Consider the following 56,756-nt stretch of genomic DNA (forward strand, 5'->3'; position numbering starts at 1 on the left):
AGACGCGCTTCAAAGGAAGGGAGCGGACGGAGCTGGCGGCCTACCTGGTGGGCGCCGCGTACAACCTGGTGCGGATGTCGCGGCTGACTGCCGCATAGGCGCCCTTCGCCCTCTGCCTCCCCCGGATGACAAGGTTGAGAACGGAGGGCACGAGAAGCCCGGACTCATGCCTTCAAACCGGGCTTCTTCAACAGCCTGCTAGAGCGGCAGGACCAGCTCGAAGCGCGCGCCGCCCTCGGGACGCGCGCCCGCGCGCACCCTGCCTCCGTGCGCCAGCACCACGCGCCGCACGATGGCCAGGCCCAGGCCCCGGCCGTTGGCGCGGGTGAGGAAGAAGGGCTCGAAGACGCGCTGCGGATCCAACCCGGCGATGCCCGGGCCCTCGTCCTCCACGCTCAGCGCCACCCCGTCCGGCACGCGGCGCACCTCCACGCGCACCGTGCCTCCGGGCGGCGAGGCCTGGATGGCGTTGCGCATCAGGTGCGTGACGGCCAACTGCAACAGCGTCTCGTCACCGGACAGCTCCGGCACGTCCGGCGCCTCGTCGAACGCCACGCGCGGCCTGGGCAGCTCCTCCCGGCCGTGGAGCAACTGCGCGAGCGCGCGGTGCACCAGCTCGCCCAGCGAGACGGGGCGCGGGCGGGGCTCCAGCGGGCGCACCGTGTCCAGCAGGTCGCGCACGATGTCCTCCAGCCGGATGGCCTCCTCCTCCAGCATCTCCACGGCGGAGGCGCCCGCGGGCCCCAGGCGGGGTTCGCGCTTGAGCACCGCCACCGTGTTGAGGATGGCGCCCAGGGGGTTGCGCACCTCGTGGGCCACGACGCCCGCCGCCTCGCCCAGCACCGTCAGCCGCTCGCTGGCGATGAGCTCGTTCTGCAGGCGGTGCACCTCCGCGAGCCGCGCCTCCGCCGCGCGGTGGTGGCGCACGTTCTCCAGCGCGCCGCCGATGAGCTGCGCGAACAGCTCCAGCGCCCCCGCGTTCGCGGGCGTCAGCGTGGTGGACTGCACCGCCAGCACGCCGAAGGGCTCGTCCCCCACGAAGATGGGCGCGTCCAGCGCGCGGGAGCCCGGCGGGTAGATGCGCTGGATGTTGTCCGCCACCTCCGGCGAGTGCAGCCGCCGCGCCATGCTGAACGCGTCCGGGTGGAACGTCGCCCGGCGGCTCGTGAGCACCTCCTCCAGGTGCGGCATCCCGGAGCGGTGGAAGCGCACCGCGTGCACGTCCTGCCCGTACAGCCGCGCTGCCGCCGCCAGGCTCTCCGGCTCCTGGCGCATGGGCCCGTGGCGCAGGAAGTCTCCCTCCAGCAGCAGCACGGAGGCGTAGAAGCCCTGCCGGTGCAGGGACTCCACCGCCAGCTCCAGCACCGTGCCCTCGTCGCGGCAGCGCAAGAGCTCCGCCGCGGTGGCCACCAGCATGGTGGACAGCGTGCGCACCGCGTCCCCGCCCTCCGCGTCCAGCAGCAGCACGAGCTGCTCCTGCGGCACGCGGCCGGGCGCGCTGACGGGGGAGAGCAGGTGCTGGCGCCCGTCCGCGCCGCGCACGCGCACCCAGGCGGGCCGCACCGGCGTGGGCTGCTCGCCGCGCATCAGCGCTTCGCACAGGGGATCCAGCCAGGCGCGCTCCTCCGGCCCGAAGCGCGCGGCGAGCTCCAGTAGGGACGGCAGCTCGTCCTCTCGCAGGCCCAGCAGCGTGCGCAGCGCGGTGTTGGTGAACACCAGCCGGTCGCCGCGAATCACGAACAGCGGCACCGGCAGCGCGGGCAGCAGGCCATCCAGTGTGCCGGGCGGGCTGGAGGCGCTCATCGCCGCTCCTGCGTTCCAGGGGGACGGGGGCCCGGAGGCAATCGCCGCGCGGGTGGGCCGTAGGAAGGGATGAAGGCGTTGAGCACTGGAGGAGACACCATGAACTTCGCGAACGAGTTGGACCGCCGGGACCTGGAGTTGAAGTCCGTCATGGCCGTGTGGGTCGCCTTCGTGGCGATGGGCGCGGTCTTCCTGGGCCAGTTGTTCTAGTCCCGGGCGTTGGCCACCGCCCGGGAACCTGTCAGGGCTTCTTGGTGCGGCGGACGTACTGCTGGATGAAGTCCCGCTCCTCCGCGCGCAGCGCGCTCAGGCGCAACCCGTAGCCCTTGGGGTTCTTGCCGTCGTCCAGGGAGTTCTCCCAGATGACGGAGCTGCGCAGGGTCATGACCCGCTCCGGATCCTCGAAGCGCAAGGTCAGCTCCACCTGTGTCCCCAGCCGCAGTGGCCGGTCCGTGCCGATGAACAGGCCGCCCGACGACAGGTTGATGATGCGGTGGTCGGTGAAGATGCCCGTGTTCTTCATCGTCACCTTCACGTCCGCGTGCAGCCGGTCGTCCGACCGGCGCTCCAGGCCCACGAACTCGGCGCTCGAATACGAGGGCGCGGGGGCGGCGATGGGGCGCCGGACGGGCGCGGGAGGCGGCGGCGTGGGAGCGGGCGCAGGCGCGGGCGGCGTCACCGGGCGCGCCGCCGTGGGCGTCATCACCGGAGGCGGCCGGGGCGGCGCGGAAGGAACCCCCGGACGCGTCATGCTGCCCGGCACGGGCGTGGGCGGAATGGAGGCCGCCACCGGCCGCGTCATCGTTCCCGGCACGGGCGTGGGCGGAATGGAGGCGGCCACCGGCCGCGTCATCGTGCCCGGCACGGGCGTGGGCGGAATGGAGGCAGCCACCGGGCGCGTGAGGGAGCCTGGAACCGGGGTCGGTGGAATCGCGGCGGCCTGGGGACGCGCGGGCACCGCGGTTCCGCTCAGTGGCAGCGGCGCGGCGGGCAGCGCGCCCGCCATGTCCAGCCGGGGCGGCGGGGGCGCGGGCGGATGCAGGGCGCCCTGGAGGAAGAGCGTCTCCGCCTCGCGGATCCGCCGCGAGAGGAAGTCGAAGATTTCAACGGAGACCTTGCGCAGCTCCGGATGCAGATCCGGCGACAGGTGCTCCGGTGAGAAGCGCTTCGCCATGCGGAAGAAGGCGAGCCGGAACTCGTCGAGCGACGCCTGCGGCTTGAGCCCGAACACCTCGTGCGGCGGCAGGTGCAGCAGCCCGCGCAGTTGGTTGCGCAGGCGCTCGGCCTGCTGATTCTCCAGGGTGGCCGTGGGCGCCGCGGTGAACAGGTCGCGCACCTCCGGGAGGTCCTGGAGCGCGACCCAGTTCGCTCCGTCGCGCGACGCGCGCACCGCTGTCTTCAGGCGACCGGAGGCGATGAGGTCGCGGAAGGCTTGCAGTTGCAGGGGGCCCAGCACGCGGCCGAGCGAGTCTCCCACCCAGTAACCGACAACGGATGACGACACAGGGACCTCGGCGGAATCAGGACGCGAGCGCCTGGCGTACGGCCGCGGCGATCTCCAGGGGATGGAAGGGCTTGCCCACGAAGCCCATCGCCCCCGCGGCAATGGCCTGCTCCACCACCGGCTCCGCGTCCATGCTGCTGATGACCAGGACGCGTGTCTCCGGTGAAACACTCTTGATGGCGCCCAGCACCTCCAGCCCGCTCTTCTTCGGCATGAAGAGGTCCAGGAACATCACCGCCGGCTGCTCCTTCTGCGCCAGCGCCAGCCCCTCCTCCCCGTCCGCCGCCTCCAGCAGCCGCAGGTCGATGCCCGTGTCCGCGATGACGTCCTTGAGGATGCGACGCACGAAGCTGTCGTCATCCACCAACAGCAGGGTAGGTAGTCCAGGCATGGGCGGCAGGATACATAAGACGCGCGACGTTTGGGCGCGCGCATCCCGCGTGCCTGCTCGGCTTTTGGGTTAAGGGGTGGGCATGTCCACCGACCCCGCGCTGTCCCATTTCGAGTCCCACAAGGCCGCGTACCTGGAGGACCTCAAGGCCCTCGTCCGCATTCCCAGTGTGTCCTTCCCCGGCTTCGACGCCGGCCTCGTGCGCCAGAGCGCGGAGGCCACCGCGGCCCTGTTGAAGGACCGTGGATTTGAAAACGTCCAGTTGCTCGAAATCGAGGGCGCGCACCCGTATGTCTATGGCGAGGTGCTCAAGGCGCCGGGCCGTCCCACGCTCCTCCTCTACGCGCACCACGACGTGCAGCCCGCGGGCGACGAGGCGGCCTGGAAGAGCCCGCCCTTCGAGCCCCAGGTGCGCGACGGCCGCCTGTACGGCCGCGGCGCGGCGGACGACAAGGCGGGCATCGTCGTGCACACCTCCGCCGTGGACGCGTGGCTCAAGAGCACCGGCCAACTCCCACTCAACGTGAAGGTCATCATCGAGGGTGAGGAGGAGGCGGGCAGTGACCACCTGGGTGCATTTCTCCAGAAGCACGCGAAGCTGGTGGCGGCGGACGCCATCGTGTTGACGGACACGACGAACTTCGACACGGGCCTGCCGTCCATCACCACGGCGCTGCGCGGGCTGGTGACGGTGGACGTGGAGGTGCGGGGGCTGCACCAGGCGGTGCACTCGGGGATGTGGGGCGGGCCCATTCCGGATCCGGCGATGGCGCTGTGCCGGATGCTGGCGTCGCTGACGCACGCGGATGGCTCCATCGCGATTGAAGGCGTGATGGAGCAGGTGAAGCCGCTGACGGACGCGGAGCGCCAGAGCATCCAGGCGCTGCCCGGTGACGACGCGACCTTCCGCGAGCAGGCGGGCATCCGCGAAGGGGTGCAGCTCCTGGGCGGCGGGCGGCACCCGTGGGAGACGAACTGGCGCCAGCCGAGCCTGGCCATCAACGCCATCCAGGCCAGCAGCCGCAAGGACGCGCGCAACATCATCGTGGAGTCCGCGTGGGCGCGCGTGGGCATCCGCGTGGTGCCGGACATGGATCCGGAGGACGTGCAGCGCCGGCTGGTGGCGCACCTGAAGAAGGTGTGCCCGTGGGGCCTGGAGCTGGAGATCCGCGAGGACCCGGCGTCCGGCTGGTGGTACACGGACTCGTCGCACCCGGCGTTCCAGGCGGCGTTCCGCGCGCTGGAGAAGGGCTACGCGAAGAAGCCGGTCACCATCGGGTGCGGCGGATCCATCCCGTTCGTGGAGCCGTTCGCCAAGGAGCTGGGCGGCGTGCCCGCGCTGCTCATCGGCGTGGAGGACCCGTACACGTACGCCCACTCGGAGAACGAGAGCCTGCACCTGGGCGACTGGGAGAAGGCCATCCGCTCCGCCATCCACCTCTACGAGGAGCTGGCGAAGTCGCTGACGCCTCGCGGCTGAGCGCGGCCCGCTAGAGGCCGCGGAAGCGGTCCGTGGCCTCGATGAGGGCGGAGGTGTTGCCGGGCTCGTTGGCGGAGTGGCCCGCGTCCGGCACCATCACGAACTGGGCCTCCGGCCACGCGCGGTGCAAGGCCCACGCGCTCTCCGGCGGGCACACGACGTCGTAGCGGCCCTGCACGATGACGGTGGGGATGTGGCGGATGCGGTGCACGTCGTCCAACAACTGCGTGTCCGTGCGCAGGAAGCCCCGGTTGACGAAGTAGTGGCACTCGATGCGCGCGAAGGCGATGGCGAAGTCGTCGCCCGCGTTGCGCGCGATGAGCTCCGCGTTGGGGTACAGGCAGCTCGTGCGGCCCTCCCACACGCTCCATGCCTTCGCGGCCTCCTGCTGCGAGTGCCTGTCGTCACCCATCAGCCGTCTCGCGTAGGCCTGGAGCAGGTCGCCGCGCTCGTCCTCGGGGATGGGCGCGAGGAAGTGCTCCCACGCGTCCGGGAACAGCGCGCTCGCGCCGCGCTGGTAGAACCAGTCGATCTCCTGCTTGCGCAAGAGGAAGATGCCGCGCAGCACCAGCTCCGTGACGCGCTCCGGATGCGCCTCCGCGTACGCGAGCGACAGGGTGCTGCCCCACGAGCCGCCGAAGAGCATCCAGCGCTCCAGGCCCAGGTGCTCGCGCAGCCGCTCCATGTCCGCCACCAGGTCCCAGGTGGTGTTCTCCACCAGGCTGGCGTGCGGCGTGCTGCGCCCACAGCCGCGCTGATCGAAGAGGATGATGCGGTAGACGGCCGGGTCGAAGAAGCGGCGCTGCTTCGGGTCCGTGCCGCCGCCGGGGCCGCCGTGCACGAACACCACGGGCTTGCCCTTCGGGTTGCCGCTCTCCTCGAAGTACAGCGCGTGGCCCCCGGTGACCTTCAACTGGCCGGTGCGGTAGGGCTCGATGGAGGGATAGAGCGTTCGCAGCGGCGTGGGAGCGGGCACGGGATTCCTTCCTTGGGAACGGGGGGCCACGCAACCTAACAACAGACGGCGCCCCTGGGGCGAGCCCTTCGGAAATACCGCGTCCGCCCCAGAACGACTCCCCCCCACGCCCGCTCAGGGCTTGGGCGCGGGAGGCACGCCGCGGCCGGCCTGGGCCACCATGCGCACCTCGGCGTTCTCCCCGAGCGCGTAGCCGTCACCCTTGGTCTCCAGGTCCGTCGCCTCGATGACGTCGCCGCGCTGCAGGTGGAAGAACCTCTCGTTCTTCTCCGCGCGGTGGCGCTCCTGCATCGCCAGCCCCACGCGCCCCTCCGGCCCGCAGCCGATGTAGCGCTGGCGGCCCTTGCCCTCCAGCGACTCGCTGACGATGCGGAACAGCCGGCCCGGCGGCGGCTCCGGCCAGGCCTCGCCCTTGGGCGCCACCACCAGGTAGCTCATCTTGAGCGACTCCTTGTGGAAGCCCGCCGCGCGCGCCAGCTCCTCCACCACGCGAGGCATGGGCCACGGGCGCTCGGCGTGGCACCAGTCCGTCTCCTTCACCAGCGCGGGGCACGCGCCGCGGTACAGGCACGGCGCGCGGATGGCGTAGCCGCGCTCCACCATCAGGTCGCGCACCTTGAGCAGGTTGCGGCTGGTCTCGCGCAGCGCGGGCTCCATCACCAGCAGGCTGCCGCCCTTCTTCACCTTCGCGAGCACCGACTCCAGGAGCGCCGCGCGCGGCTTCAGCGCTTCGTCCGTCGCGCCGTACAGCTCGTTCACCACGTGCCCCATCGTGATGAGGTCGAACTGCCCCTCCGGCAGCGTGGCGTTCTTCTTCAGCGGATCCCACTCGCGCGTGGCCAGGGCCTCGCCGGCCTCCGTGGCCAGCTTGCGCGCCAGCTCCAGCGCGGGCTTGCTGCGGTCCGCGGCCGTCACCTCGCTGGCCCCCGCGTCCATGGCCGCGAAGGCCACCGGGCCCGGGCCGCTGCCCAGGTCCAGCACCTGCCGGGGGCGGTTGGGCAGCTCGCCCAGCACCTGGCGCGCCTGGGCGTAGGACACCGGCCAGTAGAAGAGGAGGTAGGCGCCCAACAGGCGCGGGTCGTCCATGTACCGGGCGCCGGCCAACTGGCGCTCGCGGGTGAGGCCGTGCGAGAGCTGCTTCACGCCCGCGCCCACCTCCTTGACCTCCTGCGGCGTGAGGCGCGTCTCCGGCCCGTCACCCCGGCCCCGGGACGCGCGCCACACGGAGATGAGCCGGGGCAGCCATCGCTCCAGGTCCTTGCTGTATGCGTTGCTCATCGTTGCCTTCACATCAGGGGTCGCCACCCGGAGGCGACCGCGTTAAACCCATCCCGCCATGATTTCCGTCCGCGGACTGCGCAAGCACTATCAGGTCCACAAGCGCCCGCCTGGCCTGAAGGCGGCCCTTCGCTCGCTCGTCCACCGCAGCTACACGACCGTCAAGGCCGTGGACGGCATCTCCTTCGACATCCGGCCCGGGGAGCGCGTGGGCTTCCTGGGCCCCAACGGCGCGGGCAAGACGACGACGCTGAAGGTGCTCGCCGGCCTGCTCCACCCGTCCGAGGGTGAAGTCACCGTGGATGGCCACGTGCCGCGCTTCCGCGAGGAGGCGTTCCTCAAGAAGATCATGCTGGTGATGGGGCAGAAGCAGCAGCTCCTGTGGGACCTACCGCCCTCGGAGACGTTCGAACTCAACCGCGCCATCTACGACGTGCCCCGCCCCCAGTACAAGCAGACGCTGGAGGAGCTGGTGTCGCTGCTGGAGCTGGGGGACCTCATCGGCAAGCCCACGCGGCAGCTCAGCCTGGGGGAGCGGATGAAGTGCGAGCTGGCCGCGGCCCTCATCCACCGCCCCCGGGTGCTCTTCCTGGACGAGCCCACCATCGGCCTGGACGTGTCCATGCAGGTGACGATGCGCGCGTTCATCAAGGCCTACAACGAGCAGACGGGCGCCACGCTCATCCTGACCAGCCACTACATGGACGACGTGGCGGCGCTCTGCCCGCGGGTCATCGTCATCGACAAGGGGCAGTTGTCCTACGACGGCAGCCTGGACGCGCTGGTGCAGCGCGTGCGCCCGGAGAAGCGCGTGGTGCTGCGGCTGGGCCAGCCGGTGGACGCGGGCCTGCTGACGGCGCTGGGCAAGGTGGTGTCGCACGAGCCGGGCTCGGCGGTGTTGCAGGTCCAGCAGGACGCGGTGAACGCCACGGTGGGCCGCGCGCTGTCCACGCTGCCGGTGACGGACCTGACGGTGGAGAACGCGCCGCTGGAAGAGGTGATGAGCGAGCTGTTCCAGGAGGGCAAGGCGCGCCGGGCGGAGGCCGCCCGGGAGGCGGCGTCCGCGTGAGCCTGCGCACGGCCCTCAAGGCGCTGCCCACGATGCTGCGCATCGGCTTCTCCGAGGCGGTGGCCTACCGCGCGGAGATGATCATCTGGGTGCTGGCCACCACCATGCCGCTCATCATGCTGGCCCTGTGGTCGGCGGTGGCGCGCGGCGGGCCGGTGGGCCGCTTCGGGCAGGCGGAGTTCACGGGCTACTTCCTCGCGGCCTTCTGCGTGCGGCAGATGACCAGCTCCTGGGTGGCGTGGCTGGTCAGCTACGAGGTGAAGCAGGGCACGCTGGCGATGCGGCTGTTGCGGCCCATCTCCCCGCTGCTGGCGTACGCGACGGAGGTGCTGGCGGGCATCCCGCTGCGCGTCGCCATCGTCGTGCCCGTGCTGGGCATCAGCCTGTGGGCGGCGGGCGCCGGGCGGGCGATCCCCACGTCGCTGGGGGGCTGGGGGCTGTTCGCGCTGGGCATCGTGGGCGCGTGGCTCATCACGTTCTACCTGAACGTCCTGCTGGGCACGCTGAGCCTGTTCCTGGAGAGCAGCCAGAAGCTGATGGAAGTCTACATGGTGCTGTTCTTCGTCTGCTCCGGGTACATGTTCCCGGTGGAGTTCTTCCCGCCCGGCGTGCGCACCGTCATGGAGTGGCTGCCATTCCGCTACCAGATGGGGCTGCCGGTGGAGCTGATGACGGGGGCGCACGCGGCGAAGGAGGCCTGGGCGCTGCTGGCCGCGCAGTGGGCGTGGGTGCTGGGCCTGGGCGTGGTGTCCATGACGGTCTGGCGGCGGGGCCTGGCGCGCTTCGCGGCGTTCGGAGGGTAGGGCGGTGGTGAACGCGAGGCGCTACCTGCGGCTGTTGGGCGTGCAGTTGAAGGCCTCCGGCCTGCTGGCGTTGCAGTACCGCGCGGACTTCCTGGCGGAGGGGCTCACGTCGCTGGCGTGGACGTTCACCGCGCTGGCGCCGCTGTTCGTCGTCTTCGGCGCGCGGCCCAGCATCGAAGGCTGGACGTTCCAGGAGTCGCTGCTGGTGGTGGGCTGGTTCACGCTCTTGCAGGGCGTGCTGGAGGGCGCCATCAGCCCCAGCCTCACGGGCATGGTGGAGCACATCCGCAAGGGCACGCTGGACTTCGTGCTGCTCAAGCCCGCGGACGCGCAGTTCCTGGTGTCCACGCAGCGCTTCCTGCCGTGGCGGGCGGTGAACGTGCTGTCCGGCGTGGGGCTGTTCGTCTACGCGTTCGTGTCGCTGGGGCGCTGGCCGTCCTTGCCGGGCGTGTTCGCGTCGCTGGTGTTGCTGGGGACGAGCATGCTCATCCTCTACTCGATGTGGATCCTCGTGGTGAGCGCGGCCTTCTTCGTGGTGAAGGTGGACAACCTCACGTACCTGTTCACGTCCATCTTCGACGCGGCCCGGTGGCCGTCCTCGGTGTTCCGGGGCTCGCTGGCGTGGGTGTTCACCTTCATCATCCCGCTGGCGCTGATGACCACCTTCCCCGCGCTCGCGCTGCTGGGCCGGCTGCCGTGGACCTGGCTGGTGGGCGCGGTGGTGGGCGCGGTGGCGTTCGCCGCGGTGGCGCGGTGGGTGTGGCGGATGTCCATCCGACACTACACGTCCGCGAGCAGTTGAGCCGCGTCGCGGAGGCATGTCTGACCCGGCTTGTCTGGTTGATAGGAATTCCGCTGTTGTCTTTCCTTCGTCTGGGTTAAGGGCCGCCCCCCCGCGCGGCGAAAGCCGCGTCCCCCCATGAAGTGAAGGACCTCCCCTTCCATGCTCCATATCCGTCTTCACGGCCTGCTGGCCGCGCTCGCGCTTGCGTCCACGTCGGCCTGCGCCCCCGAAGCTCCGTCGTTCCATGACGCCCCCTCCACCTCCACCTCGCGCCTGGACACGTCCTCGTGGGGCAGCGCCGGCACCATGGCCTCCGCGCGCGTGGATGCCACGGCCACCCTGCTGCGCAATGGCTATGTGCTCGTCGCGGGCGGGGGCACGTCCGCCGTGGAGCTCCATGATCCGCGCACCGGCCGCTGGTTCTCGTTGAGCGCCATGGCCACCAGCCGCCAGCGCCACACCGCCACGCTGCTGGCCTCCGGCAAGGTGCTGGTGGTGGGCGGAGGCACCTCCGTGCTGGCGTCGGCCGGCGCGGAGCTGTTCGACCCGGACACCAACAGTTGGTCCGCGGCGACGGGGCTGGACCTGCCCCGCTCCCAGCACACCGCGACGCTGCTCCCGGATGGCCGGGTGCTGGTGACGGGCGGAGACAGCGGCTTCGGCAACGCGCTGTCCAGCGCGATGCTCTACTCCCCCGCGACCCATTCCTGGTCCGTCACCGGCCGGATGGTCGCGGCCCGGCTGGGCCACGCGGCGACGCTGCTGCCGGACGGCAAGGTGCTGGTGACGGGCGGCCGGGACAGCGCCAACGGGGACGTGCTGGCGACGGCGGAGCGCTACGACCCCGCGACGGGCGAGTGGACGGCGGTGGGCCGCATGGTCACGCAGCGCACCGGGCACACGGCGACGCTGCTGCTCTCCGGGCAGGTGCTGGTGGCGGGCGGCTTCGCGGGCAGCCTGGCCACGAACACGTCCGAGTTGTTCGACCCGGGCACCGGCACCTGGACGTCCCAGGGCTCGCTGCCGTTCCAGTCCGTCTTCCACACCGCGACGCTGCTCGCCTCCGGGCAGGTGCTGGTGGCGGGCGGCTCCACGGGCGGACAGCCCTACCTGGACCGCGCCGCGCTCTACACGCCGGCCACCGGCGTCTGGACGGAGACGGCGACGATGGCCTCGCGCCGCATCAGCCACGCCGCCGCGCTGCTCCCGTCAGGAGAGGTCCTCGTGCTGGGCGGCGTGCCCCAGGCAGGGGCGCTCAGCGCGTCCGCGGAGCGCTACCGCCCGTCCGCCCTGCCGTGGAGCGCGGCGGCGGGCCTGGGCACCGCGCGCTCGCAGCTCAGCGCCACGCGGCTGAGCACGGGCGACGTGCTGGTGGCGGGCGGGGCGTCCTTCTCCGGCGCCGCGCTGGTGAGCGCCATGCTGTACGACGAGGCGACGAACAGTTGGCGGGACACCGGCTCGCTGGGGACCGCGCGCTTCCTGCACTCGGCCACGCCCTTGAATGACGGCCGCGTGCTGGTGAGCGGCGGGCAGCGGGACGCCTCCACCTGGCTGTCCGCCACGGAGGTCTACGCGCCCGCCACGGGGACCTGGACGCCGGTGGAGGACCTGGGGACGGGGCGGGCCCGTCACACCGCGACGCTGCTCCCGGGCTCCGGCCAGGTGCTGGTGACGGGCGGCGCGTCGGGCGCGAGCATCTCCTCCACGCTCGCGAGCGCGGAGCTGTTCAACCCGGCCACGGGCACCTGGAGCGCCACGGGCGCCATGGGACACGCGCGCACGTACCACGCGGCCGTGCCGCTGCCTTCGGGCGAGGTGCTGGTGATGGGCGGCAGCTCCACGGGGGCGGACGCCATCACCGCGAGCGCGGAGCTGTTCAACCCGGCCACGGGCACGTGGCGGCCCACGGCGTCCATGGCGGTGGCGCGCTACGGCCACATCGCGGTGCCGCTGGGCCATGGCGCCCAGGTGCTGGTGGCGGGCGGCTGGGGCGTGGATGGGCCGCTGCGCTCGGCGGAGGTGTACGACGTGGCGCAAGGCACCTGGAGGACCGTGGCGCCGATGAACACGCCGCGCTACCTGCCGCACGCCACGGCGCTGTCCACGGGCCGCGTGCTGGTGGTGACGGGGGAGGGGGGCTCGGGGTTGGGCGTGCTCGACTCGGCGGAGGTGTATGACGCCGCGATGAACGCCTGGACGCCCGCGGGCACCCTGTCCACGCGCAACACGCACCACGGACTGGCCCTGCTGCCCTCCGGCCGCGTGCTGGTCGCGGGCGGCAGCGGGAGCAGCGGCGCGCGCGTCGCCGTGGACGTGTACTCACCGGCGCCCTGAGCCGGGCGCTGGCTTCACGCGCCCGCGTGCGGCGCTTCGTGCGCCGCGTCCCGGCGGGCGTAGTACGCGAGACATTCGTTCTCGCGCCCGCGCACCACGCGTCTGCCATTGAGCGGCCCGACGTGGGAGGTCACCACGGTGTACTGGCCTTCCACGTCGTCCTGGTCGTAGTAGAGGACCACCCAGTCATCCGTGGCGTGCTGCTGGTGCGCCAGCGCCGTGTTGGAGAACAGCGCGCGGAAGTTCCAGCCGTCCACGTGCTCGCGCATCACCGGCAGCCAGGCCGCTCCGGAGGGGTTGAAGCGCTTGGGCGCGATGCGGCGCAGCTCCCCGGCCGCCGCCCGCCGCCGGTAGTCCGCGTCCACGCGCAGCAGCAGCGCCACCGGCGGGCGCGGCGCGTCCTCTCCGCCATGCGAGCGCGCCCGCTCACGCTCGCGCCGGTTGCGTCCCAGCCGCGCCGCCAGCACCTCGCGCACCTGCTCCGCGCGCCGGGGCCCGAAGCCCTCCACCCGCTCCAGGCGCCCGTCGTGCGCGGCCAGCTCCAGCGCCTCCAGCGTGGAGATGTCCAACGCGTCATGGATGCGCTTCGCCAGCTCCGGTCCGATGCCGGGCACGCTGGCGAGCAGGACCTCGGGGGACGCTTCTCCCTCCAGCCGCTCGAGCAGCCCCACGTGTCCCGTGCGCACCAGCTCCGCGACCGTCCCCGCGATGCTCTTGCCCACGCCGGGCAGCGCCCGCAGGCCGGCCTCTCCCTCCGCCGCCAGCACCTGCGCCACCGAGTCCGGCCAGTTCGCGATGGTCGCCGCCGCCTTGCGGTAGGCCCCCACCCGGAAGGGCATCGCGTCCTGCGTCTCCAGCAGGTCCGCCACCCGCTCCAGCGCGTCCGCGATGTCGATGTTGCTCTTCCATTCGACGCCCATGGTCCCTGAAAGGTAGGGGCTCCCCGGGAGGGCGACCACCCCGTGGGCCGACACCCGCGCACATGGCGGCCCCCCGCGAAGAAAATTCCCCGCCCCGCAACCGCGCCGGGTCCGCCGGGTTTGAAGGAACAGCAGGCAGTCATGCGAACCTTTTCGACCTGGAGGATGACGATGCGCTGGAACAAGACGTTGGCGGTGGGTGCGGCCCTGGTGCTCTCGACGGCGTGCGGCGGGGTGGATGATCAGGAGGCGGTGGAGTCCCTGCCGGACTTCGCGGGCACCTCGCTGGAGATCAACACGGACGCGCTCGCGCAGGACGGCGCCGCGCTGGTGGCCCAGGACCTGATGCAGGTGGAGGCGTCGCTGGACGGTCAGGGCGCCGCGATGCTGGAGGGCGCCCGCATGGAGGTGAAGGCGCTCAACGACACGCTCCGGCAGGCGCTGGTGCCCATCGCGGAGCTGGCGAAGCAGGCCGCCGACGCGCAGCCCGGTGACGTGCTGGTGTACGGCCCCACCGACCGCGCCAACGCCACCTTCAAGCTCGCCATCCGCAAGGGCGCGGCGCAGCGCTACCAGTGGAAGCTGGAGGCCCGTCCGCTGAACAGCGCGGACGACGTCGCCTTCAAGGTCATCGCAGCGGGCGCGCTCAAGCGCGGGGATGCGGCGCACCGGGGCCGGGGCACGCTGGCCATCTCCCTGGACAACCTCAAGGCGGTGGCCCCGTCCTACGCGGGCCAGGGCAAGCTGATGATGTCGTTCGCCCACTTCGGCAAGGGCAGCAAGTCCCTGGCGTACCGGCTGGCCAACTTCACCCCCAACCCCGCCACGCACGACGCCGTCACCGGCGCCTTCGTGGGCCACAAGATTGAAGCCACCGGCGTCACCCGCGTGCGCGTGCTCGGCCCGTACAACCTGCCCGGCACCGCCACCTCCGCGAACGAGAAGGTGCTCTCCTCCGTGCGCCACATCCCCGGCACCGGCGGCCGCGTGGACGTGCGCGCCTGGGGCGGCGACATCGCGGCGAACACCTCCTACGTGGGCACCGCCTGCTGGGACGCGCAGGAGAAGGAGGTCTACCGCGTCCTCCTGCAGTGCTCGGAGTCCGGCTGCACGGAGGTTCCCGGCAGCCGCGTGGGCACCTTCCAGGCCTGCCCCGCGGTGGAGCTGCGCGGCGACGTGACGCCCCCGGAGGGCACCGGCGACGACGTGACGCCCGAGCCCGGCAACCCCGGCGCGCCGGACGACGTCCCCACCGACGTCACCCCCGAGTTCTAGGCCGTCAGGCCAGCGCGGACGCCACCACCGCGTCCGCTTCGATCTCCACCAGCATCCGCGGGTCGATGAGCGCCTTCACCTCCACCATGGAGGTGGCCGGGCGGATGGCCGCGAACACCTCGCCGTGGGCGCGGCCAATCTCTTCCCAGCGCGAGATGTCGGTGACGTACATGCGCGTGCGCACCACGTCCTCCAGCCGGGCGCCCACCGCCTCCAGCGCCGCACGGATGTTGGACAGCGCCTGGGCCGCCTGCCGGTACGCGTCCCCTTCACCCACGAGCTGGCCGTCCGCGTCCGTGGCGGTGGTGCCGGACACGGACACGAAGGGGCCCGTGCGCACCGCCCTCGAGTAGCCCACCCGGGGCTCCCAGGGGGTGCCGGTGGCATGGAGGATTCGCGGCATGGCGTGGCTCCAATGTGGGCTGGAGGGAGGGCCACCCCGGAGGGCCGGAGCCCGGCCGGACCTCCAGGCGCTGCTTGCGAAGCTGCAAGGAACGACCGCCCGTGATAGTTGGCCTCGGATCATGGCCAACGAGCTCGAGAGGGAGGTCGCCCGGCGACGGACCTTCGCCATCATCTCCCACCCCGACGCGGGAAAGACAACCCTGACGGAGAAGCTGCTGCTGTACGGCGGCGCCATCCACCTGGCCGGAAGCGTCAAGGCCAAGCGGGCGCGGCGCCACGCGACCAGCGACTGGATGGAGCTGGAGAAGGAGCGCGGCATCTCCGTCACCTCGTCCGTGCTCCAGTTCAGCTACCGCGACCACGCGGTGAACCTGCTGGACACCCCGGGCCACCAGGACTTCTCCGAGGACACCTACCGCACGCTCTCCGCCGCCGACGCGGCGGTGATGCTCATCGACGCGGCGAAGGGCGTGGAGCCCCAGACGAAGAAGCTCTTCAAGGTGTGCCGCATGCGCGGCATCCCCATCTTCACCTTCGTCAACAAGCTGGACCGCTTCGGCCGTGAGCCGCTCGATTTGATGAACGAGCTGGAGCAGGTGCTGGGCATCCGCTCGTACCCCATGAACTGGCCCATTGGCATGGGGCCGGAGTTCCGCGGCGTCTACGACCGGCAGGCGCGCGTGGTGCACGTGTTCTCCGCGGAGGGCTCGCACGGCGAGTCGGAGGTGGCGGAGCGCTCCGTGTCCATCGACTCGGAGGAGATCAAGACCGTCCTCACGGAGAACGAGCTGGCGAAGCTCCGCGAGGACATCGAGCTGCTGGACATCGGCGGGGATGAGTTCACGCGCGAGAAGTCGGACGCGGGGCAGTTGTCCCCCATGTTCTTCGGCAGCGCGATGACCAACTTCGGCGTGCGGCCCTTCCTGGACGCGTTCCTGGACCTGGCGCCCGCGCCCACGTCGCGCCCCACCACGCAGGGCCCGCGCGAGCCCACCAACCCGAAGTTCGCGGGCTTCGTCTTCAAGATTCAAGCGAACATGGACCCGGCGCACCGCGACCGCATCGCGTTCATGCGCGTGGTGTCCGGCCGCTACGTGAAGGGCATGAACGCCTTCCACTCGCGCCTGGGCAAGGAGGTGCGGCTCGCCAAGCCCAGCCAGTTCATGGCCGCCGAGCGCACGTCCATTGAAGACGCGTGGCCGGGGGACGTCATCGGCCTGTTCGACCCGGGGCAGTACCGCATCGGCGACTCGCTGGCGGAGGGCTCGCAGGACGTGCTCTTCGAGGGCGTGCCGCGCTTCAGCCCGGAGTTCTTCGCGGTGGTGCGCTCCAAGGATCCGCTGCGCCGCAAGCAGATGGAGAAGGGCCTGGAGCAGCTCTCCGAGGAGGGCACGGTGCAGATCTTCCAGCAGCTCGCCATGGGCATGAAGGACCCCATCGTCGGCGTGGTGGGCGCGCTCCAGTTCGAGGTGCTCCAGTACCGCCTGGAGCACGAGTACGGCGCGAAGATCGCCCTGGACCGGCTGCCCTTCAGCCACGCCCGGTGGGTGGTGGGGCAGAACTTCGACCCGAAGTCGTTCGACTGGGAGGGCAACCGCCAGACGGTGCAGGACCGCGACGGGCTGCCCCTGGTGCTCTTCCGCGACGACTGGGCGCTCCAGCACGCCGAGGAGAAGCACCCGGAGCTGAAGTTCCTCTCCGAGGCCCCGCTCCTGCGCCAGGCCGCGTCGGCCGCGACCGGCAGCTAGGACAACGCGCCTACTTGTGCGGCACCACGGTGCCGCCCCGGAAGGCCGAGTCGCGCAGCACCAGGCCCTCCTTGAAGAGGCGCGCGGCGCGGTTGCCCACGAAGAAGTCCTTCGGGTCGCCCCGGCGGAAGGTCTTCTTCACGAACTCCTCCACCTCCAGGTAGAGGCGGCGGAACTTGTCCGGGGCCGCGTCGCGGCGGCCCGTCTGGGACGTCACCTCCAGCTCCACCCACATCTTCCCGCTGAGCAGCTCGCCCTCCTCGTTGCGGCGCGAGCGCTCGATGAAGATGACGGGCGAGCGCACCTCGTCGATGCGCCAGAAGCCCTTGTCCGGGCCGCGCTTCACCTTGTCCACCATGGCGGGGCCAATCTCGCTGGCGACCAGGTACAGGTCCTCCTCCGGCAGGCGCGGGATGTTCTCCGCCGTGGCCCGGAAGGCCTGCCAGTCCGGGGGGACTCGGCGGGGGTACACCTCGAGGACGTGGCGCTCCAGGAAGCGGAAGAAGGCGACCTCGTCGTCGGGTGCCATGAAGAATTGGAGGATGTTGGCCATCGCGGGGGTCCTCATACCCTGGAAGCGCGCTAGAAACACAAGCCATGGACTCCTGGCTGCGCGCGCGGATGCATGAGCTGAACGACCTGAACAGCGTCATCAACCTGGCTTCCTGGGACCGGGAGGTCTACCTGCCCTCCAAGGGGGGCGCCGCCCGCGCCCAGCAGATGGCCACCGTCCAGGCCCTCCACCACGAGCGGCTGGTGGATCCACGCCTGGGCGAGGCCCTGGCCCGCGCGGGGGAGGGGGGCCCGGACTTCGCGTCCCTCACGCCCGACGAGCGCGCCATGGTGCGCGTCCTCACCCGCGAGCGGGACCGCGCGGTGCGGCTGCCCGCCCGGCTGGTGACCGCGCTGGCGGAGGCGCAGGGCGAGGGGCTCCAGGCCTGGCGCGAGGCGCGCACCACGAAGCGCTTCGAGCGCTTCCAGCCCGCGCTGGCGGCGCTGCTGGCCCTGCGCCGCGAGCAGGCGGACGCGCAGGGCCACGACGGCGAGCGCTACGACGCGCTGCTGGAGGGCTTCGAGCCCGGCATGCGCGTCAAGCGCCTGACGCCGGTGCTCACCGCGCTGCGAGACGCGCTCATCCCCATGGTGGCCGCGCTGGGCGAGCAGAAGCGGCCCTTCCCCGTGTTCCTCTCCGGCCGCACCTACGACACCGGCCAGCAGTGGCGGTTCACGATGCGGCTGCTCAAGGCGGTGGGCTTCGACCTGGAGTCGGGCCGCCAGGACGTGAGCATCCACCCCTTCACCAACAGCGTGCACGCGCAGGACGTGCGCCTCACCACGCGCCTGGACGCGACGTGGCCGCCGGCCGCCCTCTTCGGCACGCTCCACGAGGCGGGCCACGGCCTGTACGAGCAGGGCTTCTCCCCGGAGCACCACCGCACGCCGCTGGCGTCCGTGCCCTCCATGGGCCTGCACGAGTCCCAGTCCCGCCTGTGGGAGAACCTGGTGGGCCGCGGCCGCGCCTTCTGGGTGCCGCACTTCCCCGCGCTGAAGGAGGCCTTCCCGGAGGCGCTGGCGGACGTGGACCTGGACGGCTTCCACGCGGGCATCAACCACGTGGTGCCGTCGCTCATCCGCGTGGAGGCGGATGAGGTGACGTACAACCTGCACATCGCCCTGCGCTACGAGCTGGAGCTGGCGATGCTGCGCGACGAGCTGCCCGTGTCGGAGCTGCCGTCCGCGTGGAACGAGCGCATGCGGCGCTACCTGGGGATTACCCCCCCGGACGACACGCAGGGCGTGCTCCAGGACATCCACTGGGCCTGGGGAGAGCTGGGCTACTTCCCCACGTACTCGCTGGGCAACCTGTACGCGGCCTCGCTGTACGCCGCCGCGAGCCGGGCGCTGCCGTCGCTGGAGGCGGACCTGGCGAAGGGCGACACGGCGTCACTGCTGGGGTGGCTGCGCGCGAACCTGCATTCGCACGGCTTCCGGCTGCCCGCGGAGGAGCGCGTGCGCGCCATCACCGGCGAGGGGCTCACGGACCGGGACTTCCTGGCGTACCTGCGCGCGAAGTACGGCGCGCTGTACGGCATCCAGCTCTAGCGACTCAGGCCGCGAACACCAGCGGGCGGCACGCGCGCGCCAGGTGCAGCGCGTCCCGCGCGAGCGCGTGCGCGTCCGGGTCCTGCGCCTCCAGCCACGCGGCGCGGGCCACCTGGCTGCCCAACTCGAAGCACAGGCTGGCGGTGCGGCGCGACAGGCGGCTCTCCTTCTGGAGCGCGCGCACGTTGAGCTCGCACAGCTCCGCGCACTGGCGCAGCAGGCGCACCGCGTCGTCATCCGCCGGGATGCCCTGCGCCGTCAGGCGCGCCATGCCCGCCTCGCAGGCCGACTGGCACTTCTGGCTCGCGGCGATGCACCGGGAGACCTCTGTCCGCGCCCCGCCTGTCCTGGCTCCCAACATGGCCACGCCCTCCCTTTGTGCGGCGTCAAAGGTACGCACGCACGCGTTTCTCGCAACCGGCACCCAAGCCGCAGATGGCGCTTCAACACCTGCGTTCCAGGGCCATGGACAGCGAGCCGGCAAGGGATGCACAAGCCGCGCGCACGATTCAGCCGAAGCGTAGCCCAGTTGCCTCTTCGTCGCGGGGGAACGTCAGCTTCCGGGCACCGGGAAGGGCTTGAGCAACGCCACCAGCTTGTCGCCGTACAGCTTGATCCGCTTTTCCCCGAGGTACGGCACCTGGGAGAGCTCCGACACGTCCGCGGGCGGCTTGGACGCGAGCGCGTCCATGAGCGGGTTGGTGAGCACCACGCTGGGCGTCACCTTGCGCAGGGCGGCCTGCTCCACGCGGAACGCCTTGAGCGCGTCCTCGCGCTTGCGCCGGTGGGGGTCGCGCGGACCCTTGGGCTCACGGTCCAGGTCCAGCTCGCCCCGGGCGGCCTTCTGCTGATGGTCGCGGATGAGGGCGAGGATGGCGTCGCCGTGCGCGCGCACCACCGCGCCCCGCACGCCGGCCGCGCGGGCCAGGTCCTTGTGCGTGTCCGGCTGCTTCAGGGCCAGGTCGGTGATGGCCATGTTGGACAGCATGCGGCCCATGGGCACGTTGTCCTTCTCCGCCCACTCCAGCCGCAGCTTGTGCAGCGCCTGCGCGATGGCGTACGCGAGCCCGTACTGGGCCGTGCTCAGGCCGGTGCGCGACAGCTTGGGCTTGTACTCGGCGCCCACCTCCGGCCGGGCCTCGGCCTCCGCGCACATGCGCTCGCAGTCCAGCAGCACCTCCTCCAGGATGTCCGCCTCGCGGCACGCGTCGCGCACCTGGCGGCCCAGCTCACAGAGGTAGCGCACGTCGTTGGCGATGTAGTCCCGCATGCCCGGGGGCAGGGGGCGCAGGGAGAAGTCGGACTGCTGGTGCTCCTTCGGCAGCTCCACGCCCAGCCGCTCGCGCGCCAGGTCCGCCAGGCCCACCTTGGGCCACCCCAGGAGGGTCACCGCGCGGTGCGTGTCGAAGAGGCCTCGCACGCGCACGCCCGCCTCCGCCAGGAACTGCAGGTCGCCCTGGGCGGCGTGGAAGTACTTGGTGCGCGCGGGGTCCTCCATCATGGGGGAGAGCAGGCGCGGATCCACGCCCGGCTGGAGCGTGTCGAAGAGGAAGATGTCCGTGTCGGTGCCCAACTGGAGGAAGCACAGGCGGGCGCGGAAGGCGTGCATCGCGTCCGCCTCGAGGTCCACCGCCACTTCCGGCGCGGCCTCCAGCACCCGCGTGGCGGCTTCCTCGCCCGCGCGGTCCACCACGTCCACGGCACCCTGAGGGAAGGTCGGCATCGCGGGGAGCAGGCTAGCGGACCGGCCCGCCCCTTTGACGTGTTTTTTCCCGAACCGCCGCTAGGATGGCCCCGCCGATGAACGACGCCCAACGTCTTGAAAAAAGCCTGCTTGGCCACATGGGCCGGGCCATCGCGGACTTCCGCCTCATCGAGGCCGGGGACCGCATCATGGTGGGCGTGTCGGGAGGCAAGGACTCCTACACGATGCTCCACCTGCTGCGCGAGCTGCAGCGGCGAGCCCCCGTGAAGTTCGACTTGCTGGCCGTGAACCTGGACCAGGGCCACCCGGGATTCCCCGGTCACATCCTGGAGGGCTACTTCCAGAAGGAAGGCTACGCCTACAAGATGCTGAAGGAGGACACCTACAGCATCGTCCTGGAGAAGACTCCGCCCGGGAAGACGCAGTGCTCGGTGTGCTCACGCCTGCGCCGGGGCATCCTCTACAACGCCGCCGTGCACCTGGGCTGCAACAAGATCGCCCTGGGCCACCACCGCGACGACCTCATCCACACGATGCTCCTGAACATGTTCTTCGCCGGGAGCCTCAAGGCGATGCCGCCGCTGCTCAAGAGCGACGACGGCCGCAACGTGGTCATCCGGCCGCTGTGCTACGCACCGGAGAAGGAGATCATCCAGTTCGCGCAAGCGAAGCAGTTCCCCATCATCCCCTGCGACCTGTGCGGGTCGCAGGAGAACCTGCAGCGCAAGCGGATGCAGAAGCTGGTGGAGGATTTGGGCAAGGAGATCCCCAACGTCCGCCAGAGCCTGCTCAACGCGATGTCGAACGTGCGGCCCACGCACCTCTTGGACAAGACGCTGAACCCGGACCCGCTGAACGCGACGGAAGACGGGCCCGTGGCCACCCCCCCCACCAACGAGACGCAAGGGAGCGCCAGTCCATGGCTCGAGAGCAGGCAGTAAAGGCGCGCAAGGAGCGCAACGCGGCGCTGGTGGAGGCCATGCTGCTGGCCGCGATGGCGGACGGCAGCGTGTCCCAGCGCGAGATGCAGACGCTGCTGGCGCGCGTGCTGGAGCGCCCGGAGTTCGAGGGCACGCAGTCCGGTGAGCTGAACCTGCTGGTGGAGACCAGCGCGGTGCGCCTGTCGGAGGCGCGCAACCTGGAGGAGGTGCTCGCCTCGCTGCGCCGCAGGCTCCCGGACCACAAGAACCGGATGCTGGCGTTCGGCCTGGCGGCGGCGGTGGCGCTGGCGGACCAGCGGGCCACCCGGTCGGAACTGGGGCTGCTCAAGACGTTCCAGGCGGCGCTGGGCATCTCCGAGGACGAGGTCGCGCAGATCATCGACGTGATTGAGCAGGGGGGCAGCCTGTCGGAGGCGCTGGGCGAGCCCCTGGAGCGGCTGTTCGCGGAGGTGATGGTCCTGGTGCTGGCGGCGGACGGCCAGTTGAAGGAGGCGGAGGCGCGGGCGATGGTGGAGAGCTTCGCGGCGGATCCGCTCTTCCAGAACGTGAGCCCGGAGCGGGCGCAGGGCTTCGTGAGCGAGTCCGTGGCGGCGCTGGCCACGGACGGGCTGCCCCAGCGGCTCCATGTCCTGGCGCACGGGCTGGCCACGCACTCGCAGCGGGTGAAGGCGTACCAGTTGGCCACGAAGATCGCCCATGCGTCCGGCCGGACGAGCACCGCGGAGCAGCGCATCCTGGATCTGCTCCAGGCGACGTTCGGTCTGGCTGACGATGAAGTGGCGCGGTTGGACCAGCAGGGGTAAACCGGGAGTCGTATGACCCCGCACGTCCCCTCCGGTTCGCGGCACTCCTTCCGTTTCGGTCTGCCGCCGTCCTTGGGCAGCGAGACGGCGCGCGAGCGTGCGGAACGTCTCGCGTCGTTCCTGCAGCGCGCGCTGGGCAAGCTGGTGGAGGTGAACGTCGCCACCAGCTACGAGACCCTGGCCAAGGACCTCTTGTCCGGGCGGGCGGACGCCGCCTGGGCGCCGCCCTTCGTGTGCGCGCGCATGGAGGCCATGGGCGTGCGGGTGCTGGCGCGCGGGGTGCGCCGGGGCATGTCCAGCTACCGCTCCGCGCTGGTGGGGCGGGCGGGCTCCGGGCTGACGCTGGAGAAGCTGAAGGGCGCCACGGCGGCGTGGGTGGACCGCGATTCGGTGGCGGGCTACCTGTTGCCCAGCGCGTTCCTGAAGACGCAGGGGCTGGAGCCGTCGCGAGCGTTCGTGTCGCAGCAGTTCACGGGCTCGTACCAGGGCGCGCTGGAGGCGGTGCTGGAGGGCAGGGCGGACGTGACGAGCGTCTTCTGTCCGCCGGCCTCCACGGGGCTGACGTTCACCACGGGCGTGGAGGACGTGCTGGGGCCGGGGATGGGCGCGAAGTTCGAGCTCCTGGCCTACACGGACGAGGCCCCCAACGACGGCGTGCCGGTGGCGATGGGGCTGCCCGCGCCGCTGGTGACGGCGCTGGAGGCGGCGCTCCTGGGGTTGCCGTCCACGCCGGACGGGCAGGCGCTGCTGCGCGACATCTTCAACGCGGACCGCTTCGAGGTGGCCCCGCGCATGGGCTACCGCGCGCTGTACCGCGTGGCCCTGGCGAGCCTGTAGCCGCGAGGCCCGAAAGCCGAGCCAGGCGACCTGTGGCGACGGAGGCTGGGGCCTCATGTCGGAAACAGGCCCGGTGCCGCGTGGCCTGGGCGACCTGCCGCGACGAAGGCGGGAACCTACTTGTCGGAGTCGGGCCCGGTGCCGCGAGCGGGGCGGCGGGCGGAGGACACGGAGCCTTCGGTGCGGCCCGTCTTCGCGGGCGCCTTGCCTCCGACGGAGTCCTCCGGCGCACGCACCGCCTTCGCGGCGGAGCGGCTCCCCGTCGCGTCGCCGGTGGCCTTCACGGCCTTCGCGGCGGAGCGGCTTCCGGTGGAGCCCTCGGCCGGACGGGACGCCTTCGAGCCCTCCGCGCGCACGGCGCCGAACTGGGCCGTGGAGGAGCGGCCGGGCTCCGCGCGCACGGCGCCGAATTGAGCGGTGGAGGACCGGCCGGTCTCCGCGCGCATCGCGTCGTGCTTCGCGGTGGACGCGCCCGGGTCTTCAGCGCGCACGGCGTCATGCTTCGCGGTGGAGGCGCGAGCCGCGTCCTCGCCGCGCACGGCATCGAACTTCCCGGTGGAGGCACGCGCGTCGCCGCGCATGGCTTCGTGCTTCGCGGTGGGGCGGCCCGCGTCCTCGTCGTGCAACGGCCGCGTGTCCGCGAGGCTCACGCCCGTGTTCTCCCGCGTCCTCACGGGCCGGGCCTCCGGGCGGCTCAGGCCGGAGTTCTCCTTCGTGCGCGAGGTCCGCTCCGCGGCGGTCCCCATGCCGGAGTCCTCCGGTGACGCGGAGGCCTTCGTCGACGACTGGCTCACCGACGGCTCCGGCGCGCGCGGCGGCGTCTTCGCCGGGGCCTGTGCCTTGCCCGCGGACGGCGTCGTCCCGGCGGCCGGCGGCTTCGCGGACGCGGCGCCGCCCGGCCGGGCCATCAGGCGCGGGTCGAAGTAGATCATCGTCGGCTCGGCCGCGAAGCGCTCCTCCTCCAGCTCGTCCGCGTACACGTCCCGCATGAACGCCGCCAGGTGCGCGCTGGTGCCGGACAGCTTCTCCTGCTGGAGGAACTCCTCCAGCGCCAACTGCAGCTCGCCCGCGGTGGAGAACCGGTCGTCCCGCTTGCGCGCCAGCGCCTTGAAGACGATGGGGTCCAACGACTTCGGAATCCCGGGCACCGCCTCCGACGGCGGGACGATCTTGTGCCCCACGACGGCCTTGAGCGTGGCCATCTCCGTCTCGCGCTTGAACAGGCGCCCGCCCGTCAGGAGCTCGTAGAACACCGTCCCCAGCCCGAACACGTCCGAGCGCGCGTCCAGCGGCTCACCCCGCGCCTGCTCCGGGGACATGTACGCGTGCTTGCCCTTGATGGTGCCCACCACCGTCTGCGACAGCTTGCCCTGCGCCTTCGCCACGCCGAAGTCGATGAGCTTCACGCCGCCGTTGAAGCCCACCAGCACGTTCTGCGGCGACACGTCCCGGTGGATGAGCGACAGCTTCCGCCCGGAAGGACTGCGCGCGTTGTGCGCCGCGTCCAGGCCCGCCGCCGCCTCCGCGATGATCCGGCACCGCAGGCCCAGCGGAAACCCGCCCGGGTGCGCCGACGCACGCGGCACCAGCGAACCCAGCGGCTCGCCGTGCACGTACTCCATCGCGATGTAGTACTGCCCGTCCACGTCCCCCATCTCGTAGATCTGCGCGATGTTGGGGTGGTTGAGCAGCGCCGCGATGCGCGCCTCGTCCAGGAACATCTGGAGGAACTCGTCGTCCTCCGACAGGTGGGGCAACAGCCGCTTCACCACCAGCAGCTTCTGGAACCCCACCGGCCCCTTCTGCCGGGCAAGGTAGACGGCCCCCATGCCGCCGGTGGCCAGCTTGCGCAGCAATTCATAGCGGCCGAACGTTTCCACTCCGGCCGTGACGATAGCCGCGTCAGCGCGGATCTCAAAAGCCCGGGCTTCCGCAAAAACGCGAACCGGGCCGGCCCCCCTTCAGGGACCGGCCCGGCCGCGCTGCGTCACGGACGCGTCCGCCTACGGCGTGGCGGAGCAGATGCTGCGGTAGCGGATCTCCACGGCCTGGCCCGGGGTGGGCACGGAGCCCGCCGCGAAGATGACCGCGTTGCGAGCCGGGTCGTAGGTCCACTGGTCCGCACCCAGCGTGCGGCCGTTCACGCGCACGCTCATCTCCGCGGTGCCGTCCGGCGTCGCGGTGAGGGGGAAGTCCGCCTGGGGCTCACCGGCCTGCTGGATGATGGGGTCCAGGAACCCCCGGTAGTCCCCCTCGCAGATGGAGCCCACGGAGCCGCCCGTGCCCCGGGCCACCGCGGCGAAGCGGTCCGCGTTGGCGCCCGCCGTGGAGCAGGACGTCCCGTTGGGGACGAGCGCGTGCAGGTTGCTGCGCTGGGACATGCCCGTGCCCTTCAGCGTCTGGAGGAACTGGATGTAGCTCTCCGGCTCGAAGCCGGAGTGGTCGTCCTCGTCCGCCAGCACCACCACGGCCATGCGGGCGGCGGCGCGGGTGAAGCCCAGGTTGCCGTCGTTGGGCTGCGGGGTGCGGACGTCGTCGGCCTGGTCGGACAGCGGGGCGGACAGGCCCTGGCGCATCGTCTCCAGGCCCTGCACCAGGTTGTGGCACAGGCCCACGTCGATGTTGGCCTGGATGGTGGTCGCCGCGTTGGCGCTGTTGCCGGACACCACGCGGGCGCGGCTGCCGTCCACCGGGAAGAGCCGGCCGGCCTCACCGCCGTTGGCGCCGCCGCCGCACAGCCCCGGGCGCTGCACCAGGCCCGTGCTGGTGACGCCCACGCGCACGTCCACGTTCAGCTCCTTGGCCCGCGCGAGCCACCCGGGGATCGCGCTGCGCAGGCGCTGCTGGTAGGGCTCCATGGTGGTGGTGTTGGAGACCACGAAGAGCACGTCCAGTTGGCTGTCGGTGCCCTGCGTGAAGCGGTCCACCTGGATGCCCTCGTGGTTGGTCTCCGCCAGCAGCGGGACGAGGAAGCGGTTCGCCTCCGCGTCCACCTGGAAGTACAGCGGGCTGTAGTGCTGGCCCAGCACGCTGCGGGCGTAGTCCACCTCCATCTCGAAGCCCTCGCCGGGCTGGAGCGTGATGGGGGACGTCACCGGCGTGCGCAGGGAGAACTGCTTGGACGTGCCGTTGCCGATGGTGGCGTCCCCCACGGTGAGCGGCTCGCTGCAGCGGTTGGAGAGGAACGTCGTGCGCGGCCGGGCCGGGCAGTCGTAGCGGATGGGCCCGAAGTCCACGAAGGACGGCGTGGCCACCAGGCACGACGGGTTGGACACCGCGTGGATGGGCAGCGTCACGGTGGGGTAGGCCGGGTTGTTGACGGTGAGCATCAGCTCGCCGTTGAACTCACCGCCCGTGGTGGGCGCGCGGAAGGCAATCATGGAGCTGAAGGCCGTGTCGTAGAGCACCACGCCGCCCGTGATGGGGCCGCCCGGCATGGAGAACACGCCGCCGCCGTCATTGGACAGGTGCACGTTCTTGATGGCGCACTCGGCCCGGCCCGGGTTGCGGAAGTAGAAGCCCAGCACCGCGCCGCGGCCCGGCACCACGTTGGCGAACTCCAGCTTCGGCTGCGGCAGCAGCTCGTACACGCAGGGGCCGGACGCGCGGGCGCGGCCCGTCAGGGTGATGGCGCGCTCGGGCGTGAAGAGGTCGTTGGACTGCACGTAGAGCGTGGCGGTGAAGGTGCCCTCGTTCCGGGGCTCGAAGTAGACCTTCAGCTCCAGCGCGTCGTCGCCCGGTTGGATCTGCAGGCCGTTGGCCTCCAGCGTGGGCCAGGTGCCGCCCTTCCAGGGGGAGCCCTGCGTGCCGCGCGTGGGCGTGGCCACGTTGAACTGCACCGCGTCCCCGTCCGCGCGCACGCCGGTGAAGGTGAGCGGGCCGTTGCTGCCCGCGTTGGTGATGCGGATGACCTGCTCCACCTTGCCGCCTACCGGCAGCTCGCCGAAGTCCAGCGCCACCGGGGCCACGGCCAGCGTGGGCCGGCCGCCGCGCGCGTCCAGCATCACGCGCGACTCACGCGCCTTGTCGGACGCGTACGCCACGGTGAGGTTGCCCACGTTGGGGCCGGAGAAGCGCGCGGCGAACTCCATGCGCATCTCCACCACCTCGCCCGGCCGCACCGTGCTGCCCTCCGGCTTGGACAGCGCGGAGAAGGCCCGGTCGCTGGTGGCCAGCGCGGAGATGGTCACCGGGCGCCAGGTGATGTTGCGCGCGCGGGTGAAGGACTCGGTGCGCTCGTGCACCGGGATCTCGTCGAAGGGCACGGGCGCCGGGTCGAACACGAAGGCGCTCGCCACGGAGTTGCCCTTCAGGTCCACCACGGACGGGGTGCACGTCTCGCAGGAGACGACCTCCAGCCGCGCGCCCATCTGCCCCAGCGCGCGGGGCAGGTACTTCGTCTTCACCACCTGGGTGGTGTTGGGCGGCACGGTGATGGTGTCCGCGGTGAACGGATCCGCGTTCTCGCCCGCGACCTTCAGGGTCAGCGGCAGGTCCACCGGGTTGGTGACGGTGACCTCCAGCGTGCGGTCGCTGTCCACCTCCAGCGTCTCGTAGTCCAGCACCGGCGGGTTGACGCCGATGCGCGTGGGCGTGCCCAGGCCCTGCACGGGCACCTGCTGCAGGGCGCCCACGTTGGCGTCCGTCGTCACGCGCAGCGTCTCCTCCACCGGCCCCTCGGCCAGCGGGTGGAAGCGCACCTTGACGACGTGCGACTCGCCCGGCGGCACGCGGCCGCCGCCGTCCGTCAGCTCCACCTGGTAGGACGGGTTGTTGCCCAGCCCCAACGCCTCCAGCGCGGAGAAGGGCACGTAGCCGACGTTGCGGATGCGGACCTCCTTCTCACGCCACTCGCCCACCGGCACCTCGCCGAAGTCGAGCGCGTCCACGTCCAGCACCGCCGTGGCCTGCACCGCGCGCGTCTGGTCCTCCTCGTGACACGCCATCGTCCCCGCCACCAACGACGCCAGCAGGACGACCCGACCCCTCCACCCCATCACCATTGTCCGCTCCCCACCCTTCCCCACCACACGCACACGGATGCCCGGGACACGTGATCCAACTCGGGCTCCCCCTAATCAAGACCCGTGCCGGACGGGAGCGCCCCCCGTCAACCACCAGAAATCAGGGACTTGGCGGACGCTCCAGCGGCCAAGTGAGCGCTGGAGGGAACCGGGGTGCCCTGGAGGGTGAAAGGTTTTTCCCGACCCTTTGCCAACCTGCACCCCCAACTTTTCAGGTCATGAACTGGACGCTCCGGTCACGAAGGCGGCGATCGCGGCGGCGACGGCGGCGGGCTGCTCCAGGTGCACGTGGTGACCGCCTTCGAAGGAGCGGGGCGGGGCGGCCAGCGTGCGCAGGGCGGCCAGCCGTGCCTCCAGCAGCTCCGGGGCGGGGGACAGCCCCTGCGTGCCGCGCAGGAGCTGCACCGGGCAGGTGACGGCGGCCTCCAGCGCCAGCCACTGGGCCTCGTCGAAGCCCTGGCCGAAGCGGCGGCGGTGGCGCGGGTCGAAGGTGAAGGCGAAGTCGCCCTCCGGCGTGCGCCGGGTGCCATGGCGCGCGAAGAGCAGCGCCGCGTCCGGGGAGAGGGTGGGGTTCGCCTGACGCAGGCGCTCCGCGGCGGCCTCCACGGTGGGGTAGCGCTTGCGGTTGGGGGGGCGGCGCGCGTCGTCCAGGAAGCCGCGCAGCCGCTGCACGGCGCCCGCGGGCGGGCCGCCGGAGGGCCCCAGGCTCTCAATGAGGGTCAGGCTCTGGACGCGCTCCGGGCGCGCGGCGGCGTACGCGAGCGCGACGATGCCGCCCAGCGAGTGCCCCACCAGGTGCACCGGAGGCAGGGCCAGCCCGTCCAGGGTGGCCTCCACGTCCAGCAGGTGGTCGCTGAAGTGGTACGCGGCGCCGGGGCCCGCGTGGCCGCTCTCGCCCATGCCGCGAAAGTCGAGCAGCACCGTGCGCCAGGACTCGGGCAGGTGCTCGCAGAGCGGATCAAAGCTGTGGGAGTGGTCCAGCCACCCGTGGAGCATCAGCACCGCGGGGGCGCCCAGGGGGCCACGCTGCCGCACGTGCAGCGGCAGCCCTTCTGCGTCGACGGTGAGGGATTCGAATGCGGCGGCGGGCACGGGTGCCTCCTCGTGCCTCCACGCCTTACTCCGTCCCCCGGGTGCTGGCGACCCTACGCGACGGTGCTGGACGACGCCGCGGCCGGGCGCGGCGGGCCGCCGGTGTCCGGCTTGCCGAGCACCATGGCCAACTGCCGGGCCTGGCTCTCCGTGGCGCAGCGGTACTCCTGGGTCTTGCCGTTGGGCCGTTCAATCCGAATCACCCAGACGTCATTCTCCTTGGTCACCACAGGCGCTTGAGACATGCATTCCCTCCGTGTCCGGAAAGGAAAGCAGTCTTCGTGCCGACCCCTCGGATGGGGCCAAATGCCTGATTTCCGGCCGTCTCCCACGCCCGGCGGCCGAGCAGGTGACAAAATTCGTTCAGCGGGGCGACAAATTTCGCGCACCCGGGTCGCACTCCTTGCGTAGTCCTCCGGGGCAGGTCCGGGTCGTTGGGATGACAATCATTGTTCAGCGGGGTCCGGCCACTCCCACGCCGAGCGGTAGCCGCCGTCCGTCTGGGTGCCCTCGATGAAGCGCGCGTAGAAGGGGTGGCTGCTGAGGGTGGCGGAGTCGCCCACGACGAACAGGTGCCGGCGGGCGCGGGTGAGGGCCACGTTCATGCGGCGCAGGTCGTTGAGGAAGCCCAACTGCCCCTCGCTGTTGGAGCGGGTCATGCTCACCAGGATGGCGTCCTTCTCCCGCCCCTGGAACGCGTCCACGGTGTCCACCTCCACCTCCGGGTGCACGGCCTCCAGGGCCTCGCGCAGGTGGCGGGCCTGGGCGCTGTACGGGGCGATGACGGCGACCTCGCGCGGCGACAGGCCCCGCTCCAGGAGCTCGCGCACGCGGGCGATGACGTAGGTGGCCTCGCCCGGGTTGAGGAGGGAGTGCGTGGTGGGCTCCACCTCCTCGTCGAAGCCCTTGCCCGCGGTGTCCAGGTAGAGCACCGGCGGCGCGTCCACCTGCGCGCCGGGCGTGAGCACGCCGGACAGCGTGCGCTCCGCCACGGACGGGTGGGCGCGCAGCTCGCCGCCGTACATCTCCTGGGAGGGGAAGGCCATGATGGCGGCGTTCATCCGGTACTGCTCGCGCAGCATGCGCTTCACGTCGTCGCCGTGGTCCTGGAGCAGGCGCTCGAAGAGGCTCGTGCCCAGGCCCGCCTTGGCGGCCTCCTGGGACAGCACGGTGGGCGGCAACTGCTGGGGGTCTCCGGCGAGCACCACCTTGGGGGCGCGCAGGAAGCCCAGGAGGGCCAGCGGCTCGGTGGCCTGGGTGGCCTCGTCCAACAGGGCGCGGTCGAACTCCTCGCCCGCGAGCACGCCGGAGCCCAGGCTCGCGAGCGTCACGCACACCACGTCCGCGCGGGCGAGCACGGCCTTCACGGCCTTCTTCTCCAGCTTGCGCGCCTCGTCCATCAGGTCCTTGGCCTCGGCGGTGGAGGAGCGGGCGTTGGAGAAGCGCTCGCGGCTGCGGCCCTGGCTGCGCTGCCTGCGCGCGTAGCCGAAGAGGTCGAAGGCCTCGTCGAACAGGTCGCGGCTGACGACGCGGTCCGGGTGCTCCTCCACCACGATGTCCAGCGTGTGCTCCTGGAGGCGGGCGGCGACGCGCGCGGGGTGGCCCACGCGGATGGCGCGCAGGCCCTGCTCCAGGCACAGCTCCAGCAGGTGGTCCACCGCGGCGTTGCTGGCCGCCGTGCACAAGAGGCGCTCGCCTCGCGCGACGGCCTGGGCCGCCACCTCCGCCAGCACGGTGGACTTGCCGGTGCCGGGCGGGCCGTGGACCAGGAAGAAGTCCTCCGCGGCCAGCGCGCGCTTCGCGGCGTCCTGCTGCTCCGGGTTGAGCGGGCGGGTGGGGGTGAAGTCCTTGGTGTTGTCGAAGCGCGGGGGCTCGTTGCCCAGCAGCACCTCGCGCTTGTGGCGCTCCTGGCCCTTGTCCATGGCCTTCACGCGCTGGAGCCCCGCGCGCACGCGCTCGTAGGTGACGTCGTTGGGGACGACGTCCAGGCGCAGCAGCCCCTCGGACAGGTAGGCGGGCGGCTCGCGGTCGAAGGCGAGCTGGATGCGGGTGGAGGTGGCGCGCGACACGAGCGCCTTCGCGGGGTCCTTCACCTCCGCGCGGCGGGGCAGCACCGCCACCAGGTCGCCGTTGGACACGCGCGTGGGCAGCTTCCCCCGGTCCGCGCGGGCGAGCGTGAGGAGGATGCGGCCGCCCAGGCCCACCTCCTCCTCGACGGTCTCCAGGTCCAGCACGGACAGGCCCTGCTCCTCGCGCTCGCGCAGGGTGAGCCCTTGCGCGAGCGAGGTCATCCGGGCCTTCTCGGCCTCGCGCTCCTGGGCGAGCAGCGAGCCGAGCTTGTCGAAGAACGAAACGTCACGGGCCATGGCCCCAGGTCATGCCATCCCGGGGCGCCCGCCGTCACGGCCCGCGTGCCGGACCGTCCTGCTACTGGCAGGAATAGGTGTACGAGGACGGCGTGCTCCAGGTGCCGTCCGGGTTGATGTTGCGCACGGTGTAGCCGCTCGCCGGGTAGGCCGTCGTCCAGCAGTCGCGGGCGCGCACGTCGTTGCGCAGGGCGACTCCCAGGTCCCAGTTGCCGCGGCGGCGCTGCTTCTCGTACGCGGCCACGCGGTCCACCGCCTCCACCCAGGTGGAGTCCGCCGCCAGCACGTCGCGGCGCTTCTCCAGGAACTTCTGGAGCCACGCGCTCTCCGTGATGCCGTTGTAGCCCACCACCGGCGCCACCTGGCCGCTGTTGCCCAGGGCCGTGTTGGCCTTGCGGATGAGGTCCTTCATGCCGTCGAAGCCGTGGTTGATGGACGCGTCATAGAGCGCGGCCTTGGTGAGCGCCTGGGTGAGGCCCCACTTCGCGGCCTCGTTGATGGTGGGCGTGTAGTAGAGCGCGTCGCTCACCTGGTCCTGGCACTGCTTGAAGTCCGCCTTCGTGGCGGTGGTGTTGAAGCTGGCCGCCCAGTCCGCGGTCCAGTTGCCCACGGCGTCCAGCTCCGCCGTGGACGCCTGGGATTGGCCGGTGGACAGGAAGCGGTTGTTGATGACGGTGAGCGCGTTCCAGTACTTCGCCAGGCGGTTGCCATTGGCCTCCGTGCGCAGGGCCCGGTAGCACTCCACCACCTGGATGGCGTCGCCCGTGCCGGTGCAGAAGCCCGCGCGCCCGTTGGTGTAGCCGCGCCCGTCGAAGATGTTCTCCGAATAGGCGTAGTCCAGCGTGGGCGTGTCGTTCTCCCAGATGCTCGTCAGCCCTTCGGCCACCTTCTTCTGGTTCGCCGTGAGGCCGGAGCCGCCAGGGGACGTGCCGCCGCAACTGTCGGACTGGACCTTCACGTTGGCCGCGGTGAAGGACACGTTGGAGTTGGTGGAGTAGTTGAACGTGTAGGACGCGCCCACCGCCACCGTCAGCGACGACGTGCGCGTGAAGGTGCACGTGCGGCCTGACTGCGTGTGCGTCCAGCCGGGCTGGTCATCGTCGCACGTCACCCCCGAGGGCACGTCGAGCGCGATGACCGGGTTGGCGATGGCCACCGTCCCCGTGTTCTTGAAGACGAGCGTGCCCCAGTAGTCCGGCCCGTCGTACGTGTTCGTCGTCACCGAGTGCGTGCACGCGCCCAGCGCCTGCTCCACCGTGCTCGGAGCCGCCGTGTCCCCGGCGCCGCCACAACCCCCCGCCAGCGCCACCAGCCCCGCCGTGAGGCCCATCATCCACGTCCGTGAAGCCGCCATGTGCCTGCCCCCATTTGGGTAGACGGGATGCCCGCGCTCGACGAGCATCCCGGATAGAGCAGGAATAGCCGTATTCGATGCAAATCTCCAGCGGCGCTCAGCCCTGGACGTCCGGCAGTGGAAGCACCCGCCACAACTGCGGCTTGTCGTACTGGGGCGGAATCATCCCCAGCGGCCAGCCTTCGGCGGTGAGCTCCGCGTACTGGTACGCGCGCCCCGCGAAGGGGATGCGGGTGCCGGTGCCGGGCAGCCCCACGCCGATGGCCGCGTGCGCGAGCGCGTCCGAGTAGAGCATCACCGCGTCCACGCCCACCTGCCGCAGCAGCATCAGCGCCAGCACCGCCTTGGAGTCGCAGTCGCCGCGGTCCTGCGCGGGCACCAGCCCCGGCGGGACGATGCCGAAGGGCTCGTCGCCGGGCAGCTCGTAGCGGATGCGGCGCACGAAGCCGAGGATGAGCTCGGTGGCCTGCGCCGCGTCCAGGTCGCGCTCGCGGATGGAGGTGGCGAAGCGCTCGCCGAGCACGCGCACCGGCTCCGCGTTGCTGCGCATCAGCTCCGCGTAGATGCAGCGCATGTCCGTGCCGCAGCCCGGCGGCGCCACGTAGGTGAAGCGCTCCGGGCCCATGGCGCGGTAGCGCAGCCGCACGCTGTAGTCGCGGTGCGCCTGCTCCAGCCCGCGCTCCATCGCCTCTCCCAGCCCGTAGGCCAGTTGCTGACGGGCGGGCTCCATGCCGTCCACGCGCCAGTCATAGGACCTGGCCCGCTCCGGCGGCGTGTCCTCCGGCACCAGCACCACGCCCAGGTCCCGCATCGCCTCCTGGGGGTCCGCGGGGGGAGCCTCCGTCGGTGGCCGGGGGGGATCCGGGAGCCGGCCCGCCTTGCGGCCGACCCCGAGCTCCCAACTGGCGAAGGCCATGAGCGCGCCCACCAGCAGGAGCGACAGCAGCGTCTTCCACGCGCGCGCGGCCATGGGGTGGCTCAGGCGGGCGCGCGCAGCACCCCGGTGGGGAGCTGCGGGAAGGGGATGAGCCCGTTGAGCGCGGCCTGGAGGCCCGGGGCGGTGAGCAGCGCGATGACCAGCAGGAAGGCGCACAGGAGGAGCGCGGCGGCGATGTTGCCCCTGCGCACCTCCGCCAGCTCCTCGATGCCCGGCGTCATCTTGTCGAACAGCCGCACGCCCAGGGCGAGCACCGCCACGCCCACCGCCAGCGACAGCGCCACGTGCACCAGCGCCAGGCCCAGCAACTGGAGCACCGACATGGCGGACACGGGCGGGTTCTGCACCGCCAGGTCCACCGCGTCGCCCGTGGCCTTCAGCGCGTGCTGCACGAGCAGGCCCAGCGACACGAGGCTGGTCGCGTGCACCAGCCCGGAGGCGACGTTGCCCTGGCGCAGCTCCTCCACGGGGTGGCTGTCCAGGAGGCGGCTCAGGCCGCGCATGCTCAAGCCGATGCCGAGCGCGGCCACGAGTCCGCCGAGGACGACCTTCATGAGTCCGACGACGAAGAGGGTGAGGTCCATGGGGGCGCTGGGGACTGTAGCGGAAGTCCCCCTCGCCGCCACGGCTCATGGCTCACGCGCGCGGCTTGCCGTCCTTCAGACGGCGGCTGAGCGTCCAGGCGAGGGCGACGAGCGCGGCCCAGCCCACCGCCGACTCCGGGCCGCCGCCCACCGAGCAGCCCATGCCCTGCCGCATGTCGCTCGTCGGGTCGTACTGCACGGTCACGTGGAAGTTGCAGAGCGCCGCGTTGCCGGCCGCGTCGATGGCGGTGACCTGCACCGCGTGCAGGCCCGGCGCGAGCGGCGTGCCCACGACGGGGCTGTAGGAGATCTCCGTCCCGGAGACGGCATCCGAGGCGGTGGCGTCCGGGTACGCCGCGCGGGTGCCGGACATCACCGCGGTGGTCAGCGTCTGGTCCTGCGGGCAGGTGAGCACGGGCGGGCGCGAGTCGCGCACCCGCACCTGGATTTCGCAGGAGGTGCTGTTGCCCGCGTCGTCGGTGCTGACGACCTGCACGCGGGTGAGGCCCAGCGGGAACAGGTCCCCGGACGCGTGCGTGCTGGTGACGGTGACCTTGCTGGAGATGCTGTCGGTGGGCGTGGGCTCCGGCCAGTACGCGTGCGCGCCGTCGGGCCCCTCCGCCTCCACGCGGACCTCGCTCACCTTGCAGGCGCCGGTGGGGGCCTGACCGTCGAAGACGGTGACGGGGAAGGCGCAGGTGGTCTCGTTGCCGGCCGCGTCCTTCGCCGTCATGTTCACCTGGGTGGTGCCCAGGGGCAGCATGCTGCCGTTCTCCGGGCTGTAGGTGACGAGCACCTTGGAGCCCGACTCATCCTGGATGTTCAGGGTCGGGTAGTAGAAGGTCGCTCCGCGAGCGGACCGCGTGCCCAGGGACAGTTGCGTCGGGCAGCCGTTGATGGCGGGCCCCGTCAGGTCCCGTGACGTCATCACGGTGGCGCAGTACGCGAGCCGGCCCGTCGCGTCCTCGGCCCGGGTGGTGACGAGGACGGGCTGGTGGAGCGGCAGCAGGCTGGAGTCCGGATGGGTGGTGCGCACCGTGGCCGCGAGCGCGCTGGTCAGCACCGGCGCCAGGCCCTGCGTCAGGGTCCCCTCGGGGCGGTTGGCGGGCACGTCCCGGGTGGCCGGGCACACGAAGGTCGGCGGCGCTTCATCCCGCTCCATCCGCCACAGCGCGCGAGGCGTCCACGGGTCGCCGGCCGTCGTCAGCAGCGCCCCCTGCAAGGACACCAGCCCCGAGGCCAGCGCGGACAGGTTGCCTGAAGGAAGCCACGTCAGCCGGGCCGTGCCCGCCCCGGTGCCATCCGTGCGCCACAGCTCGCTCGCCCCCGCCTGCGTCGTCACGATGAAGGCGAGCCCGTCCTCCCACGGCGTGAAGCCGCGCACGGACTCCACTCCGTACGCGGTGGGCCGGGAGAGGTGCACGGTGCCGGCCTCGGTGCCGTCCGTCACCCACAGCGAGTCACCGGAGGCCGCGCCCCGCGCCACCACGAAGACGCGGCTGCCCACCGGGACGAGCGTCACGCCCGGAGGCCCCTCGAGCATCGACCGGGGCAGCGTCTTCACCGGCAGGGTGCCCGCCTCGGTGCCATCCGTGCGCCACAGCTCGATGCCCTCGGGCGTGCCGGTCACGAGGAAGAGGAGCGAGCTGCCCAGCGCGGTGAGGTGGTGGACGCTGGGGCCCGCCGTGGTCGTGGGCTTGAAGCCGTGGACGAGGACGGTGCCCGCTCCGGTGCCGTCCGACTTCCACAGCGCGCGGCCGTGCGTGGAGTCCTCCGCGGTGAAGTAGAGCGTGTCGCCCACGGCGGTGAGGTGTCGCGGCAGGGAGTCGCCGACGCCGGTGTGGATGTCCCGCACGAGCGCCGTGCCCGCCTCGGTGCCATCCGTGCGCCACAGCTCGAAGCCCTGCTCCGTCTCCGCGGAGAAGAAGACCGTGTCCCCCACGCGCGCGAAGCCGTTCGCGTTCGCCGTGGCGAGCCCCGGGTAGATGTCCTTGACGGGCACGGTGCCCTCGGCGGTGCCGTCAGACTTCCAGAGGTCGAACTCCGTCTCGCCCATGCCCGCCGGGGCGAAGAGCACGGAGTCCCCGAACACGAAGACGGGCGCCTGGAATGCCACGCCGTCGAGCCGGCCCGGGTTGAGCTCACGCGTGACGTGCGTGCCCTCGCGCGTGCCGTCGCTCGTCCACAGCTCACGTCCGGTCTCCGCCGACGTCGCGGTGAAGAACAGGCGGTGCGGCGTGGCGCGCAGCGAGCCCGGGTCGATGCGCGCGCCGGAGGGCAGCAGCTCCTCCTGCACGGAGCGGGTGCCCGCGGGCGTTCCGTCGGTCACCCACAGGTCCTGGACGTAGGGGCCGGCGCTGCCGTCGCCCGGTGTGGCGAGGAAGTAGAGGCGTCCGTTCAGCTCGGCCGTGGCCTGCGCGCCGGGGCGATTGAAGTCAGGGAGCAACTGGGGGGTGGACGTGAGGTCCACCAGGCGGCGCACGCTCACCGGATCCATCTGGGCGGGCTCGGCCCGCGCGAACGCCGGGGCCGCACCCACCGCCAACGACAACGCCGAAAGCCACGCACGACCGCTGACAATCCCCATGCCCGCCCCTCCACGCCCGCCCGCCTGCCAACTGTCCCGCTGGGGGCGCACCGTCATCACGCCCCCGCCGGGCTACAACCCACGACCTGTCCGACTGTCCGACAGGTTGCGCACCGCCGGCGCCATGCCAGGGGCATCTGTTCACCACCGGTCGCCGCCCTCGGGCGCGGAGGTGCTTCTACCTGGGCGGTGGTGGGGAGAGCGGGAGGCGCGGATCCGCCGCGCACCGGACTCTCCCGAGGGGCGGTGGGCCCGGGGCCGCACCGGCCGTCTCAATCCAAGACTCATTTCGCGACGTGTCATGATGGTTCATGAGACAGGCCCGCGAATCCCTCCGGGTCTGGTGCCCTGGCTCGTGAAAACGGGCCTTCCCCGGTTCTCGTGTTGAGACATCGCGATACCTAGACTGTCTTTCCCCCTCGGTTGGAGAAAGGCAGACATGGATTCCGTTCCCAGTCATCCCGAGCGCCGCTTGCGGGTGGCGTCGCCGGAGGCCGTCCCGTTCCTGCTCGTGCCGGAGCCCCTGCTGCCGGAGGTCGAGCACCCCTGTCGCATCCCGGTGAAGGACGTGGAGGAGGCGGAGTTCCTGGCCGCCGTGCTGCAGGAGCACTGCGGCCTCTACCTGGGCGAGCGCGCCGCCGGATTCCCCGCGCTGGCGGAGTGGGCGGACGCCACGCCGGTGGGCGTGCGCGTGGGGAGGCCCTGGAAGAAGGAACCGCCGGAGAACGTCTCCGAGCTCCTGGCCCGCATCCCCGTGCGCAACCCCGTCTCGGAGGGGCGACAGTCCTTCACCGGGGCGGAGCAGGCCCGGCCGCTGGAGCGCATCGACCCGGTGCTCGTGCACAAGCGCGACCCGGCGAACGTGCTGCTCGCCAACGCGTGCCGGGTGGGGGCGCTGCATCAGTTCAACGCGTTCACGGACTCGCCGGAGTTCGTCTTCGACCATCCCTCCGAGCACGTGCAGGGGATGCTCCTCACGGAGCTGGCGCGGCAGGCGAGCATCGCGGCCATCCACGGCGTGGGGCTGCCCTTGGACTGGTCGCTCATCATGACGCGCCTGACGCTGGAGTTCCGGCGCTTCGTGCGCAACGACCTGCCGGTGGTGATCCGCACCTTCTCCAGCTTCCGGCTCCCGGAGTGGGCGGAGCCGGTGCGCAGCGAAGGGCGCCGCAACCGCATGTGGATCGCCGTGCAGGGCTGGCAGGAGGACATCTGCTGCTACTCGGGGCTGATTGGCGCCGTGAGCGCGAAGGCGGCGTCATGAAGGGTCTGCACCGCTGGATGCCCACGCTGCTGCTGGTGACGGGCGTGGGGCTGCTGATTCCGCTGGGCTCGCGGCAGGTGTTGCGCACGCCGGAGGACAGCCGGCCCATCGCGGCCCTGATGCTGGGCCTGTACCTGACGTGGATGCTGGTGGAGAGCCGGGTGACGCTGCGGGAGACGCGCAAGCCCACCGCGGAGCGGGACAGCGCCACGCTGGAGCTGTATGCGATAGGGCGCCTGGCGACCCTCCTGTTGGCGGTCGCGTTCCCCACGTTGGAGTGGGGGCCGGTGCCGCGAGCGGTGGGGCTGCTCTGCTTCATCGCCGGGGTGTCGCTGCGGCTCACGGCCATCCGCACGTTGGGGAAGGCCTATTCGCACCGGGTGCGGCTGCCGGACGCGAGCCTGCTCGTGACGGAGGGCGTGTACCGGAGGCTCCGGCACCCGGCGTACACCGGCATGTTGCTGGCGCACGTGGGCTACCTGCTGGTGTTCCCCGCGGTCGTGGGCATCACCGTCTTCGCGCTGCTGTTCGTCCCGGCGGTCCTCCTGCGCATCCGGCACGAGGAGCGGCTGCTGCTGGGCTCCTTCCCGGGCTACGCCGAGTACGCGGCGAGCCGCAAGCGGTTGGTCCCATGGGTCTGGTAGGCGGCTTCGGCGTCGTGCTCATGGGCGCGACCGGCATGGTGGGGCAGGCCTTCCTGCGCCAGCGCGGAGCGCATCCCGTGCACGCGCTGGTGCGCTCGCCCGACGGCCGCGAGTGGGGAGACGGCGTGCACGTCGTGCGGGGAGACCTGCACGGCATTCCAGAGGCGTTGTTCCCGTCGTATCCCTACGTCGTCCTGCACCTGGCCACGAAGCAGCGGGACACGGACGGCACGGGCTACGAGCGGACCAACGTGGACGGCACGCGGCGGCTCCTGTCGCGACTCACGGGGGATTGCCGGGGTGTCCTCTTCGGCAGCTCCATGTCTGTCTATGGCGCGGGGCCCCACCGGGGCGTGAAGGAGGACCAGCCGCTCCGGCCCGTCACCGCGCTGGCCCGCTCGCGCGTGGCGGCCGAGGACGTCATCACGGAACACGCGGTCCGGACGGGGCTTCACGCGGCGCTGCTCCGGCCGCGCTTCCTCCTCGGGCGCGGGGACCGGTTCGTCCTGCCCTCGATGGTGAAGCTCCTGAAGCAGGGCGTGCAGGTCGGGCACGACGCGGTGGGGTGCTCGGTCATCGACGTGGATGACCTGGGGCGAATCCTCTGGAGGCTCGCGCGGCGGATGGTGGAGACGCCGCGCCCCGAACAGCAGGCGTTCAACGTCGCGTACTCACGCCCACTGCTGCGAGGCGAGTTCCTGGGCACGGTGGGGCGGGGGCTGGGTTTGCCTCCTCCGCTCGTGAAGGTCCGGGCTCCCGGGTGGGTGCCGCGACTCATGCGGGAGGTCCCCAGCCGGAGGGCCCGGGCGGTGGCCGAACGTCTGGAGTTGCTGGTCCATTCACAGTGTCTGGATGTCTCGCGGCTCGCGGCGGTGCTCGGGCCGGAGGACCTGTTGGCGAGGTCCCCGGTGGATGCCCTGCGAAGCGCGCTCAATGACTTTCGTCCCTGAAGGAATCCCCTGTCATGCCTTCCCCCCAACCGCTCGTCTCGATGACCGAGGCCGGTGACCCGCGACACGTCGGCCAGAAGTTCGCGCGCCAGCAGCACCTGGCGAAGCACGGCTTCCCGGTCCCCGAGTTCTTCTGCCTCACCACCACGATGTTCCAGGAGGTGGCGGCGCCCCTCCAGACCGACATCGACCGGCTCACCACGGCGGTGGACCGGACGTCGCATCAGGACATCCGCCGCGTGGCGGAGGAGATTGAGAAGCGCTTCCTCCAGGTGCCGCTGGGCGCCGAGCGCGAAGCCACCCTCCTGGCTGCCTTTGACCGGACCTTCGGCGAGGAGGGCATGGTGGCCGTGCGCGCCTCCGTGGTGGGCCGGGCACTGGAGGAGAGCGAGGACTCGGAGACGGATCCGTTCGCGGGGGTGAGCTCCACGTTCCTCTACGTGCGGAGGGACATGCTGCTGGACCGCATCCGCCGCTGCTGGGCCTCCGCCTATACGCCGGAGGGGCTCATCTACCGGCTGGCGCAGGGACGTGACGTCCGGGGGCTGATGGTGGCGGTGGGAGTGCAGCGGATGATTCCGGGCCGCCGTTCGTTCGTGGCCTTCACGTGCGACCCGAAGACGACGGAGCGGCGCACGCTGGTGGTCGCGGGGCACGGCATCGGGGAGGGCGTGGTCCAGGAGAAGGTGGGGGTGGACCACTACTTCATCCACCCGGAGACGGGCCGCATCGACCGGGAGCTGGGACACAAGGCGGACATGCTCTGCGAGAACCCGGAGCCCGGAGGCGAGCTGGTCCGCCGCCCCGTGCCGGAGCCCCTGCGGGACGCGCCGTGCCTCACGGACGAGGAGCTGAAGCGGCTGGCCGCGCTGGCGAAGGACATCGAGCGCAGCTTCGGCCTGCCCCAGGACATCGAGGGTACGTTCACGGAGGACGGCACGCTGCACGTGTTACAGGCGCGGCCCATCGCCTTCGACTTCCGGAAGATCCGTGTGTGGGGTTGCGGAAACGTCTCGGAGAGCTTCCCGGGCGTCACGACGCCGCTGACGTACTCGCTGGCCAGCTACTTCTACGAGGCCATCTTCTACGACCTGCTGCGCCGCATGAAGGGCGCGGACGCGAGGGCCCTGCACGACCAGACGCCCGCATTCCAGAACATGCTGGGTTTCATCGACGGGCGCGTGTACCACTCGCTGTCGAACCTGATGCACGTCAATGGCATCAACCCGTTCATCGCGGCGACGTCCATGCGGGACCTGGAGGACGTGCTCCAGCGGGACGCCTCGCTGGTCATCCGGCTGCCGGGCCACCGTGAGAGCTTCCCCAGCACCGCGAGCTACGCGTACGCGCTGGGGCGTTCGGCGCTGGGAGCGCTGAGCGTCACCGCGACGTTCCAGCGGGACTTCGAAGCGTTCGAAGCGTGGTGGAAGCGTACGCTCGCGGGGCTCCGGGCCCTGCCGGTGGAGAAGGAGGACCCGCTGGTGCTCATCCATCACTTCCGGCGTGTCTGGACGGAGGTGGGGAACTGGTGGGGGCTGACGCTGATCAACCACTGGTACATCAACACGTGCTTCGGCCTGGCGCGCAGGCTGCTGCTCAAGTGGACAGGGGAGGACCCCAGCGCGTTGCTGGTGGGCCTGATGTGCGGAGCGAAGCCGGACGCGGGCACCCACGCGCTGCTCTCCGCGGTGGCGCTCGCGGAGATGGTGCGCGCGGACCCGGCGCTGGCGAAGCGCTTCGACGCAGGGGAGGCGGAGGCGCTCTGGCGGAGCATCGACGCCGGGGACGTGCCACCTGCGTTCGCCAGAGCCTTCCGTGAGCACCTGAACGAGTTCGGAGACCGGGGGGTGCAGGAGCTGAACGTGGAGCGCCCGAACCTGCGGGACACGCCCTGGGACCTGGTGCGAGTCGTCCAGTCCTACGCGCGCACGTCCGTGACGCGTGAGGAGTTGAGGGCGTCGGACAGGGCAAGGCGCACGGAGGCGGAGGCACAGTTGGCCACGCTTCTCCAGGGGCACCCGCTGAGGAGGCTGGCCATCGAGCAGCTCCTGGCGGGGCTGAGGACGGTGATTGGCCTGCGCGAGGACAGCCGGTTCTGGCGAGGCCAGCTCTTCGGATTCAGCAAGAAGGTGTTCGCGGCGCTCGGTCAGCGGATGGCGGAGCGGGGCGTGCTGGATGCACCGCTGGACGTGCATTACCTCACGATGCGCGAGGTGCTGGACCACTTCGAAGGTCGCAGCGTCACGAGGAGCCTGGGCGAGCTCGCGAGGCTGCGGCGGAGGGAGCAGCAGGAGAACCAGGAGCGCCAGCCGCCAAGGGACTTCACCACGGTGGGCAGCGTGGCGGACGGCATCCCGAGGGTCGTGGAGGCCGCGAGCGACAACGCCTCGCTGTTCAAGGGGATCGGTTCGAGCGCGGGAATCGTGGAGGGGAACGCGCGCATCGTGCTGGACCCGGGAGCGGTGGGCACGCTGGGCAAGGACGACATCCTCATCGCGAAGGAGACGGACCCGGGCTGGCTGTTCCTGATGCTGGCCTCGGGAGGCATCGTGGTGGAGCGCGGCAGCATGCTGTCGCACACGGCCATCGCGGGCCGGAAGTTCGGCATCCCCACGGTGGTGGGCGTGGCGAACGCGACCACGCGCATCCCGGATGGGGCCAGGGTCCGCGTGGATGGTTCCACGGGGACGGTCACGCTGGTGGCGGCATGAGCAGGACCGTCATGGAGCGGGTGAGGGCCACGCTGCGCTTCTCGGTGCAGCGTTACCCGCCGCTGTTCTACCTGCTGGTGATCTCACTCTGGTGCGTGAGCCTGGACGGGATGCTCGGCGTGCTCGAAGGAGGAGGGGGGCTGAAGTTCTCCCCGGACCTGCTGCACGTCGCGCTGAGCATCTTCGGAGTGGGCTACTTCATGCGCATCGTGGATGAGCTGCGCGACTACGAATACGACCTCATCCACAACCCGGAGCGGGGCCTGGCGAAAGGGGACGTCAGCTTCGGCGACCTGTACGTGGCGCTGGGGCTCAACGCGGCCGTGTTGCTGGGGACGAATCTGGCGGTGTCGTGGGTGAGGGCCGCGATCCTGCTGGGAATCATGGTGCACGCGCTGGTGCTCTGGGCGCTGGAGAAGCACTGGGTCGCGTACCAGCGCAGCATGTTCCTGATGATTGGAATCGCCATCCAGCTCCACGTGGGCCACGGCCTCTACGTCTGGGTGGCGCACGCGGATCGCACGGGAAGGCCCCTGAATCCAAACGGGCTGCTGGCAATCCTGGGAATGGTCTTCCTGTACCTGCACTGGGAGGTGATGCGGAAGACGGCGTGGCCGGGGACGACGAAGCCAGGGGAGAAGCTCTACAGCGACGAAGTGGGCTCCATGGCCAGCGCGGTGATTGCCTTCGCGATGATCGCAGGAGCGTCAGGGCTCTACCTGTGGCTGACCAGGGGTTGGCTCTTCCTGCTGCCCTTGGGAATGGCGGTCATCAACCTGACGCTGTTCTTCAAGAACCGCCGGCCCCGGGCGCTCTCGGGACGGCTGGCGGCCCGGAGCTACTTCGCGTTCCTGCTCGTCATGCTGCTGTTGGTAGCGTTTTGATCGCGATTTCACTTTGCTTCTCCATAGTGATCATCTGTTAAGGCGCAAAGGCACGGTGCTTTCGTAAGGGCGTGCCGTTGTGGCGGGTCTTGGCCAGGGTAGTATTCATAGCCGATGATGAAAAATCATCAGACTCGCAGCCTGAGTGATGCCAACACTGATCAGGGAAGTGAGGTTGCCGCAATGGGTCGACGCAAGGCTGAATTGTGTGCGCCAAACTATCTAAGCGGTAAGTTACAGCACCTGACGATCGTCAAGGACGGGGGGCCGTTGGCAATAGGCACCTCGGTTTGGAGAAGCGTAGTTTGGGAACTCGTTCCCGATGCCTTCTGCCGGTGCGTGCACCACTGTTTCCTCAGCGGGCGAAGAAGAATTGGGCCGATCCTGCGTGGATGACCGGCCGGCGCAGGCGGCCCTCGACTTCGCGCACTGGAGTAGCCTCCCGTGGGCAGAGCTCCCTTACACGCATTCTGCTCTGTCGGCATGGCTACTTGGCACTAGAGGAGAGATGGGCGTTCAATGCACGCCCGCTTGGTTCCTGGCTAGTTCTTCGGCAGTGTAAGTGCCCGTAATTACGTACTTTGGAGGGATTGTCGTCGATGGGCCGATTGTCGGATGGACGAGGTAGGAGAGAGGCTGCAAACTACGCAGTTGAGCGCTGTTCTTAAGAATGGTTAGCGGAACTACTAGAGGAGTGTTGAGACACTCATGAACGCGAGCGAATTCGTTCATATCTACCCTCCACGAGGCTCTCGCCGAGATCCGTCGAACAAGGATGAATTGAGACTGCTGACACCTGCGGACGGCGTCAGATTGCTAAGCTCCGCTCCTGCCTCTAATGCGAGCGGTTCCCTGCCAAGTAGCTCGGGTGACGAAGGGTGCCACCTTTGGGTTATTGATGATCGCGGGATCCCATATGTTTTAGAGCGAGCTGCTGTTTCTCCTTCACTTCAAAGCGGGAAAGTTAAGCACTCCAATCTAACTGGAGGGGGGATGGCATCTTGTGGTGGTGAGTTCTGGTTTGCAACGTCCCAGGCGCGACGTTTGTATGTCAATGGTTGCTCAGGCAGATACGGTCCGGAAACTCCTCAACAGCTTGATGCCGCCGTTTCCGTGTTCCGTGATCTCGGATTTGAGGTCACCAGCTTTGGTTGGGATGATGAGGTTGGCCTTCCGGCGAGGGTACTTCGATGAACTCACCGAACTCGGATGAACTGGACTTTGTGTTCGGTCCTGATTCCTCTGGTGCAAGCCCAGAGGAACGAGCACGAACATCACTACGCGTTTATGTTCGTAGCCTAGATCAGTTGGCGCTAGAGAATCCACGTGCAACCGGCAGGCGCTTGTCCGCGCAAGAGGCCTTTGATGCCTATGGCTATGCGGTGCTTCGTGAAGTGGCGGACGAGGGATCCATTCTTTTATGTGCCGGCCGCGATGCGGCTGCTCGAACAATAAGAACACAGCGCGAACTACTCAAACTCGATGTGAGGACAGTTGCAAATCGTGTCCGTCTCACTTCGGAACAGGTAGAGGCTGCTGAGCAGGGCGGACGTCATCCCTTGGCGCAATATGAGCGAATTGCCCAGGCTTTGGGAATTGATGAGAGGTATGTGTCTGTCCGCTCAAGCCCCGTAGGCAATCAAGGTATTGCCGTGCGTTTGCGCACTCTGGGTGAAGAGCAGTCGTCCATGACACGCTCGGCGGTTGCGGCGATTGCTGAAGCTGCATGGGTCGCGACTACCCAGGTGCGGCTCGAAAAAGCCCTTGGATTTAATAGTCGTATCAGTGAATTCGTTCGGTCGCCCAATTACGGTAGTGCAGGCTATCCTGCTTATATGCAAGGCTATTATCTTGCGAGCAAGGCACGAGAGCAGCTCGAGTTGGGCAGTGGCCCGCTTAAATGCTCTTTGCGTGAGCTTTGTGAGGATTTTTTAGTTTTGCCCGTCATTCAGACCGATCTCGGTGCGTCAATTGCTGGCCTGACTGTTGAGGCAGGCGACTCTCGCGCTATTGTGCTCAATACTGCGGGTCACAATAGTAGTGTTTTTGTCCGACGCTCCACTATCGCTCACGAGTTGGGACATCTGCTCTTCGATCCACCGGGAAGGCTTGAATATCTTCGTGTGGATGAGTATTCGGAGTTGGATAGAGATGTGAGGGAGATTCCGGATCCGGTTGAGCAGCGCGCAAATGCCTTTTCGGTTGAGTTTATTGCGCCTCAAGCCTCGGTTCTTGGTGTGTTCAAGGAGCATGGAGGGGCGCGCGGCGATGGGCTTCGTGCGGTTGTTGATTTGTTTGGCATTGGTCCCACGGCTGCGCGGTATCAGATTTGGAATGGTTTGGATCGGGCGCTGCCTTTGGAGGAGATTAAAATCCGAGGCAAGTGGGGGATTGCTGAATGGGAGGGGATGGAGGGGTATGCTACGTCATACCATCCTCTTAAGAATCTCCCGAGTTCTCGTGCTGGTAGGTTTAGTGCTGTTGTTGTTAGGGCTGCGCAACGGGCAGTGATTTCTTGGGATACTGCGGGGAGTTATCTTGGATCTACGCGCCCCGAGATTGAGGCGGTTGTTGATTCTATTCAGGAGATGTATCCAAAGGTTTTTGAGTAGATTTGGCCTCGAGATTGAGCGGTCGCGCAAGAGCGCTGAGGTTGGTCTGCTGATCAACATGAAGAAGGACATGCTCAATGCTGACCGGTGGGCCTGGCGGATGCGTATTGGAATCTGATTGAGATGATTGGAATCGCCATCGAGCTCCACGTGGGCCACGGCCTCTGCGTCTGGGTGGCGTACGCGGAACGCACGGGGAGGCCCCTGAATCCAAACGGGCTGCTGGCAATCCTGGGAATGGTCTTCCTGTACCTGCACTGGGAGGTGATGCGGAAGACGGCGTGGCCGGGGACGACGAAGCCAGGGGAGAAGCTCTACAGCGACGAAGTGGGCTCCATGGCCAGCGCGGTGATTGCCTTCGCGATGATCGCAGGAGCGTCAGGGCTCTACCTGTGGCTGACCAGGGGTTGGCTCTTCCTGCTGCCCTTGGGAATGGCGGTCATCAACCTGACGCTGTTCTTCAAGAACCGCCGGCCCCGGGCGCTCTCGGGACGGCTGGCGGCCCGGAGCTACTTCGCGTTCCTCTTCGTCATGTTGATGTGCGCCTTCACTTTGGGTGTTGGTTGAGTGGCTTGGGCATGGTCTGCTCCTCGTCTCTCGAACCCGTACGAGGAGTGATGTCCATGAAGCGCATCCTGTCATTGATGATCGCCACGGTGGCCCTGGCCTGCTCGGGCCCGGACATGCATGACGCAGCAGAGGAAGGAGGCGAGTCCCTGTATCCGTCCGGCCAGTGACGTGCCGGAAGGATTGAAGACGGACCACAACCGTGCTCGGCGGGCACCGCGAGGAGCGAGCTGTTCAGGGACTGAGCTGGAGGGGTGACTCGGGCGGGTCGGCAGCGCGTCGCCGCATCCACTCGTGAGGTAGCAGCTCACCGATGCGCGAGTGCGGGTGTGTCTGCACGCGGAGCAGGACGTCGGCCAGGTACTCCTCGGGATTGACGCCGTTGGCCTCGCAGGTGGCGACAAGGGCGTAGAGGCCGGCGAGATTCTCCCCCGCGGCCTCGTGGCCGACGAAGAGGAAATTCTTCCGGCCCAGCGCCGCCTTGCGCAGCGCGGCCTCGGAGCGGTTGTTGTCCAGGGGCAGGCGAGCGTCGGAAGAGAATCGCGTCAGGGCCTCCCACTGCTTCAGCGCGTAGGAAAGGGCCTGGCCCATGGGGCCCTTGGGCAGGTGGCGCGGGGCCTGTGATTCCATCCACGCACGCAGCGCCGTGAGCACGGGGAGACTCTGCTGCTGGCGCAGCTCGCGGTGCGCGTCGGTGCGCACGACGCCCGCGTCGCGAGCCAGTGCCTCCACGCGGTAGAGGGCGAGGATGAAGTCCAGCGCCTCGCGCGCCTCGGGCGCGGTGGGGAGCGCCTCGAAGAAGCGCCGGCGCACGTGCGCCCAGCAGCCCACACGCCTTCTCCCCTCGGGCAACGTCACCGCGTTGTAGCCCGTATAGGCATCCACCACGAGGGCGCCCCGGGTGCCACCCAGGACGTCCTTCGGCGTCGTGCTGGCCCGGCCCAGGCTGAAGCGGTAGCCGATGAGCCACTCGCCCTCGGGCGTCTGGGTGAGGAACGTCCAGAGGTAGCCTTGCTTCGTCTTCTTCACGTCCAGCACCCGCACGGGCGTCTCGTCCGCCCACACCACATCCGCGGACGCAATGCATTGCAAGAGGTGCCGAGAGAGAGGCAGCAGCACCGAGGCGGCCTGGTGGAAGAGGTCCGTCAGCGTGCTGCGACTCATGGGCACGCCGCTTCGCTCCACCCGCTGCGCCAGTCGGTGCAAAGGCATCGCGTCGGCGCACTTGGAAACCACCACGTGGGAGAGGAAGCCGGGGCCGTACTCGCCCCTATCCACCACCCGGGCCGGAGGCGGGGCGGTGACGACGCCCCGTCCGCACGCGCACGCGAGGACTTCCCGCACGTGCACCTGCTTCTCGAAGCGGGCGGGCACGTACTCGTACACCACCGAGGTGCGGCCCTTGCCCAGGGGCTTCAAGTCCTCGCTGCCGCACGCCGGGCAGTGGCGCGCCTCGGCCGGCACCGCATGGCGAATCTCCCGCGCCGGGGCCTCCTCGGCTTTCCGGGCGGCTCTCTCCTGGCGCTTCTTCTTCGCGGCCTCGGCCCGGGCCGCCGTCGAGTCCGCGGCCCCGCGCAGCTCGGCGGCCACCGGCGGCAGCTTCTCTGTCCTCTTGCCGAAGACGTGACGCTGCAGGGCCGCAAGCTGCCCCTTGAGGGCGTCCACCTCCCCGCCAATGCGGCTCACCTCGGCCTTGAGCTCTTCGGCTTCCTCGCGCCAGGGGCAGAAGTGCTCTTGGGGAAGCTCGCGGGGCACCCCGCCTCAACACCCCGCCGCCGCGCCGCGTCCCGGGCCGGGCGCGTCAGGTGCCCGTACGCACGGGAGGCGTCCAGGCGGGCTGGCGCCGCACCTGGGCCACGTCGATGCCGTCCAGCAGCATGGCCAATTGCGTGGCGTCCAGCGTCACCGCCTGCGCGCCTGCGTCCACCGGGGGCAGCCGGAATCTCCCCGCCTCCAGCCGCTTGTACAGCAGCACGAAGCCGCCCCGGCTCCACGTCAGCACCTTGATGCGGTCGCCCCGTCTGGAGACGAAGGCGAAGAGGTGCCCCGAGTAGACGTCCTCTCCCCACGCCGTGCGCACCAGCGCCATGAGGCCATCAATCGACTTGCGCATGTCCACCGGCTCCACCGCCAGCACCACGCGCACCGACGCAGGCAGGGCGAACACCTTCTCACCGTCCCAGCGCCGCGACGAGCCGGGCCACGTACCCCACGTCGGTGCCCACGGAGAATCGCACCCGCGCCCCACTTGCGGCCACCACCTCCAGCAGGGACTCCGTCGCCGCTGGCGGCGGAGCCACCTGCACCGGCAAGAGTCTCACGGCTTCCTTTCGCGACGGCGCGGCTCGTCGATACCGGTACACCCACGACTGCAACGTGCTCAGCCGCACGCCCCACACCAACGCGAACTCCCGCTGCGTCTGCCCACTCGCCTCGAAGGCTTCCGCGACGCGCGCCCACTCCGGCTTCTCCACCTGCTTCGCCATGCCCGGAAGCGTCCGCCGCACACCGCTACGTCGGCAATCCCTTACGGCACGTCGTTGGCCGGACGGTTACGAGTCCCTGGCTACGCAGGAGAACGCCGCGACCTACTACATCTGTGGAGCGCCGGTGTTCAGTTGCCCGTCCGGCTACACCATCCTCAATCAATACTGCTCGGCGTACTGCACGACGATGGGCTATCCGTGTACGACCTGGGGCTACAACGAGACCCTCTGTTACAAGCCGGATCCCATCACGGGGACCATCAGCGCGACGCCCACGAACGTGCGCATCAACCTGGATGTGACGCAGACGGGGACGACGAACATCTGCTTCGACGTCAGCGGCATCTCCGAGGGAGAGGTCTGGGTGAGCGTGAACAACCAGTCCGAGGTGCTCTTCGCCCGGGGCGACAACTTGTGCCAGGCCGCGCCCTGGATCACCGCGGGCAACACCTTCGCGTTCAAGCTCTACTCGGGCCGGGCGCACACCACGCTGCTCGCCACCGCGACCGTGACGGGTGAGGGCTACTACGGGGGCTCCAATCCGCCGCCCCAGTGTGGCCCCTGCCAGTCGGGCTACTCCTGCTTCTGCGGCGACGACGTGTGCCGCCGCGAAGGCACCCTCTGCCCCTGACATGAGCCACGGAGCCGGGGGAGATGCTGTTCCCCCGGTTTCGGGCCGGAGCGGATTCTTCATTGAGCGCGGTAGGGTGCGCACTACCCCTATGGAGAATAGGCACGAGGCGATGAACGAGCTGCTCAAGGAGGTATCGCGCCTCCATGTTCCCAACCCGCCTGCAACGCCGGAGCAACTGGATGCGTTCGAGCAGCGTGTGGGCTGGCGCCTGGATCCAGACCTTCGTGCGTTCTATCTGCATTGTGACGGAGCCCGGCTGTTTGCTCGGCGGGACCCAACGTTCGGATTCGTCGATCCCTCCTTCACATTCCTGCCGCTGTCACGGATTGCCCGCGCGCGAGTGGTCATGCGCGATGAGGATACGGATCAGGCTGGCCCGCCATCCTGGTATGCCATCTGCGAGGTGCGGGACAGCAACTACATCCTGCTCGACGTAAGCCACCAGGAAGGGGGGCGCTACTCCATCCGCGATGGCTACAACGAAGCGTTCCCTGACCCGGAGTATTGCGCGCCGATTGCCAGCTCCTTTCAGGAGTTCCTCGCGGGATCGCTTCGGTCCCAGGGGCGTTGGTTCTGGCTCCGCGGCGAAGCGTGACTATGGCTGCACGGCGGAGCTCAACATCCTCAGCCGCCACACCGTGAACGTGTGCAGCCTTCGTCCCCGGAAGACCCCCGTGAGCTTCACAGGCCCTTCCACGGCGCCAAAGCGTTGCACCAGCTCCTCCGGAGGCGCGACGCCGTTCTCCGAACACCACAGCACGTCCTGACCGGGCTTCAACTCCAGCTCGGGCCACAGGTCGTACTGACTCTTGCGCCTCGCCGGCCCCACCGTGTCCGTCTCCACGCCCGCCGTGTACGCGACCTGTGAAGCCAACTGGTACGTGGGCGCGTAGACCGCCGTGGGCCCCGGCGCCATGCCCGGGAACAACTGCTCCGGCGTCCTCAGCCGCTCCAGCACGCCCCAGCCGTGCGTCCTCGCCAGCACCACGTCCCGCTCGAACGTCAGCACCGGGAACAACAGGTGCGACGTCACCGCCAGCACCACCGCCATCCCGCTCCACGCCGCCGCCCGCTGCCACACGGGCCGCATCCCCGCGACGCCAATGCACGCCGCCACGTACGCCGCCGCCGGCCAGTTCGCCTCGCCCCGCGTCTTCGCCGCCGCGTAGCCGAAGAACAGCAGCGGAATCACCGCCGCCATGCGCAGCAGGAACTGCTCCCTCGGCCCTCGCACCGCGTACACCAGCGCCAGCGGGAACAGCACCGGCCCTCCCATGGCGAACTGCCCCGCCACGTACTCGCCGAACGTCGCCCACCCTCCGCGCCCGCCCAGCCCGTGGTTCAACTGGAACTTGAAGCCCACCCAGTCGTGGCTCGCGTTCCACAACACCACCGGCAGGAAGCACAGCAGCCCGAGCCCCGCCGTCACCCACGCCCCCGCCGGCAGCCGCCGCGCCCTCAACGCCGCGACCATGAACGCCAGGCCCAGCAGCACGGACGGATACTTCGACAGCAGCGCCAGCCCACACGTCAGCCCCGCCAGCACCCACTTCTCGCGGTACAGCGCCCACAACCCCAGCGCCCAGAACAGCAACATGGGTGAATCCGGCGTCGCCCAGACTCCGGAGAGGATGCCCACCGGCACCGCGCTCCACAGCGCCACCGCCCTCCAGGCCGCGTCCCTGGACCGGTACACGTCCAGCGCCAGCCCCCACACCGCCACGCCCGTCCCCAGCCCGCAGAGGAGCGCCGTCCCCCGGATGCCCAGCGCGGCGATGAGCCACGCCACCATCGGCGGATGGTCGAAATATCCCCATGCGAGATGCCGGGCCCACTGCCAGTAATAGGTCTCGTCGAAGTAGACGTCCGTTCCCAGCGCCAGCGCGAGCCGCACCCCCACGCCCATCCCCACCAGGACGAGACACGCCTTCATTCCCGGGCCGGGGCTGGAGGGGGCGGACGCACGCACGCCCCCTGACAAATCTCACCGGAGGGCCGTTGGCCAGCGGGGAGTGAGGCCATTTCAGCTTGCCCCCGCGAACCCAGGCTCACAATGTGAAGGACCGCGAAGCCGCTGCACACCGGGAGTACCTCATGGATGACCATCCCCCCTCTGGGCACACCCACCGTCTGGCCCAGGAGCCGTCGCCGTACCTGCGCCAGCACGCCACGAATCCCGTGGACTGGTACCCCTGGGGGGAGGAAGCCCTGGCCCGCGCCCGCGCGGAGAACAAGCCCATCCTGCTGTCCGTGGGCTACTCCGCGTGCCACTGGTGCCACGTCATGGCCCACGAGTCCTTCGAGCACCCCGACATCGCGCGCCTGATGAACGAGGGCTTCATCAACATCAAGGTCGACCGCGAGGAGCGCCCCGACCTCGATCAAATCTACCAGGGCGTCGTGCAGCTCATGGGGCAGGGCGGTGGCTGGCCCCTCACCGTGTTCCTCACCCCGGACCTGCGCCCGTTCTACGGCGGCACCTACTTTCCGCCCTCGGACCGCTACGGCCGGCCCGGCTTCCCGCGCCTGCTCTCCGCGCTGCGCGACGCGTGGGAGAACAAGGCGGACGAAATCGAGGAGCAGGCCCGGCGCTTCCAGGAGGGCCTGGGAGAGCTGTCCACCCACGGCCTGGACGCCGCGCCCGCGCACCTGTCCGCGGAGGACATCGTCGCCATGGGCCAGTCCATGCTGAAGCGCATGGACCCGGTGAACGGTGGCTTCGGCGGCGCCCCCAAGTTCCCCAACCCCATGAACGTGGCGCTGCTCCTGCGCGCGTGGCGGCGCGGCGGCGGCGAGCCCCTCAAGGCCGCGGTGTTCCGCACGCTGGAGCGCATGGCCCTGGGCGGCATCTACGACCAACTGGGCGGCGGCTTCCACCGCTACTCCGTGGACGAGCGCTGGCTGGTGCCCCACTTCGAGAAGATGCTCTACGACAACGCCCAGCTCCTGCACCTGTACTCGGAAGCGGAGCAGGTGGAGTCACGGCCGCTCTGGCGCAAGGTCGTGGAGGAGACCGTCGAGTACGTCCGCCGTGAGATGACCGACCCGGCCGGCGGCTTCTACGCCACGCAGGACGCGGACAGCGAAGGCGAGGAGGGGAAGTTCTTCGTCTGGCGCCCCGAGGAGGTCCGCGCGGCCCTGGCCGTGGGCCCGCAGGCGGACACCGTGCTGCGCCACTTCGGCATCAAGCCCGGAGGCAACTTCGAGCACGGCGCCACGGTGCTGGAAGTGGTGGTCCCCGTGGAGCAGCTCGCGAAGGAGCAGGGCCGCCCCGTGGAGGCCGTGGAGAAGGAGCTGGCGGAGGCGCGCCGCGTCCTCTTCCTCCTGCGCGAGCAGCGCGTGAAGCCGGGCCGCGACGACAAGATTCTGGCGGGCTGGAACGGGCTGATGATCCGCGGGCTCGCGCTGGCCTCGCGCGTGTTCGACCGGCCGGACTGGGCGAAGCTCGCGGCGGACGCGGCGGACTTCGTGCTCGCGAAGATGTGGGACGGCAAGCGGCTGTTGCGCTCGTACCAGCACGGCCAGGGCCGCATCGACGGCTTCCTGGAGGACTACGGCGACTTCGCCTCCGGCCTCACCGCGCTCTACCAGGCCACCTTCGACGCGAAGTACCTGGACGCGGCGGACGCGCTCGCGCACCGCGCGGTGGAGCTGTTCTGGGACGAGGAGAAGCAGGCGTACCTGTCCGCGCCCCGGGGACAGAAGGACCTGGTGGTGGCGGCCTTCTCCCTCTTCGACAACGCCTTCCCGTCCGGCGCGTCCACGCTGACGGAGGCGCAGGTGACGCTCTCCGCGCTCACCGGCGACGTGTGCCACCTGGACCAGCCCGAGCACTACGTGGCCAAGCTGCATGATCAGCTCGTGCGCAACCCCATGGGCTACGGCCACCTGGGGCTCGCGGCGGACTCGCTGGTGGACGGCGCGTCCGGCGTCACCTTCGCGGGCACCCGCGAGGCCGTGGCCCCGCTGCTGGCCGCCGCGAACCGCACCTACGCGCCGGTATTCTCCTTCGGCTGGCACGACACCCGCGCCACTCCGCCCGCGCGCCTGCAGGAGCTCTTCGCGGGACGCGACCCGGTGGAGGGCAAGGGCGCCGCGTACCTCTGCCGCGGCTTCGTCTGCGAGCGGCCCATCACCGAAGCGGGCCTGCTCGCGGAGCGGCTGGTGGCGGCCCCGGGCCACTGACCTGGGCCCGGGGGACGCGGCACCGTGACTACTTCACGTCCGTGACCTGCAACGAACCGATGAGGGGCGTGATCTCCGCGTTCCCCTCGTAGCCCACGTAGAAGTGGGTGGCGTCCGCGACGGGCTGGTTGAACGTGGGGTCCAACTGGGTCCACTCGCCCACGTAGGCCTCCACCCACTCGTGCCAGTACAGCGCGGGCACGCCGTCCGAGTTCACCATGTAGATGACGCCGTCCACGCGGCGCGCGGGGATGCCGGACGCGCGCAGCATGGCCACCGTGAGCAGCGAGTGCTCCGTGCAGTCGCCCTTCTTCTGGCGCAGCACGTCCGTGGCCCGGTCCGCGCTGGCGCCGTAGTCCTTCTGCAGGTTGCTGTACACCCACGCGGACAGCATCCGCGCCGCCGTGTACGCGTCCTTCTCTTCCCGGATGATGCTCTTGGCCTGCGCCTTGATGGCCGGCGCGTCCGCCTCCACCGCGAGCGTGGACTTGAGGTTCTCACCGCCGTCGGGGTCCGCCACCGGCCGGGCTACGCGGCCCTTGGGGGAAGGCGGCGCCGCCAGCAGCGTCACCTCCACGCGGCCGTCCGGCAGCCGCTGGTACTTCTGCCGGTACGTGTCCCGCTGGAACTTCTCCGGCAGGTTCTTCATCACCAGCTTCACCTGGCCGGGCACCTCGCGCGCCTTCGCGGGCAGGGGCTTGGGCAGCACCACGCGCGTGAGGCCGAACACCTCCACCAGGTCCAGCCGCTTCGCCACGGACTCGGACTCGGCCCGCGCCTGCATCGTCTGGCCGAAGTCCACCCGCACCATCTTGCCGTCCGTCGTCAGGAAGGCCGCCACCGGCACCTTCTCCTTGTCCGACAGCGTGCTCACCCGCGACAGCTTCACCTTCACGCCGCCCAGCATCTGCTCCTCGGGGGCCTCCACCGTGGTGACGGTGCGGTAGCCCTCCAGGTCCGTGCCGTCCAGCGCCACGCCCTCCACCTTCTGGCCGCGCAGGAGCGCCACGCGCGCCTGGTCCGCGTCCTCAATCGTCTCCTTCGGCGCGGGCAGGGGCTTGAGCACTTCATCCGGCTGGCCCGGGCGCTTGCGCACCACGCGCAAGGTGTCGCCCGTCACCGTGCCCACCAGCTCGTTGTCCCCGCCGTCGCCCTTCTGCGTGACGGTGAAGGACAGCAGCCTGCCGCCCGGCTTCGCTTCGTAGACGCGCACCTCGCGGTGCACGCGCTCCGACACGCGCGTGCCCACCTGCGCCTTGAAGATGAGCTCGTTGATGCTCTGGGCCTTGTTGCCCGGCAGCACCGTCAGGTCGGTGAAGAACCAACCCACCTTCTTGTCCATCAGGTACAGGCCGAAGTACTCGCCGCCCTTGGGGCGCGGGGCCTTCAGCGCGTCGGAGAGCTGCTCCTGGGCCTGCGGGGCCTGGGGCGCCTTCGCCTGCGCCTTGGCCGCCGCGGCCTTCACCTGGTTCTTCAGGGCGGGGGCCTGGGCCCAGGCCGCGGAGGGCGCCCCCGACAGCAGGGCGAGCAGGCTCAACAATCCCAGACGGGTGCGTCGCATCGGTCGGTTCATGGAAGGCATCTGCTCGCTCCTGGGGAGGACTACAGGCGCTTGGTCAGGATGATGAGGTCGTCACCCTGCTTGTAGAAGTCGCGCAGGCGCGCCTCCTCGCCGTACTTCATGGACGCGTAGAAGCCGCGCGTGGGGCCGTAGGCCTCCGTGGCGCTCGTCTCCACGCGGATGATGCGCGCCTTGCGGCGGCGCAGGTCGGCCTCCATGGCGGAGACGAGCCCCGCGCCGATGCCCTGGCCCCGGACCTCCTGCGCGGAGGCGATCCAGTACAGGTCGAAGGTGTTCTCCGTCATCGGCGTGGGGCCGTAGCAGCAGTAGCCCACCAGACCGCCGCCATCCTGCCCGCGGTCCGCCACCAGGATGGTGTAGTCCCGGTTGCCCGCCGTGAGCGCGGTGTCAACCAGCTCGATGGCGCAGTCCTGCTCCTCCTGCGAGAAGGTTTCGATTCGCCGGATCAGCGCGGCGAGCGGTTCCCGGTCCTTTCTTTCGAGCGTGCGGATTTCCATGGGTCCTTTCGAGCGCGACCTCCACGATGCGGGAGGCCAGGGCCGCGTAGTCCATGCCGGCGGCCTGCGCCGCCTTCGCGAACCCCGCGCCCGGGTGAAGGTCGCAGTTGGGGTTGATGTCGATGACGTACGGCACACCCTCGGGCGACACCCGAAGGTCCACGCGTCCATAGTCCTGGCAATCCAGCGCTGCAAATGCTTCCAGCGCCGTCTGGATGCAACGCGCTTCCTGCACTGCGTCGAGCCGGCAGGGCCCCGTGGGCGAGTCCCGGTACTCCGGTGACTCCGCCTCCCACTTGGCCCGGTACGACACGATGTTCGGCCGGTCCTCGAACGCGCGACCGAAGTGGATCTCCGTGAGCGGCAGCGCCTGGCGCGGGCTGTTGCCGAGCAGCGGAACGTAGACCTCACGCCCCGGGATGAACTGCTCCACGAGCGCGGGCTGATGGAAGGTGCGCAGCACGGACTCGCACGCCCGCACGAGCGCCGCGCGCTCCGTCACCACGGAGTCGAAGTCCATGCCCACGCTGGCGTCCTCGCGCGCGGGCTTCACGATGAGCGGCCAGGGCAGGTCCACCGCCAGGGCGTCCTCGCGCTTCTTCACCACGAAGGAGGCGGGGGTGGAGACGCCGTGGGC

At 70.2% G+C, this 56,756-nt stretch carries 47 protein-coding genes (1 of these 47 running past the window's edge); 21 read left to right on the forward strand and 26 right to left on the reverse strand.

The annotated features are described in order from the left end of the window. Window positions 1–198: 198 nt before the first annotated feature. The 3 genes from K8612_RS00005 to K8612_RS00015 form a co-directional block, all read right to left on the reverse strand. The gene (locus K8612_RS00005; protein WP_223760827.1) at window positions 199–1,803 is read right to left on the reverse strand and encodes an ATP-binding protein; all 1,605 of its coding nucleotides are present in this window, start codon (window positions 1,801–1,803) and stop codon (window positions 199–201) included. A gap of 241 nt (window positions 1,804–2,044) precedes the next feature. Further along, window positions 2,045–3,307 (reverse strand): TIGR02266 family protein, encoded by a 1,263-nt coding sequence (locus K8612_RS39110; protein ID WP_373692067.1) that lies wholly within the window; start codon window positions 3,305–3,307, stop codon window positions 2,045–2,047. A 16-nt stretch (window positions 3,308–3,323) separates the two neighbouring features. Next, on the reverse strand, window positions 3,324–3,698 hold the full coding sequence (locus tag K8612_RS00015) for a response regulator (RefSeq protein WP_223739158.1): 375 nt from the start codon (window positions 3,696–3,698) through the stop codon (window positions 3,324–3,326). 82 nt (window positions 3,699–3,780) lie between these two features. On the opposite strand from K8612_RS00015, the gene K8612_RS00020 reads away from it, so the two are divergent. Further along, the gene (locus tag K8612_RS00020; RefSeq protein ID WP_223760828.1) at window positions 3,781–5,178 is read left to right on the forward strand and encodes a M20/M25/M40 family metallo-hydrolase; all 1,398 of its coding nucleotides are present in this window, start codon (window positions 3,781–3,783) and stop codon (window positions 5,176–5,178) included. A 10-nt stretch (window positions 5,179–5,188) separates the two neighbouring features. Here K8612_RS00020 and pip read toward each other — a convergent pair whose 3' ends face one another. Next, window positions 5,189–6,154 carry a prolyl aminopeptidase gene (gene pip / locus K8612_RS00025; RefSeq protein ID WP_223760829.1) on the reverse strand — a complete coding sequence of 322 codons (966 nt, stop codon included), beginning with the start codon at window positions 6,152–6,154 and terminating at the stop codon, window positions 5,189–5,191. A gap of 114 nt (window positions 6,155–6,268) precedes the next feature. Continuing rightward, window positions 6,269–7,432 (reverse strand): small ribosomal subunit Rsm22 family protein, encoded by a 1,164-nt coding sequence (locus K8612_RS00030; protein WP_223760830.1) that lies wholly within the window; start codon window positions 7,430–7,432, stop codon window positions 6,269–6,271. Between the two features lie 58 nt (window positions 7,433–7,490). On the opposite strand from K8612_RS00030, the gene K8612_RS00035 reads away from it, so the two are divergent. The 4 genes from K8612_RS00035 (at window position 7,491) to K8612_RS00050 (ending at window position 12,422) form a co-directional block, all read left to right on the forward strand. Continuing rightward, window positions 7,491–8,501 (forward strand): ATP-binding cassette domain-containing protein, encoded by a 1,011-nt coding sequence (locus K8612_RS00035; RefSeq protein WP_223760831.1) that lies wholly within the window; start codon window positions 7,491–7,493, stop codon window positions 8,499–8,501. After that, the gene (locus tag K8612_RS00040) at window positions 8,498–9,304 is read left to right on the forward strand and encodes an ABC-2 family transporter protein (RefSeq protein ID WP_223760832.1); all 807 of its coding nucleotides are present in this window, start codon (window positions 8,498–8,500) and stop codon (window positions 9,302–9,304) included. Before K8612_RS00035 ends, K8612_RS00040 begins: the two co-directional genes overlap by 4 nt. A 7-nt stretch (window positions 9,305–9,311) precedes the next feature. After that, on the forward strand, window positions 9,312–10,106 hold the full coding sequence (locus K8612_RS00045; protein ID WP_223739289.1) for an ABC-2 family transporter protein: 795 nt from the start codon (window positions 9,312–9,314) through the stop codon (window positions 10,104–10,106). A 141-nt stretch (window positions 10,107–10,247) separates the two neighbouring features. Beyond that, complete coding sequence (locus K8612_RS00050) at window positions 10,248–12,422, forward strand: kelch repeat-containing protein (RefSeq protein WP_223760833.1); 2,175 nt, start codon at window positions 10,248–10,250, stop codon at window positions 12,420–12,422. A gap of 14 nt (window positions 12,423–12,436) precedes the next feature. Here K8612_RS00050 and K8612_RS00055 read toward each other — a convergent pair whose 3' ends face one another. Beyond that, window positions 12,437–13,342, reverse strand: a complete 906-nt coding sequence (locus K8612_RS00055; protein WP_223760834.1) for a helix-hairpin-helix domain-containing protein — start codon at window positions 13,340–13,342, stop codon at window positions 12,437–12,439. Window positions 13,343–13,483: 141 nt separating this feature from the next. On the opposite strand from K8612_RS00055, the gene K8612_RS00060 reads away from it, so the two are divergent. Next, window positions 13,484–14,617 carry a hypothetical protein gene (locus tag K8612_RS00060; RefSeq protein WP_223760835.1) on the forward strand — a complete coding sequence of 378 codons (1,134 nt, stop codon included), beginning with the start codon at window positions 13,484–13,486 and terminating at the stop codon, window positions 14,615–14,617. A gap of 4 nt (window positions 14,618–14,621) precedes the next feature. Here the strand turns inward: K8612_RS00060 and K8612_RS00065 are convergent, their stop codons facing one another. After that, on the reverse strand, window positions 14,622–15,020 hold the full coding sequence (locus K8612_RS00065; RefSeq protein ID WP_223760836.1) for a RidA family protein: 399 nt from the start codon (window positions 15,018–15,020) through the stop codon (window positions 14,622–14,624). 121 nt (window positions 15,021–15,141) lie between these two features. Here K8612_RS00065 and K8612_RS00070 point away from each other — a divergent pair, with 121 nt between their 5' ends. Then, the gene (locus K8612_RS00070; RefSeq protein WP_223760837.1) at window positions 15,142–16,770 is read left to right on the forward strand and encodes a peptide chain release factor 3; all 1,629 of its coding nucleotides are present in this window, start codon (window positions 15,142–15,144) and stop codon (window positions 16,768–16,770) included. 10 nt (window positions 16,771–16,780) lie between these two features. Here the strand turns inward: K8612_RS00070 and K8612_RS00075 are convergent, their stop codons facing one another. Next, window positions 16,781–17,323, reverse strand: coding sequence for a hypothetical protein (locus K8612_RS00075; RefSeq protein ID WP_223739169.1), 543 nt, complete (start codon window positions 17,321–17,323; stop codon window positions 16,781–16,783). 44 nt (window positions 17,324–17,367) lie between these two features. Between K8612_RS00075 and K8612_RS00080 the strand changes: the two genes are divergently transcribed. Next, entirely contained in the window at window positions 17,368–18,873 is a 1,506-nt protein-coding gene (locus tag K8612_RS00080) for a carboxypeptidase M32 (RefSeq protein WP_223760838.1), read from the forward strand. A gap of 4 nt (window positions 18,874–18,877) precedes the next feature. On the opposite strand, the gene K8612_RS00085 is transcribed toward K8612_RS00080, so the two are convergent. Beyond that, window positions 18,878–19,234, reverse strand: coding sequence for a hypothetical protein (locus tag K8612_RS00085; RefSeq protein ID WP_223739171.1), 357 nt, complete (start codon window positions 19,232–19,234; stop codon window positions 18,878–18,880). Between the two features lie 192 nt (window positions 19,235–19,426). Beyond that, a complete protein-coding gene (locus tag K8612_RS00090) occupies window positions 19,427–20,596 on the reverse strand; it encodes a ribonuclease D (RefSeq protein ID WP_223739172.1) in 1,170 nt (389 codons plus the stop codon). A 65-nt stretch (window positions 20,597–20,661) separates the two neighbouring features. Between K8612_RS00090 and ttcA the strand changes: the two genes are divergently transcribed. Genes ttcA through K8612_RS00105 form a run of 3 tightly spaced genes read left to right on the forward strand, consistent with a single transcriptional unit; the run spans window position 20,662 to window position 23,159 of the window. Beyond that, the gene (gene ttcA / locus K8612_RS00095; protein WP_223739173.1) at window positions 20,662–21,519 is read left to right on the forward strand and encodes a tRNA 2-thiocytidine(32) synthetase TtcA; all 858 of its coding nucleotides are present in this window, start codon (window positions 20,662–20,664) and stop codon (window positions 21,517–21,519) included. Next, a complete protein-coding gene (locus K8612_RS00100) occupies window positions 21,498–22,322 on the forward strand; it encodes a tellurite resistance TerB family protein (RefSeq protein WP_223739174.1) in 825 nt (274 codons plus the stop codon). Before ttcA ends, K8612_RS00100 begins: the two co-directional genes overlap by 22 nt. Window positions 22,323–22,334: 12 nt before the next feature. Beyond that, window positions 22,335–23,159 (forward strand): phosphate/phosphite/phosphonate ABC transporter substrate-binding protein, encoded by an 825-nt coding sequence (locus tag K8612_RS00105; RefSeq protein WP_223760839.1) that lies wholly within the window; start codon window positions 22,335–22,337, stop codon window positions 23,157–23,159. 116 nt (window positions 23,160–23,275) lie between these two features. Here the strand turns inward: K8612_RS00105 and K8612_RS39455 are convergent, their stop codons facing one another. From K8612_RS39455 to K8612_RS00150, 9 genes are all read right to left on the reverse strand, one after another. Beyond that, complete coding sequence (locus K8612_RS39455) at window positions 23,276–25,039, reverse strand: serine/threonine protein kinase (protein ID WP_373692068.1); 1,764 nt, start codon at window positions 25,037–25,039, stop codon at window positions 23,276–23,278. Between the two features lie 123 nt (window positions 25,040–25,162). Then, window positions 25,163–28,162 (reverse strand): choice-of-anchor D domain-containing protein, encoded by a 3,000-nt coding sequence (locus tag K8612_RS00115; RefSeq protein ID WP_223760840.1) that lies wholly within the window; start codon window positions 28,160–28,162, stop codon window positions 25,163–25,165. A 237-nt stretch (window positions 28,163–28,399) separates the two neighbouring features. Then, on the reverse strand, window positions 28,400–29,275 hold the full coding sequence (locus K8612_RS00120) for an alpha/beta hydrolase (RefSeq protein WP_223760841.1): 876 nt from the start codon (window positions 29,273–29,275) through the stop codon (window positions 28,400–28,402). Window positions 29,276–29,328: 53 nt separating this feature from the next. Beyond that, entirely contained in the window at window positions 29,329–29,520 is a 192-nt protein-coding gene (locus tag K8612_RS00125; RefSeq protein ID WP_223739178.1) for a hypothetical protein, read from the reverse strand. Window positions 29,521–29,721: 201 nt separating this feature from the next. After that, window positions 29,722–31,641 (reverse strand): AAA domain-containing protein, encoded by a 1,920-nt coding sequence (locus K8612_RS00130; protein ID WP_223760842.1) that lies wholly within the window; start codon window positions 31,639–31,641, stop codon window positions 29,722–29,724. 61 nt (window positions 31,642–31,702) lie between these two features. Then, window positions 31,703–32,995 (reverse strand): chitosanase, encoded by a 1,293-nt coding sequence (locus K8612_RS00135; protein ID WP_223739180.1) that lies wholly within the window; start codon window positions 32,993–32,995, stop codon window positions 31,703–31,705. Window positions 32,996–33,092: 97 nt separating this feature from the next. After that, window positions 33,093–33,965: a hypothetical protein gene (locus tag K8612_RS00140; RefSeq protein WP_223739181.1), complete on the reverse strand. Its 873-nt coding sequence runs from the start codon at window positions 33,963–33,965 to the stop codon at window positions 33,093–33,095. Window positions 33,966–33,973: 8 nt separating this feature from the next. Beyond that, window positions 33,974–34,516: a DUF350 domain-containing protein gene (locus tag K8612_RS00145; RefSeq protein WP_223760843.1), complete on the reverse strand. Its 543-nt coding sequence runs from the start codon at window positions 34,514–34,516 to the stop codon at window positions 33,974–33,976. 52 nt (window positions 34,517–34,568) lie between these two features. Further along, the gene (locus K8612_RS00150) at window positions 34,569–37,103 is read right to left on the reverse strand and encodes an HYR domain-containing protein (RefSeq protein ID WP_223760844.1); all 2,535 of its coding nucleotides are present in this window, start codon (window positions 37,101–37,103) and stop codon (window positions 34,569–34,571) included. 439 nt (window positions 37,104–37,542) lie between these two features. Here K8612_RS00150 and K8612_RS00155 point away from each other — a divergent pair, with 439 nt between their 5' ends. The 7 genes from K8612_RS00155 (at window position 37,543) to K8612_RS00185 (ending at window position 46,735) form a co-directional block, all read left to right on the forward strand. After that, window positions 37,543–38,367: an AfsA-related hotdog domain-containing protein gene (locus K8612_RS00155; protein WP_223739184.1), complete on the forward strand. Its 825-nt coding sequence runs from the start codon at window positions 37,543–37,545 to the stop codon at window positions 38,365–38,367. Continuing rightward, on the forward strand, window positions 38,364–39,011 hold the full coding sequence (locus K8612_RS00160; RefSeq protein WP_223760845.1) for an isoprenylcysteine carboxylmethyltransferase family protein: 648 nt from the start codon (window positions 38,364–38,366) through the stop codon (window positions 39,009–39,011). Before K8612_RS00155 ends, K8612_RS00160 begins: the two co-directional genes overlap by 4 nt. Next, window positions 38,999–39,961 (forward strand): NAD(P)-dependent oxidoreductase, encoded by a 963-nt coding sequence (locus K8612_RS00165; protein WP_223760846.1) that lies wholly within the window; start codon window positions 38,999–39,001, stop codon window positions 39,959–39,961. Before K8612_RS00160 ends, K8612_RS00165 begins: the two co-directional genes overlap by 13 nt. 14 nt (window positions 39,962–39,975) lie before the next feature. After that, window positions 39,976–42,672, forward strand: a complete 2,697-nt coding sequence (locus K8612_RS00170) for a PEP/pyruvate-binding domain-containing protein (RefSeq protein ID WP_223760847.1) — start codon at window positions 39,976–39,978, stop codon at window positions 42,670–42,672. Beyond that, window positions 42,669–43,556, forward strand: a complete 888-nt coding sequence (locus K8612_RS00175; protein WP_223760848.1) for a hypothetical protein — start codon at window positions 42,669–42,671, stop codon at window positions 43,554–43,556. The genes K8612_RS00170 and K8612_RS00175 overlap by 4 nt, the downstream gene beginning before the upstream one ends. A gap of 1,190 nt (window positions 43,557–44,746) precedes the next feature. Next, window positions 44,747–46,168: an ImmA/IrrE family metallo-endopeptidase gene (locus K8612_RS00180; protein WP_223760849.1), complete on the forward strand. Its 1,422-nt coding sequence runs from the start codon at window positions 44,747–44,749 to the stop codon at window positions 46,166–46,168. 123 nt (window positions 46,169–46,291) lie between these two features. Further along, window positions 46,292–46,735, forward strand: coding sequence for a hypothetical protein (locus K8612_RS00185; RefSeq protein WP_223760850.1), 444 nt, complete (start codon window positions 46,292–46,294; stop codon window positions 46,733–46,735). 234 nt (window positions 46,736–46,969) lie between these two features. Here the strand turns inward: K8612_RS00185 and K8612_RS00190 are convergent, their stop codons facing one another. Genes K8612_RS00190 through K8612_RS00200 form a run of 3 tightly spaced genes read right to left on the reverse strand, consistent with a single transcriptional unit; the run spans window position 46,970 to window position 49,221 of the window. Beyond that, window positions 46,970–48,490, reverse strand: a complete 1,521-nt coding sequence (locus tag K8612_RS00190; protein ID WP_223760851.1) for an IS66 family transposase — start codon at window positions 48,488–48,490, stop codon at window positions 46,970–46,972. 46 nt (window positions 48,491–48,536) lie between these two features. After that, window positions 48,537–48,902, reverse strand: coding sequence for an IS66 family insertion sequence element accessory protein TnpB (gene tnpB, locus K8612_RS00195; protein ID WP_223760852.1), 366 nt, complete (start codon window positions 48,900–48,902; stop codon window positions 48,537–48,539). A 4-nt stretch (window positions 48,903–48,906) separates the two neighbouring features. After that, complete coding sequence (locus K8612_RS00200; RefSeq protein WP_223760853.1) at window positions 48,907–49,221, reverse strand: IS66 family insertion sequence element accessory protein TnpB; 315 nt, start codon at window positions 49,219–49,221, stop codon at window positions 48,907–48,909. Window positions 49,222–49,345: 124 nt separating this feature from the next. Between K8612_RS00200 and K8612_RS00205 the strand changes: the two genes are divergently transcribed. Both K8612_RS00205 and K8612_RS00210 read left to right on the forward strand, forming a co-directional pair. Continuing rightward, window positions 49,346–49,852 carry a hypothetical protein gene (locus K8612_RS00205; RefSeq protein WP_223760854.1) on the forward strand — a complete coding sequence of 169 codons (507 nt, stop codon included), beginning with the start codon at window positions 49,346–49,348 and terminating at the stop codon, window positions 49,850–49,852. A 112-nt stretch (window positions 49,853–49,964) separates the two neighbouring features. Further along, entirely contained in the window at window positions 49,965–50,450 is a 486-nt protein-coding gene (locus K8612_RS00210; protein WP_223760855.1) for an SMI1/KNR4 family protein, read from the forward strand. Here the strand turns inward: K8612_RS00210 and K8612_RS00215 are convergent, their stop codons facing one another. After that, window positions 50,451–51,824: a glycosyltransferase family 39 protein gene (locus K8612_RS00215; RefSeq protein WP_223760856.1), complete on the reverse strand. Its 1,374-nt coding sequence runs from the start codon at window positions 51,822–51,824 to the stop codon at window positions 50,451–50,453. Window positions 51,825–51,949: 125 nt separating this feature from the next. Between K8612_RS00215 and K8612_RS00220 the strand changes: the two genes are divergently transcribed. Continuing rightward, complete coding sequence (locus K8612_RS00220) at window positions 51,950–54,040, forward strand: thioredoxin domain-containing protein (RefSeq protein ID WP_223760857.1); 2,091 nt, start codon at window positions 51,950–51,952, stop codon at window positions 54,038–54,040. 28 nt (window positions 54,041–54,068) lie between these two features. On the opposite strand, the gene K8612_RS00225 is transcribed toward K8612_RS00220, so the two are convergent. The 3 genes in view from K8612_RS00225 to K8612_RS00235 are tightly spaced (at most 41 nt apart) and all read right to left on the reverse strand, a layout consistent with a single transcriptional unit that may run on beyond the window. Further along, entirely contained in the window at window positions 54,069–55,601 is a 1,533-nt protein-coding gene (locus tag K8612_RS00225) for a transglutaminase family protein (RefSeq protein WP_223760858.1), read from the reverse strand. Window positions 55,602–55,642: 41 nt separating this feature from the next. Continuing rightward, window positions 55,643–56,119 carry a GNAT family N-acetyltransferase gene (locus K8612_RS00230; RefSeq protein ID WP_223739194.1) on the reverse strand — a complete coding sequence of 159 codons (477 nt, stop codon included), beginning with the start codon at window positions 56,117–56,119 and terminating at the stop codon, window positions 55,643–55,645. Continuing rightward, window positions 56,010–56,756: the 3' portion of an ATP-grasp domain-containing protein gene (locus K8612_RS00235; RefSeq protein WP_223739195.1), read on the reverse strand. 354 nt of this gene lie beyond the right edge of the window; only the last 747 of its 1,101 coding nucleotides appear in the window; the start codon falls outside the window, past its right edge — the gene reads right to left on this strand; the stop codon is at window positions 56,010–56,012. The genes K8612_RS00230 and K8612_RS00235 overlap by 110 nt, the downstream gene beginning before the upstream one ends.

This window comes from Corallococcus sp. AS-1-6, assembly GCF_020037015.1.
GTDB lineage: Bacteria > Myxococcota > Myxococcia > Myxococcales > Myxococcaceae > Corallococcus.

Excerpts from the sequence above, each read along its gene's own strand:
- K8612_RS00105 (WP_223760839.1), top strand. The coding sequence starts at position 22,335 with ATGACCCCGCACGTCCCCTCCGGTTCGCGGCACTCCTTCCGTTTCGGT.
- K8612_RS00050 (WP_223760833.1), top strand. The coding sequence starts at position 10,248 with ATGCTCCATATCCGTCTTCACGGCCTGCTGGCCGCGCTCGCGCTTGCG.
- K8612_RS00130 (WP_223760842.1), bottom strand. The coding sequence starts at position 31,641 with ATGGCCCGTGACGTTTCGTTCTTCGACAAGCTCGGCTCGCTGCTCGCC.
- K8612_RS00020 (WP_223760828.1), top strand. The coding sequence starts at position 3,781 with ATGTCCACCGACCCCGCGCTGTCCCATTTCGAGTCCCACAAGGCCGCG.
- K8612_RS00060 (WP_223760835.1), top strand. The coding sequence starts at position 13,484 with ATGCGAACCTTTTCGACCTGGAGGATGACGATGCGCTGGAACAAGACG.
- K8612_RS00135 (WP_223739180.1), bottom strand. The coding sequence starts at position 32,995 with ATGGCGGCTTCACGGACGTGGATGATGGGCCTCACGGCGGGGCTGGTG.
- K8612_RS00180 (WP_223760849.1), top strand. The coding sequence starts at position 44,747 with ATGAACTCACCGAACTCGGATGAACTGGACTTTGTGTTCGGTCCTGAT.
- K8612_RS00015 (WP_223739158.1), bottom strand. The coding sequence starts at position 3,698 with ATGCCTGGACTACCTACCCTGCTGTTGGTGGATGACGACAGCTTCGTG.
- K8612_RS00170 (WP_223760847.1), top strand. The coding sequence starts at position 39,976 with ATGCCTTCCCCCCAACCGCTCGTCTCGATGACCGAGGCCGGTGACCCG.
- K8612_RS00125 (WP_223739178.1), bottom strand. The coding sequence starts at position 29,520 with ATGTCTCAAGCGCCTGTGGTGACCAAGGAGAATGACGTCTGGGTGATT.
- K8612_RS00080 (WP_223760838.1), top strand. The coding sequence starts at position 17,368 with ATGGACTCCTGGCTGCGCGCGCGGATGCATGAGCTGAACGACCTGAAC.
- K8612_RS00100 (WP_223739174.1), top strand. The coding sequence starts at position 21,498 with ATGGCTCGAGAGCAGGCAGTAAAGGCGCGCAAGGAGCGCAACGCGGCG.
- K8612_RS00140 (WP_223739181.1), bottom strand. The coding sequence starts at position 33,965 with ATGGCCGCGCGCGCGTGGAAGACGCTGCTGTCGCTCCTGCTGGTGGGC.
- K8612_RS00225 (WP_223760858.1), bottom strand. The coding sequence starts at position 55,601 with ATGCGACGCACCCGTCTGGGATTGTTGAGCCTGCTCGCCCTGCTGTCG.
- K8612_RS00155 (WP_223739184.1), top strand. The coding sequence starts at position 37,543 with ATGGATTCCGTTCCCAGTCATCCCGAGCGCCGCTTGCGGGTGGCGTCG.
- K8612_RS00200 (WP_223760853.1), bottom strand. The coding sequence starts at position 49,221 with ATGGCGAAGCAGGTGGAGAAGCCGGAGTGGGCGCGCGTCGCGGAAGCC.
- K8612_RS00175 (WP_223760848.1), top strand. The coding sequence starts at position 42,669 with ATGAGCAGGACCGTCATGGAGCGGGTGAGGGCCACGCTGCGCTTCTCG.
- K8612_RS00230 (WP_223739194.1), bottom strand. The coding sequence starts at position 56,119 with ATGGAAATCCGCACGCTCGAAAGAAAGGACCGGGAACCGCTCGCCGCG.
- ttcA (WP_223739173.1), top strand. The coding sequence starts at position 20,662 with ATGGCCCCGCCGATGAACGACGCCCAACGTCTTGAAAAAAGCCTGCTT.
- K8612_RS00035 (WP_223760831.1), top strand. The coding sequence starts at position 7,491 with ATGATTTCCGTCCGCGGACTGCGCAAGCACTATCAGGTCCACAAGCGC.
- K8612_RS00210 (WP_223760855.1), top strand. The coding sequence starts at position 49,965 with ATGAACGAGCTGCTCAAGGAGGTATCGCGCCTCCATGTTCCCAACCCG.
- K8612_RS00150 (WP_223760844.1), bottom strand. The coding sequence starts at position 37,103 with ATGGGGATTGTCAGCGGTCGTGCGTGGCTTTCGGCGTTGTCGTTGGCG.
- K8612_RS00075 (WP_223739169.1), bottom strand. The coding sequence starts at position 17,323 with ATGGCCAACATCCTCCAATTCTTCATGGCACCCGACGACGAGGTCGCC.
- K8612_RS00160 (WP_223760845.1), top strand. The coding sequence starts at position 38,364 with ATGAAGGGTCTGCACCGCTGGATGCCCACGCTGCTGCTGGTGACGGGC.
- K8612_RS00115 (WP_223760840.1), bottom strand. The coding sequence starts at position 28,162 with ATGGTGATGGGGTGGAGGGGTCGGGTCGTCCTGCTGGCGTCGTTGGTG.
- K8612_RS00070 (WP_223760837.1), top strand. The coding sequence starts at position 15,142 with ATGGCCAACGAGCTCGAGAGGGAGGTCGCCCGGCGACGGACCTTCGCC.
- K8612_RS00005 (WP_223760827.1), bottom strand. The coding sequence starts at position 1,803 with ATGAGCGCCTCCAGCCCGCCCGGCACACTGGATGGCCTGCTGCCCGCG.
- K8612_RS00055 (WP_223760834.1), bottom strand. The coding sequence starts at position 13,342 with ATGGGCGTCGAATGGAAGAGCAACATCGACATCGCGGACGCGCTGGAG.
- K8612_RS00090 (WP_223739172.1), bottom strand. The coding sequence starts at position 20,596 with ATGCCGACCTTCCCTCAGGGTGCCGTGGACGTGGTGGACCGCGCGGGC.
- K8612_RS00065 (WP_223760836.1), bottom strand. The coding sequence starts at position 15,020 with ATGCCGCGAATCCTCCATGCCACCGGCACCCCCTGGGAGCCCCGGGTG.
- K8612_RS00030 (WP_223760830.1), bottom strand. The coding sequence starts at position 7,432 with ATGAGCAACGCATACAGCAAGGACCTGGAGCGATGGCTGCCCCGGCTC.
- K8612_RS00185 (WP_223760850.1), top strand. The coding sequence starts at position 46,292 with ATGATTGGAATCGCCATCGAGCTCCACGTGGGCCACGGCCTCTGCGTC.
- K8612_RS00220 (WP_223760857.1), top strand. The coding sequence starts at position 51,950 with ATGGATGACCATCCCCCCTCTGGGCACACCCACCGTCTGGCCCAGGAG.
- K8612_RS00165 (WP_223760846.1), top strand. The coding sequence starts at position 38,999 with ATGGGTCTGGTAGGCGGCTTCGGCGTCGTGCTCATGGGCGCGACCGGC.
- K8612_RS00085 (WP_223739171.1), bottom strand. The coding sequence starts at position 19,234 with ATGTTGGGAGCCAGGACAGGCGGGGCGCGGACAGAGGTCTCCCGGTGC.
- K8612_RS00145 (WP_223760843.1), bottom strand. The coding sequence starts at position 34,516 with ATGGACCTCACCCTCTTCGTCGTCGGACTCATGAAGGTCGTCCTCGGC.